The organism is Rhizobium sp. 25PS6 (genome assembly GCF_032464655.1).
Classification (GTDB): Bacteria; Pseudomonadota; Alphaproteobacteria; order Rhizobiales; family Rhizobiaceae; genus Rhizobium; species Rhizobium laguerreae.
This window is the reverse complement of record NZ_JAWDIV010000026.1, coordinates 55,218-110,499: the sequence shown is the minus strand read 5'-3', so window position 1 is coordinate 110,499 and position 55,282 is coordinate 55,218. Positions and strand designations below refer to the sequence as shown.

The following is a 55,282-nucleotide window of genomic DNA, read 5'->3' as shown; positions in this document are numbered from 1 at the left end:
GGCGGCACGGCACGCCGTCCAGATCAATTACCCTTCGCTCACGCTCAGGGTGTCGCTTCGCTCCGCCCCCTCATCTGTCCTGACGGACATCTTCTCCCCGCTGGGGAGAAGGGGGAAGCCTTTCTCAAATCACACCCAATTCCCGCCCTGCCTCGGCAAAGGCCGCGATTGCCCGCTCCACATCCGCCCGCGAATGCGCCGCCGACATTTGCGTGCGGATGCGGGCCTGGCCTTTTGGCACGACGGGGAAGGAGAAGCCGATCACATAGATCCCCTTCTTCAGCATCAGGCTTGCCATATCCTGGGCGAGCTTGGCGTCGCTCAGCATGACGGGAATGATCGGATGGCCTTCGCCGGCAAGCGTGAAGCCGAGCTTGGTCATTTCGCTGCGGAAGAGATCGGCATTGTCCGAAAGGCGCTTGCGCAAGGCATCACCATTTTCGATGAGGTCGAACACCTTGAGCGAGGCGGCGGCGATGACAGGTGCTAGCGTGTTCGAAAACAGATAGGGCCGCGAGCGCTGCCGCAGCCATTCGACGACCTCTGCCTTGGCGGAGGTATAGCCGCCCGAGGCGCCGCCAAGCGCCTTGCCGAGCGTGCCGGTGATGATGTCGATCCGGCCCTCGACACCGCAATATTCCGGCGAACCGCGGCCATTCTTGCCGACGAAGCCGACGGCATGGCTGTCATCGACCATGACCATCGCGCCGTATTTCTCGGCGAGGTCGCAGACGCCGCCCAAATTGGCGATGATCCCGTCCATCGAGAAGACACCGTCGGTGGCGACCAGCTTGAAGCGGCTGCCTTCGGCCTTCTTCAGCTCCTCTTCGAGCGCTGTCATATCGTTGTTGGCGTAGCGGAAGCGCTTGGCCTTCGAAAGCCTGACGCCGTCGATGATCGAGGCGTGGTTCAATGCGTCGGAGATGATCGCGTCCTCTTCCGACAGCAGCGTTTCGAAGAGACCGCCATTGGCGTCGAAGCAGGAGGAATAGAGGATCGTGTCTTCCATGCCGAGGAAGGAGGAGATGCGCGCTTCGAGCTGCTTATGCTCTTCCTGTGTGCCGCAGATGAAGCGCACCGAGGCCATGCCGTAGCCGTATCGGTCGAGCGCCTGCTTGCCGGCCTCGGCCAGTTCCTCGTTGTCGGCAAGGCCGAGATAGTTGTTGGCGCAGAAATTCAGCACCCGCTCGCCGGTGGAAATCGCGATCTCGCCCGCCTGCTTGGAGCTGATGACGCGCTCGGATTTGTAGAGGCCGGCATCCTTCAGCGCTGAGATCTCGTTGCTGAGATGGGAGAGAAATTGCGAGGTCATGGATGGCCTTTCCCAGAGATTTCCATTTGCCCGCCGGGTTAGCATATTGCCGCCGGCTTGTCTTCTTCAGCGCTGGACCGCAATCAGCAGGAACATCGGCCGGTCCATCTCCTCCGCCCAATCTGGATTGTCGTGGAGCTCATCTTCGTTCGGGCTCCACTCCTCGACATGACGAATGGCAAACCCGGCCGCGATCAAGGTGTTGAGCGTGGTGCCGAGCTTGCGGTGCTGCTTGACCACACCCTTGGCGAGCCAGTCGGTGGTGCGCGGACCTTCGACGGAATAGCGGTCGAGCGGCCAGATGCGCAGCCCCTCGGCATCGACTGCCCAGGCGGGATTGGTCGGCGCCATGAAGATTGGATGCTCGATGGTGAAGACGAATTGCGATCCCGGCAAAAGCGCGCGATAGACCGTCGCGGCAAGACCGGCGAAATCCTCGATATAATGCAGCGCCAGCGAGCTGTAAGCGAAATCGAAGGACGCCTCGGCAAGCGTGAGATGCTCGAGATCGGCGATCTCGTAGGTGATCGCAGCATCCGCCGTATCGGCCCCCGCTCTGGCGATCATCTTTTCCGAGATGTCGAGCGCAAGCACGCTTGCAGCACCCTGGCTCACGGCAAAACGCGAAAACCAGCCGAAGCCGCAGCCGAGATCGACAACATGCTTGCCGGCAAGATCGGGCAGCAGCGCGCGCACCGCCGGCCACTCGGATGCTCCGTCGAGCCCGTGCAAGGATCGCCTCATGCCGCTATATCCAGCGAAGAATTCCGGTCGGTCGTAAATATTCTGGGCCATCGGCGCTCCTCCCTTGCCGCTCAGCTGTTGTCCTGCGCCAGGATGATCTCCAGGAAGGCATCGCCATAACGTTCGAGCTTCGCCTGCCCGACGCCTGATATGGCGAGCAATTCCTTGCGGGTGCGAGGCCGCTCCGTGGCGAAGGCGATCAGCGTCGTATCGGGAAAGACGACATAGGGCGGTACGCCGAGCGATTTGGCAATCGCCATGCGCTCGGCCCGTAGCGCCTCGAAGAGACTGCCGTCGGCGCCTGATAGTCCCGATTTGCGCTCGCTGCGCTCCGCTTTCTTCGTTCGCCGTTCCGAGGCCGGGCGGTCCTTGCGGAAGAACACCTGCCGCTCGTGCTTGAAGACGGAGCGCGCCTCCGGCTCCAGCTTCAGCGCCCCGAAGGCCTCGTGGTCGACGCGGATCAATCCCATGGCGAGCAACTGGCGGAAGACCGACTGCCAGACGCGTGCCGGAATATCCTTGCCGGCGCCGAAGACCGGCATTTCGGCATGGCCGAAACGTTCGGTCTTTTCGTTGACGTTGCCGAGGAGGACATCGACGACATGGCCAGCGCCGAAACGCTCGCCGGTGCGGTAGACGGCCGCCAACGCCTTGATTGCCGCGTCCGTGCCCTCCCAGGTCTCGACGGGCTTCAGGCAGGTGTCGCAATTGCCGCAATGGCCGGCATGCGCCTCGCCGAAATGGGCAAGGATCGCCTGGCGGCGGCAGGAGGCGGTCTCGCAGATCGCCAGCAACGCATTGAGCTTGGCGCGTTCGACCCGTTTGATCTCCGCGGCAGCACTGCCCTCGTCGATCATCCGGCCGCGCTGGATGACGTCGGCCATGCCATAGGCCATCCAGACTTCGGACGGCAGGCCGTCGCGGCCGGCGCGCCCAGTCTCCTGATAATAGGCTTCTACCGAGCCCGGCAGGTCGAGATGGGCGACATAACGCACGTTCGGTTTGTCGATGCCCATGCCGAAGGCGACGGTGGCGACCAGGCAAAGGTTCTCTTCTTTCAGGAAGGCATCCTGGTTGGCGTCACGAACCGCCCTGTCCATGCCGGCATGGTAGGCACGGGCGCGAATGCCCTGCCCGTTCAGCCATTCGGCCGTATCCTCGACCTTGGCGCGCGACAGGCAATAGACGATGCCACTGTCGCCCTTGTGGCGGGACAGGAACCGCAGCAGCTGCTGGCGCGGCTGGTCACGCTCGACGATCTCGTAGGCAATATTCGGTCGGTCGAAACTGGTGGTGAAGATTTCGGCAGAATCCAAACCCAGCCGCTCGATCATGTCGTCGCGCGTATGCGGATCGGCCGTCGCCGTCAGCGCCACTCTGGGCACACCGGGATATTGCTCGCCGAGCCGCCCGAGTTCGCGATATTCCGGCCGGAAATCATGGCCCCATTGCGAGACGCAATGGGCCTCGTCAATCGCAAACAGCGCGATCTTCTCGTTGGCGATCAGCTCGCGAAACCCATCGGTCAAAATGCGCTCGGGCGTCACGTAGAGAAGGTCGAGCTGGCCTGCCGAAAGCGCGCGGCGAACCTCGACGAACTCCTCGCGCGACAGCGACGAGTTGAGTGCTGCGGCGCGGATGCCGAGCTGCTTCATCGCCTCCACCTGATCGCGCATCAGCGCGATCAGCGGCGAAACGACGATGCCGACGCCATCGCGGCAGAGCGCCGGGATCTGGAAGCACAGCGACTTGCCGGCGCCTGTGGGAAAGAGCACAACCGCATCGCGGCCGGAAACCACATGCTCGACCACCTGCTGCTGCTTGCCGCGGAAGGAGGAATAGCCGTAGACCTGCTTGAGAATATCGAGCGGCGAGCGGCCGGAAGAAAACAGCGCGCCGGAAGCAGAAAAGCCCGGTTCGTTTCGTTCGGTCAGCGACATCAGTGGTTCGCCGCCCCTTTGACGCGGCCGGAAAGCACGCCGAAGCCATCGATGATGGCCTCCTGGTTCTCAAGGCGCACCCCTTCGAAATGCACTTCCTGCTGCGCGCGCATCAGTTGAACGATCGCCTCGCCGTCACCGGCTTCGGTCGCCAGCGCAATCTCGCGCTCGAGCTCGATCTTCTGCCGGCGCAGCGCCTTCGCCCGCTTGTGGGAAGCCAGTGCCTGCCGGTATCCCTCACGCGCATCCTCCATCGCCGCCTCCTCGGTCGCGATCCACAGCCGGGCATTGCGCACCTGCTGGTCGAGGCTCTTGATGAGCGGGCCGAAGCCTTCGAATTCCAGCCTTTCGGTCAGATATTCGCGCGTCAGATGCGGGCCGGCGACGGCCGCGGCGGCTCCCAGCATCGCCGACCAGAGCCGCTGCAGCTCGCGGCTGTCATAGTCGATCGCGGCGATCTCGTCATAATCGTCGATCATCAGCGAGGGATGATTGACGACGGTCAACGCCAGCACGCTTTCGCGCAGCGCCGTATTGTTCTGGTGGCCGCGCACGGGACCCGAGCGGGCGAGCCTTTCGGAAATGACGCTGGGGCTTTTCGGCCCTGCCTTGCCCGCATTGTCGCGGCCCGTCCGGTAATTGCCGTTGCCGTTGAAGCCGCCGCGGCGATCGCCATTGTTGCGGTTCTGGAACTGCGGCTGGAAGAAGACGTTCAGCCGATCGCGAATATCCTGCTGGTAATGACGGCGGACATTTTCGTCGGCGATGACGGCGACCAGTTGCTTCAGCCGCGCCTCGAGCTCGGCGCGCGCCTCCGGCGTGTCGAACTTGCCGGTATTGACCTCCCGGCTCCACAGCATCTCGGAGAGCGGCTTTGCCTGGCTCATCACCTTGTCGAAAGGCGCGCGCCCGTCATCGCGCACCAGATCGTCGGGATCCTTGCCGTCGGGCAGAAGCGCGAAGCGAACGGAACGGCCGGGCTTCAGATGCGGCAACGCCAGTTCGGCGGCACGATTGGCGGCGCGGATGCCGGCGCCGTCGCCGTCGAAGCAGAGCACCGGCTGCGGCACCATCTTCCAGAGCAGCTCGAGCTGGTTTTCGGTGAGCGCCGTGCCGAGCGGCGCAACGGCATTCTCGATGCCCGCCTGATAGAGCGCGATCACGTCCATATAACCTTCGACGGCGATGATGGTGCCGGTCGCATTGTCGTCCTGAGGATCGCCGCGGCCCGGTCCCTGGATCGCGCGCCGCGCACGGGCGAAATTGTAAAGGACATTGCCCTTGTGGAAGAGCTCCGTCTCGTTGGAGTTCAGGTATTTCGCCGGCGCATCGGCCGACATGGCGCGGCCGCCGAAAGCGATCACCTTTTCCCGCGACGAAAGGATCGGGAACATGATGCGGTCGCGAAAACGATCGTAGGAAACCGGCACGTTTTCATGCACGACCAGACCGCAGGCCTCGATCTGCTCCTTGGAGACACCCTTGCCGGCGAGGAATTCCTTGAGCGCATTGCGGCTGTCGGGCGCAAAGCCGAGGCGGAAGGTCTCGATGGTGCGTCCCGTCAATCCGCGGTCGCGCAGATAGGCGCGCGCCCTCGCCCCATTCGCCGTCTGCAGCTGATCCTGGAAAAATTGGGTCGCCATTTCCATGACGTCGATCAGCGAGCCGCGCTCCTTCTCGCGCTTCTCCATCACAGGATCGGCAAGCGGCATCGGCACGCCGGCCATATCGGCGATCTGCTGCACCGCCTCGGGGAAACTCAGACCTTCAAGTTCCGTCAGGAAGCGGAAATGGTCTCCGGTGACACCGCAGCCGAAGCAATGATAACGGCCCTTGCGGTCCTCGCAGTGAAAGCTCGGCGATTTCTCGCCGTGGAACGGGCAGCAGGCCCAGTAATCGCCGCGCGACACATTGGTCTTGCGTTTGTCCCAGCTCACGCGGCGCGCAATCACGTTCGAAATCGGAACGCGGTCGCGAATATCATCGAGAAAGGTGTTGGAAAAGCGCATCGATACCTCTTGGCCAACCTCCATATAAGCTGCTTTGCCGCTCCATGCCACGAAACTTGTCACGAAAACCCGCTATTCACAGGCTATGTGGCGGTCATCAGCGGCGCCGGTTATCCAATCAACAACGCGTTATCGCCCCCTGCGACAGGGTGCGACATTATTGTCCTTTCAGAGCCGGAATTCCGCCGTCGGGAAAGCTTCGGCAAGAGCGGAGACCTCCAACAAAGATGATAAAAAATCTTTGTGCAACAATGGATTATTCATTCATGTGATTACGCCTCACTAAGCTGCCCGCCACCTCCCGACAGTCCGCCTCGAGGCATCTCAAACCGCCGATTCCGGCAATTATTATTTTTTTGTAATTTGAATAAGCCGCCGCACCGCAATAGGTTCGATCTCAACAAAGCGATCCCCGAGCGAAGCACCATCCCTACCCCCGGCGCCGCTTCGCAAGGGTGCCTTTGCAAATACCCTCCGGCTTGGGCTTCGGCCCTGCGTGCCGGTGGAAGCAAAGAGCAAGAAGGCAGGAGCGCCCCCAGCTCCTGCCTTCTTAAATTTTTGGCTCCTTGCGACAACTCTCCCTTTGAGATTAACCGCTTATTGACAAAACCGTTGACAGGCGGCGCCTGCATGAAAGATGTATGCGCCGAACTCCCTGGACCTCTCCAAATGGCTTTTACCGCGGATAATCTTGCAGCAGACGATCGCTTTCTCGCTGCGATCCTGCATTGCGCCGATCAGATGCTCGCCATCTATCGCGAGAGCCCGCGCATCGCCTCGATCTTCGCCGCGCAGCAGCGCTGGCTGATGGCCCATGCCGGCTTCGCGCTTCATTACGGTTATTCCGACGATGGGAAGAGCGGCGGCCTCTATTCTGGGCGCTTCATCGATTTTGCGGTCAGGAACGACATCGCCAGCCGCAACACAGCCGCGGCCTTCATGCAGGAAATGCTGGCCTATCGCTTCCTGCGACCGGTCCCCGGCCCCGACAAGCGCACACGTTACCTGGAGCCCACCGAAATCGCCGAGCAGCATTTCACCCGATGGCTCGTCGCCCATATGATGATCCTCGACAGCCTCGACGGCGGCGAGCGCGCCGATCAGATCACCGCCGACCCCTCGGCGATGATGGCAGCGATCCAGCCGCTGATCGCAAGGGCGATCATAGGAAGTGAAGCAGTCCGCAATCCGGGCGCCACCTTCAACCTCTTCAACTGGGCGAATTCCGGCGGGCTGGTGATGGACTACCTGATCTCGCGCCTTCCCGAATTTCCAAGAACGGCCGACCGCGTCGTGCTCGGCCCTCTATCGCTCAGGGAAATCCGCGAACAGTTCATGATCTCCAATACCCATCTGAAGCGGCTTCTGATGCAGGCAGCGACCATGGAGAGCATTGGCTGGACGGAACCCTCCCGCAAGGGCGACTTCTGGCTGTCGGGCCACTTCATCCGCGAATATTGGAATTATCAGGCGGCGAAATTCGCCATCATCGATGCCGCCGCCGAAGCGGTGCTCGGGCCTGCGGTCCGTGACGAACCGCAGGCAAGACGTGTTATCTGAGGTTATCCGTTCAACAGTTCCTTGACGGTCGCCGACGCCTTGGCGAAATCCATCTGGCCGGCATAACGCTCCTTGAGCGCCGCCATCACCTTGCCCATGTCCTTGGCGCCCGCGGCACCCGTTTCAGTGATGATCGCCGAGACGTTGGCGCGCACTTCACTGTCCGAAAGCTGCGTCGGCATGAAATCCTGGATGACGATGATTTCGGCGCGCTCCTTGGCGGCAAGCTCCGGGCGGGAATTCTCCTCGTAGATCTTGGCCGATTCGTCGCGCTGCTTCACCATCTTGGCGAGAATCTGCAGGATCTCGTCGTCGCTCGCCTGCTCCTTGCCGGTGCCGCGATTGGCGATATCGCGGTCCTTGACCGCGGCCTGAATCAGCCGGACGGTGGAAAGCCGCTCCGCATTCTTGGCCTTCATCGCCTCTTTCAGCTGGGTGGCGAGTTGATCGCGCAGCATGGTCTTCACTCCTGTTTTGATGCCGCTTCATAAACCACGCTGATGCGGGGGATCAAATAAATTGCGCTGTCAGTGCGATAAAGCGCAGGAAAACGGCAGCAATCTCGGCTACAAAGATTGACCGCAAGCGATTGCGTGGCTATTTACCGCCACCTGCACCAAAATTCGTGATCAGGCCTGAAGCGCGCGGCATTGCCGCGTCCACACGCCTGCGAGATCAAAAGGCGGCCAGCCGCGGCAACGCGCGCACCGATCGCCGGAAACGGGATGAAGATGACCGCGACAGCACCCTGGACAATCGAAAAGCCGACCGCCCTGCTCGTTCTTGCCGACGGCACGGTCATCGAAGGCAAGGGCATCGGCGCCACCGGCAAGGTGCCGGCCGAAGTGGTCTTCAACACAGCGCTCACTGGCTATGAGGAGATCCTGACGGATCCTTCCTATCTCGGCCAGATCGTCACCTTCACCTTCCCGCATATCGGCAATATCGGCACCAATGATGAAGACATCGAGGATCTGACGCCTGCCGCCCGCCATGGCGCTGTCGGCGTCATCTTCAAGGCCGACATCACTGAGCCCTCGAACTACCGCACCGCCAAGCACCTCGACCAATGGCTGAAGGCCCGCGGCGTCATCGGCCTTTGCGGCATCGACACGCGCGCGCTGACCGCCTGGATCCGTGAGAACGGCGCTCCGAACGCGGTGATCGCCCACGATCCGAACGGCGTCTTCGACATCGAGACGCTGAAGGCCGAAGCCGAAGCCTGGAGCGGCCTCGAAGGTCTCGACCTCGCCAAGATCGCCTCCTCCGGCCAATCCTCGCAGTGGACCGAAACGCCGTGGGTGTGGAATGAAGGTTACGGTGAACTCAAGGCGGCGGACGCGAAATACCACGTCGTCTGCCTGGATTACGGCGTCAAGCGCAACATCCTGCGCCTGTTTGCCGGCCTCGACTGCAAGGTGACTGTGGTGCCGGCCGCAACGAGCGCCGAAGACGTGCTCGCCATGCAGCCGGACGGCATCTTCCTGTCGAACGGCCCGGGCGATCCCGCGGCAACCGGCGACTATGCCGTGCCTGTGATCAAGACACTGATCAAGACCGATATCCCGGTCTTCGGCATCTGCCTCGGCCACCAGATGCTGGGCCTGGCACTTGGCGCGAAGACCGAGAAGATGCATCAGGGCCATCACGGCGCCAACCACCCCGTCAAGGACCATACGACCGGCAAGGTCGAGATCGTCTCTATGAACCACGGCTTCGCGGTCGACTCGAAGTCGCTGCCGGATGGTGTTGAAGAGACTCATATTTCGCTTTTCGACGGCACCAATTGCGGCCTGCGCGTCCTCGGCAAGCAGGTCTTCTCGGTCCAGCATCATCCGGAAGCCTCTCCCGGCCCGCAGGACAGCCACTATCTCTTCCGCCGCTTTATCAACATGGTGCGCGAGAAGAAAGGCGAACCGGCGCTCGCCGAACGCTGATTTCAGGCAACACCGATTTCCGATGAAGGCCCGCTTACAGCGCCGCGCGTCTTTTCAGACGCGCTAAGGACGCTGCAACACGTTGGATTGCTGCATAATTCCTCAAATCGATTCCGATTTGAGGAATTATTCAGCGGCCGGGCCTTTTCTTTATCCGCCTATTGACCTCAGCTTAACTTGAGGAATTACAGATCTACCTGCAGACATCTGATGCAGGAGAGAATGGATGAGCGGAGCTTTCTATCGAGTCGACAAGTTCATCGTGCCGGCGGCGGCGCGAGAAGAATTTCTCGTCAAAGTGATGATGACCCACAAGCTGCTGGAAGTGCAGGACGGTTTCATCGATCACAGGGTGCTGGAGCAGGTCGCCGGTCCAGGCGAATTCAATTTCGTCACGATCGCCGAATGGGAAAATACAGAGGTCGTCGAGCGTGCGCGGGCCGCCGTCGCAGCGGCCCATAAGGCTGCCAATTTCGATCCGCAGGAAATGTTTGCGCGTCTCGGCATTCGTGCCGACATTGCCAGCTACAAGCCTGTCGCAGCCTGACGGTAGAGGCGCGCGGCCGGCTTAGGCGTGCGCCAGTTCCGCCTCCCGACGAAGAAGAAGGTAGAAGCGCGCGCAGAGCATGACGGCGGCCGCCGCCAGCCCGACGAGGAAGCCGAACCAGATGCCGATGCCGCCGAAACCCAGCGGGAAGGCAAAGGCCCAGGCGAGGAAGAAGCCGATCGGCCAGTAGGCGATCAACGCCATGATCATCGGCACGCGTGCGTCCTTGAGGCCGCGCAGCAATCCATTGGCAATCACCTGCAGCCCATCGACGAGCTGGAAAAGCCCGGCAACGACGATCAGCGGTCCGGCATAGGCAAGCACCTCGGGCGCCTCGGGCGAGTTGACGTCGAGGAACCAGCTACCGAGGAATTGCGGCATGGTGGCAAAGAGCACCGAGCCCACCGCCGAAATGGCGCAGGCGAGAACGAGCACGGTGATCGAACCGCGCACCAGCCCTTGATAATCGCCCTGCCCATGCGCGACGCCGACGCGCACCGTTGCCGCCTGGCTGAGGCCGAGTGGGATCATGAAGGCGATCGAGGCCCATTGCAGGGCTATGCCGTGGGCGGCGAGCTCGATGGTGCCAATATAGCCCATCAGCAGCGAGGCCACAGTGAACAGACTGACCTCGGCGAGGATGGTGACGCTGATCGGGAAACCGAGCCGGATGACCTCCAGCAGCGCGTGCCAGTCGGGTTTCCAGAATCGCACGAAGATCTCGTAGCGCCGCGTCTCTTCCCGCCGCTGCACGAAAGCCAGGATGAAGAGGAAGCCGGCTGTCTGCACGACGACCGAAACGATCGCCGCCCCTTCCAGCCCCATTGCCGGAAAGCCGAAATGACCTAGCACCAGGGCATAGGCGAAGATCGCATTCATCACCAGCGTGACGATGGTGACGTTGAGGATGACGCCTGCCTTGCCGATGGCACTGACAAGCGAGCGCATGACGTTGAAGAGCAGCGCCGGCAGTACGCCGAACTGACCGATCATGATATAGCCGTGGGCGAGCTTGGCCACCTCGGGCTTCTGCTGCGCAAAAAGCAGGATCTGTTCCGCATTGAAGAAGGCCGGCTGCATGATGATCCAGTATGCGATCACCACCCACAGGCCCATGCGCAGCGACCGGCGCACCGAGACGAGGTCGCCGCGGCCATAGGCCTGCGCTACCAGCGGAATGACGGCGATGGCAAAGCCCGAACCGAAGATGAGGATCGTGAAGAGGAACTGGGCCGACAGCACCATCGCCGCCAGCTGCTCGGCGCCGAGACGTCCGACGATCATCACATCGGTGGTGTGGATGCCGAGCTGAGCGAGCTGGGCGCCGATCAGCGGAATGCCGAGCGCCAGCGTGGCGCGGAAATGTGCACCCCAACGATTATCGGTTGTCGGCGCAAGCCTGCGCGCGTCGATCGGCGTGTCCATGACACCAGTCCTGTGATTGAAATATGCGTCGCCGCAGCTTGCGGCGAAATATCGTCCGGGCTTAGATCAAAGCCCTGCAAAGAACTACCCCAAATGAGGCAGATGATGAAAAATTCATCATCGCATCACCATTTCTGATCGATCAGCCCGTGGCTTCCAGCGCCTCGGCCGGCTCCCTCACCCGAACCCTTGTGAGGAATACCCCGGCGGCCAGAAGGATGAGCACGGCGGCCGTGAGATACGGCGCGCCGGCAAAAGTGACGGGCGCCTCAGGCCGGGTGAAATAGGAAAACATCTGCGTGAAGATCAGTGGCCCGACAATTGTGGTGATGCTGCTGAGGCTGGTCAGCGCGCCCTGCAGCTCGCCCTGCGCCGACGGCGGCACCTTGCCGGCAGCGATGCTGCGCAGCGGCGGGTCGGCGACGTTTTCGATGACCGTCGCGACGATGACGACGTAAACCACCCAGCCCTCCCAGGCGAAGGCATAGCCGGTCAGTCCTGCAGCTGAAAAGCAGAGGCCGAGAAGCGCGGTCTTCCATTCGCCGAGCACCGGCACGATCCGCGGCAGAACCAGTCCCATGACGAGCGCAGCACCGATGCCGTAAATGCCGAGCGACAGACCGATCTGTCCCTCGCTCCAGCCATAGCGATAGGTCGAGACGAACGCCCAGACCGAGGGATAGACGGCATGCGCCAGGAAGAACAGGAACATGACGAGGCTGACCCAGCCGATGCCGGGATAATGGCGCATCTGGCGCAACGCGCCGAGTGGATTGGCGCGTTTCCACTCGAACCGGCGGCGGTTCTTCGCCTCCAGCGTTTCCGGCAGCAGGAAGCAGGCGGCGATGAAATTGAGAAGCGACAGCGCAGCCGCGCCGAGGAAGGGCACACGCGGGCCGAATTCGCCGAGAACACCGCCAACGACGGGGCCGATGGTGAAGCCGACGCCGAAGGCGATGCCGATCAGCCCGAAATTCTTCGCGCGGTTCTCCTCCGTGCTGATATCGGCGATATAGGCCGAGCAGGTGGCGAAGCTGCCGCCGCTGATGCCGGCAAGCACGCGGCCGACGAACAGCATCCAGAAGCTGGTGGCGATGCCGCAGATGAAATTATCGATCGCGAAGGTCAGCACCGATAGAAGAAGGATCGGCCGGCGGCCGAAACGGTCGGAGAGATTTCCGAGCAGCGGCGCGAACAGGAATTGCATGCCGGCATAGACGAGCATCAGCCAGCCGCCGTCGATCGCCGCATCGCTGACGCTGCCGCCGGTCAGCTGCTCCAGATAGGCGGGCAGCACCGGCATGATGATGGCGATGCCGATAATGTCGAGGAAGAGGATGATGAAGACCAGGAAAAGGCCGCGGCGAACGAATTTCGGGTCAAGCATGAGGCATCTCTACAGCGGTTGGTCCTGAAAAGACGATCTCGTCGCCGAGAAAGTGACATAGCTCAGAAAAGAACCCGAAACAATCCGTGAACATTTCAAAGTTTTTGATAAGGCGCAACGGGAAATTTATGAGAGGCCTCAACCAATGGGCGCGTTGCCGTTCCAGCTTCAGATAATCAAGAGCCGCCCAGCGGATCGTCAGGCAATGCGTTCTCTTGCAATCGCCGCGACGGCATCCAGATCACAAGAGAGACCGTTCATTGTGCATTCCCCCGCACAGCCTGTTTGATACTCTCCGATTATCGCCCGAATGCGAAAGCGATAGAACGGCAGCATCGATGACGACGCCCGGCGCGGATGTGCGATCGCGCCGCGGCGCAAAAGAAGGAGAAGACAATGCAGACCTATCGTTTGGGAAAGACCGGACCCGATGTCTCGGCCATCGGCCTCGGCTGCATGGGCATGTCGGGCATGTACGGCCCCTCCGATCGCGCCGAAAGCATCGCGACGATCCATGCCGCACTCGATGCCGGCATCAACCTGCTCGACACCGGCGATTTCTACGGCATGGGCCATAACGAAATGCTGATCGGCGAGGCATTGAAGGGCCGCAGGCGCGAAAACGCCGTCATCAGCGTCAAGTTCGGCGGCTTGCGTGATCCCGTCGGCGGCTGGAACGGCATTGACGCCCGCCCGGTCGCGGTGAAGAACTTCCTCAGCTATACGCTGCAGCGCCTCGGCGTCGACTATATCGACATCTATCGTCCCGCCCGCCTCGATCCGAACGTGCCGATCGAGGACACGGTCGGCGCCATCGCCGACATGGTCAAGGCAGGTTATGTCAGGCATATCGGCCTGTCAGAAGTCAGCGCCGACACGATCCGCCGCGCCGCCGCTGTCGCCCCGATCGTCGACCTGCAGATCGAATATTCGCTGATCTCGCGCGGCATCGAGGAGAAGATCCTGCCGACGACACGCGAACTCGGCATCTCGATCACCGCCTACGGCGTGCTCTCGCGCGGCCTGATCAGCGGCCACTGGCAGAAGGGCCAGGGCGGAACGGCCGGCGATTTCCGCGCCTACAGCCCGCGCTTCCAGGAAGGCAATATCGAGCAGAACCTCGCTCTGGTGGAGAAGCTGCGCGAGATTGCCGAGGCAAAGAGCGTCTCTGTCGCCCAGATCGCCATCGCCTGGGTCGCCGCCAAGGGGAAGGACATCGTCCCGATCATCGGCGCTCGCCGCCGCGACCGGCTGACCGAGGCGCTCGGCTCACGCGCGGTCAACCTGTCACCGGACGATTTCGCCGTCATCGAACGCGCGGTGCCGAAAGACGCCGCCGCGGGTGGGCGTTATCCCGAGCATATGCTGCAGCACATGGACAGCGAGAAGTAAGCAAGGATAGAAGGGCGATGTGCTTTGTGCCATGCGCCCTTCATCTCTCCTCAAATCGGTCCCGAGAACGTATCACAGGCCGACAGTTGGCCGCTGTCGAAGCCGCGCTTGAACCATCTGGCCCGCTGCTCCGAGGTACCGTGATTGAAGCTTTCCGGGACGACGTAACCCTGTGACCGCTTCTGCAGCGAATCGTCGCCGATTTGCTGGGCTGCGTTCAGCGCTTCCTCCAGATCGCCTGACTCGAGCAGGCCCTTCTGCTGGGTATATTTGCCCCAGATGCCCGCAAAGCAATCGGCCTGCAGCTCGACGCGCACCGACATCTTGTTGGCGTCGGCCTCGCTCATGCGCTGGCGGGCCTGGTTGAACTTCGGCAGGATGCCGAGCAGGTTCTGCACGTGATGGCCGACCTCGTGGGCAACGACATAGGCCTCGGCGAAATCACCTGACGCGCCGAAGCGGTCGGAAAGCTCCTGGAAGAATTCGGTGTCGAGATAGAGCTTGTGGTCGCTCGGACAGTAGAACGGACCTGTTGCAGATGATGCGGAGCCGCAGGCCGATGCCGTCGCGCCAGAGAACAGCACGAGACGCGGCTCCTCGTAATTCTGGCCTTGCGCCTGGAAGATGCCCTGCCAGGTATCCTCGGTCTCGGCAAGAACGGTGCGCATGAAGGCGGTCATCTCGTCATTGGCGGGCGCGCGTGTTCCGCCGGACTGGCTCTGCTCATAGCCCGGGCCGCTCGTCGTGCCGCCGGTATCGAGCACCTGCAGCAGATCGATGCCCATCATCTTGAAGATGAAATAGATGACGACAAGGAAAATGATCGTGCCGATGCTCAAGCCCCCGCCGGCGCGGCGAACGCCGCCGCCGGAGGGAAAATTGAAGCCACCGCCGCGGCCGAAACCGCCACCGGAGGGACCGCCGCGGCGATCCTCGACATTGTCTGACTGACGTCGGCCTCTCCATTCCATTTTCGCTCTCCCCGGCAAGGCCCTGCTTGCACTCAATCTATATATCCGTCGACGGCCGGAATTCCAGCGACTTCACTCGCACCGAAAACAAACGCCTGGGTGGCCTCACTTGTTCGTTGAGCGGGGTTGCGCTGCTCCTTTCGGTCCGGCGCCTTTGTGGGCAGCGCCTGGCGGCGACTTTCCCTCCTCTTGACGCGCCAACTCCTTATCCACGGTCTCCCGCGAGCCTTCTGCCGGTTCTTTGTCTTTAGGATCTACCATTGCAGCCTCCAGTTTCTCGGCCGAGAACTTTTACGGGCGCGATATTGTTCCGGTAATTAAACGGGCGGCCCCGCATGTTCGAACCTTTCACCCACGGCCACGCCGGCTGATCTCGTCGCCTGTAACACGATCATGTTTGAGCCGCAGATATCCAGTTGGATTGGACTTGAGGAGGCACCAGAAGCCATAAACAATCTGACGCGTGACGGCGAAATCCGGGCGCTGGTCGTGTCTGACGAGAAATAGCCCTTCGCGCCCTGTTGGATTCCTGTCGATTCCGCGATTTATGGGGTTCCGTTTGCAAATACATTTGCCTATAAGCCGCTTCTAGCCTGAAAAGACCCTCCATGCGCGACCCGACCCGGTGATCTCCCACCCTGGCCGGCTTTTTGCGCAGCTAGAAATGGATATCGCCCATGCCGAAGCGCCAAGACATCAAATCGATCCTCATCATCGGCGCGGGACCGATCGTCATCGGCCAGGCTTGCGAGTTCGATTATTCCGGCACCCAGGCCTGCAAGGCGCTGAAAGAGGAAGGCTACCGCGTCATCCTCGTCAACTCCAACCCGGCGACGATCATGACCGATCCGGGCCTTGCCGACGCCACCTATGTCGAGCCGATCACCCCCGAAGTCGTCGCCAAGATCATCGCCAAGGAGCGCCCGGATGCGCTACTGCCGACCATGGGCGGCCAGACGGCGCTGAACACCGCGCTTTCGCTGAAGCGCATGGGCGTCCTCGACCGCTACAATGTAGAGATGATCGGCGCCAAGCCCGCCGCCATCGACATGGCCGAGGACCGCGCGCTGTTCCGCGAAGCAATGGCCCGCATTGGGCTGGAAACTCCGCGCTCGATGCTGGCGAACGCCACCGACATCAAGGACCTCGACCGCAAGACGCACGAGGCCGAGCGCGTCAAGCTGCGTGAAAGCCTCTCGGGATCCGACCTCGACAAGGCGCTGGACGAGCTGGAAAACCAGTGGAACCTCGGCGAGAGCGACCGCAAGCAGCGTTATATGAGCCATGCCATGGCGATTGCCGCCCAGGCGATCGACCATGTCGGCCTGCCCGCCATCATCCGCCCCTCCTTCACGCTCGGCGGCACTGGCGGCGGCATCGCCTACAACCGCTCGGAATTCTTCGAGATCGTCGGCGGCGGCCTCGATGCCTCGCCGACCACCGAAGTGCTGGTCGAGGAATCGGTGCTCGGCTGGAAGGAATATGAAATGGAGGTCGTCCGCGACAAGGCGGACAACTGCATCATCATCTGCTCGATCGAGAACATCGACCCGATGGGCGTCCATACCGGCGATTCGATTACCGTCGCGCCGGCGCTGACGCTGACGGACAAGGAATACCAGATCATGCGCAACGCCTCGATCGCGGTGCTGCGCGAGATCGGGGTCGAGACCGGCGGCTCGAACGTCCAGTTCGCCGTCAATCCAAAAGACGGCCGTCTTGTCGTCATCGAAATGAATCCGCGCGTGTCGCGCTCGTCGGCGCTCGCCTCCAAGGCCACCGGCTTCCCGATCGCCAAGATCGCCGCCAAGCTGGCGATCGGCTATACGCTCGACGAACTGGATAACGACATCACCGGCGGCGCAACGCCTGCCTCCTTCGAACCGTCGATCGACTACGTCGTCACCAAGATCCCACGTTTCGCCTTTGAAAAATTCCCCGGCGCCTCACCGGTGCTGACGACCGCGATGAAATCGGTCGGCGAAGTCATGGCGATCGGCCGCACCTTCGCCGAATCGCTGCAGAAGGCGCTGCGCGGCCTCGAAACCGGCCTGACCGGCCTCGACGAAATCGAGATCCCCGGCTTTGAAGAGGGCGAATCCAGCCAGAACGCCATCCGCGCTGCAATCGGCACACCGACGCCCGATCGCCTGCGCATGGTCGCCCAGGCGCTGCGCCAGGGCATGAGCGAAGCCGAAGTCCACGAAGGCTGCAAGATCGATCCCTGGTTCATCGCCGAGCTCAAGAATATCGTCGAGATGGAAGCCCGGATCCGCGAGCACGGCCTGCCGGATGATGCCGCCAACCTGCGCATGTTGAAGGCCATGGGCTTTTCCGACGCGCGCCTGGCGACGCTGACCGGCAAGCGCCCGAAGGAAGTCGCCGAATTCCGCAACAGCCTGAACGTCCGCCCCGTCTTCAAGCGCATCGATACCTGTGCGGCCGAATTCGCGTCGCCGACCGCCTACATGTATTCGACCTATGAGACGCCTTTCGTCGGCGCCGCCCGCTCCGAGGCTGAAGTGTCCGACCGCAAGAAGGTCGTCATCCTCGGCGGCGGTCCGAACCGTATCGGCCAGGGCATCGAGTTCGACTATTGCTGCTGCCACGCTGCCTTCGCGTTGAAGGATGCGGGTTATGAAGCGATCATGATCAACTGCAATCCGGAAACCGTCTCGACCGATTACGATACGTCGGACCGTCTCTATTTCGAGCCGCTGACGGCCGAGGACGTGATCGAGATCCTGCGGGCAGAACAGGAAAAGGGCGAAGTCGTCGGCGTCATCGTCCAGTTCGGCGGCCAGACGCCGCTGAAGCTTGCCGAGGCGCTGGAAAAGAACGGCATCCCGATCCTCGGCACTGCACCTGACATGATCGACCTTGCCGAGGACCGCGACCGCTTCCAGAAGCTGTTGATGAAGCTCGACCTCAACCAGCCGAACAACGGTATCGCCTATTCGGTCGAGCAGGCCCGCATGGTCGCCACCGAAATCGGCTTCCCGCTGGTCGTGCGTCCCTCTTACGTGCTCGGCGGCCGCGCCATGCAGATCCTTCATTCGGAAGGCCAGCTGCAGAGCTACCTGCTCGATACCGTGCCTGAACTGGTACCTGAGGACATCAAGCAGCGCTATCCCAACGACAAGACCGGCCAGATCAACACTTTGCTCGGCAAGAACCCGCTGCTCTTCGACAGCTATCTCAGCCACGCCATCGAAGTCGATGTCGACTGCCTCTCGGACGGCACCGACGTCTATGTCGCCGGCATCATGGAGCATATCGAGGAAGCCGGCATCCATTCCGGCGACAGCGCCTGCTCGCTGCCACCGCGCACGCTCTCCAACGAGATGCTCGACGAGCTGGAGCGCCAGGCCAAGGCCATGGCCAAAGCCCTCAATGTCGGCGGCCTGATGAACGTCCAGTTCGCCATCAAGGACGATGTCGTCTACGTGCTCGAAGTCAATCCGCGCGCCTCGCGCACCGTGCCTTTCGTCGCCAAGACCATCGGTGCGCCAATTGCCAAGATCGCCGCCCGCGTCATGGCCGGCGAGAAACTCGATGCGACCTTCGCCGCCTATGGGCAAAAGCCCGATCCGCGCAAGCTGAAGCACATCGCCGTCAAGGAAGCCGTCTTCCCCTTCGCCCGTTTCCCCGGCGTCGACACGCTGCTCGGCCCGGAAATGCGCTCGACGGGTGAAGTCATCGGCCTCGATACCGATTTTGCGCTGGCCTTTGCCAAGTCGCAGCTCGGCGCCGGCGTCGAGCTGCCGCGTGACGGGACGGTCTTTGTCTCCGTCCGCGACGCGGACAAGCCGCGCGTGTTGCCGGCGATCCGCATCCTCGTCGAGCAGGGCTTCAAAGTGCTGGCGACCGGCGGCACCGCCCGCTTCCTCGCCGAAAACGGTATCACCGCCACCAAGATCAACAAGGTGCTCGAAGGCCGCCCGCACATCGAGGACGCGATCCGCAACCGCCAGGTCCAGCTCGTCATCAACACCACCGATGGCAACAAGGCGATCTCGGACTCCAAGTCGCTGCGCCGTGCGACGCTGATGCAGAAGGTGCCCTACTACACGACCATGGCAGGCGCCGAGGCCGCCGCCCAGGCGATCAAGGCGCTGAAGGCAGGCAATCTCGAAGTGCGACCGCTGCAGAGCTATTTCGCCTGAGATACGGAACGCCATCGCTCGATCAGCGATGGTACCAGCCTTGCCATTGGGCATCACCGGCGACTTCTGAATCAGTTTATGCAACTGCCAGCATAAGGCGCTGAACTGTCAGCATATCTTCGCGAAATCGTGCCAGCTCATCCGCTTTCAACTGCTCATCGGGAATACGCAGCAGATAAGACGGATGCACTGTCACGAAGAGCGTGCGCCTTTCGTCGATCGCGATCGCCTTGCCCCTGACATCCTGCAGCCGCTGCTTCGTATCGGTCAGCGCTGCAAGCGCCGTCGCCCCCATGGCAACGACCAGCTTCGGCTTGACCAGCGCCATCTCCAGATCGAGCCACCAGCGGCAATGCTTCACCTCTCCCATATTGGGCTTCTGATGGATGCGACGCTTGCCGCGCGGCTCATATTTGAAATGCTTGACGGCATTGGTGACGTAAAGCGTCGAGCGGTCGATGCCCGCTTCAGTGATCACCTGGTCCAGCAGCCTGCCGGCGGGACCGACGAAGGGGCGCCCTGATATATCCTCTTGGTCGCCCGGCTGCTCGCCGACGAACATCACCTCTGCATCGCCCGGTCCCTCACCGAAAACGGTTTGCGTGGCCTTTGCATGAAGCGGGCAGCGGGTGCAGGCGGCAGCTTCCGCTCGCAGTGCTTCCAGCGTGCCCGCCGGCGCTTCGGGTTCAGCTGGAATGCTGCGCGCGGCTTCCTGCAGGCGATCGTGAAAAGGCAACGACTGGGTCGCCTCCCGTGCGGCCATGGCCCGCACCTTGCTCTCCGCCGATGCGATCAGCCCAGGGATGAGATCGGCTTCCGGCAGATTCTTCCAGTATTTTTTCGGCATCTCCGCCTGCATCGCCTTCAGCTTCAACCGCGCCGGATTGAAAATGCTGGCGTAGTAGGTGCGCCAAAGGTCATCGGTAGCATCGGTGAGATTGGGTTTTTCGCACGGTTCGTCGCTCATCGTCAGCCGCTCGCCGTCCCAGGCGGCCGACCCCTTGGGCGTCGCAATCAGCCAGTCCATGTCGGTGAACCGCCGTTGGAAGAAGGGCGCTGTGCGCCTGACGATATGGTGATCCGGCTCGAACCAGGCGAGGAATTTTCGACGGCCTGCCGACACCGCACCAACCTCCTTGAAGCGGACGAAGGCCGTCATCTTGTGCGCGTCGCGCCGAACGTTTTTCGCCATCAGCCTGGCACGGGCGACGTCCTCGTCGGAGGTCACTTCAAGCAATTGCCGGTCGAGTTGCAGCCGCCAGAGCAGACGGTAAAGCAGGGAAAAGCGCGCCGGGTCGGAATGGCAGAGAACTGTCTCTGCCAGCTCGATGAAGGTGGGCGGCACTGTCATCGGCTTGCGTGCTGCGGCAGACGCAGGCGGCATGGCGTCGTGTTGAAACGCAAAACCCGGCTCAGCGCGTTTTTCGCGCCACTCGATCTCCTCCGGCAGGATGCCGGCGACCGCGAAGGCGCGCGCGGCGTCACGCCATTCGGCAAGCTCCCCGCGTCCTGCCAGCACGACCCGGCGCATCACAGCAACGACAATTGTTCGGGTTGCGGTTCGAACATAGCGCGAAGGTCGGGGCGGTCGATCAATCGGCGCGGCGACCAGCCTTCCGCCGAGATGAAGGACTGAACCTTCTTGATCGAAACGCCGAGCCGCTGGAGATCGTCGAGCCGCAACCGGCGAAAACGCCGCGCCGAAACGATCGATTTGACTGTCTTGGTGCCGAGACCGGGCACACGCAGCAACCGCTCGCGCTCGGCCTTGTTGATATCGACGGGAAATTCGGCCCGGTTGGCGAGCGCCCAGGCAAGTTTGGGATCGAGGCTGAGATCGAGCATGCCTCCCGCCTGGTTCGCGGTGATCTCGTCGATGCCGAAACCGTAGAATCGATAGAGCCAGTCGGCCTGATAGAGCCGGTGCTCGCGCATCAACGGCGGCTTGATTAGCGGCAGATTTTTCGACGAGTCCGGGATCGGGCTGAAGGCGGAATAATAGACGCGCTTCAGGCCGTAGCTGCTGTAAAGCCGGCCGCTGGTCGCAAGGATCGTTGCGTCGTTCGCGCCATCGGCGCCGACGATCATTTGCGTGCTCTGACCGGCCGGCACAAAACGCTGACGCTTCTTCGTCCTGAGCGTCGGTTCGCCCGCGGCCTCGATCTTCAGCCTCAGATCCCCCATCGATCGCCTGATATTGGCAGGCTGCTTTTCCGGTGCAAAGCGTGTGATGCCGTTATCCGTCGGCAATTCGATATTCAGCGACAGCCTGTCTGCATGAAGCCCCGCTTCCTCGATCAGACGCGGTGAGGCCTCAGGGATAGACTTCAGATGGATATAGCCGCGGAAATTGTGGCTCACACGCAGTTCGCGAACGATGCGGACCATCTCTTCCATCGTGTAATCGGACGACCGAATGATGCCAGAGGAAAGGAACAGCCCTTCGATATAGTTGCGGCGGTAGAATTCCAGTGTCAGCCAGATGACCTCCTCCGGTGTAAAGCGCGCCCGTTCGACATTGCTCGACGAGCGATTGACGCAATAGGCACAGTCGTAGACGCAGAAATTGGTCAGCAGTATTTTCAGAAGCGAAATGCACCGCCCGTCCGGGGCATAGGCATGACAGATGCCGGATCCCTCGGTCGAACCGAGCCCGCCGCTTCCCCGGGAATCACGTTTCACCGTGCCGCTGGAAGCGCAGGAAGCGTCATATTTCGCGGCATCGGAAAGGATGGCCAAGCGTTCTGTGAGCGACTTCTTCATTAGTATGTTCACTATATGTTCTTATAGGTAGAGTCAATCAAGGCGATGTGATTTCTGCCCATTTTCAAGCCGCACCTCCCGATATCGGGGCGGGCCGCGTTTCTTTTATGCGAATTTTCTGGAAATCGGCCTTGGCGATCTGCTATAAGCGTCCGACTAAGATTGTGGCACGGTTCCGAAGCTCCCCTTCGGGACCTGTTTTCTTTTGTGTTCGCCGCTGATTGTGCGGATACGAGGATTGAAGGACAGAAAAATGGTTGAAAAGGTACCGATGACACCGGGCGGTTTCGTCAAGCTGCAGGAAGAGCTGCGCTGGCGTCAGCAGGAGGAGCGCCCTCGAATCATCGAGGCGATCGCCGAAGCCCGTGCCCATGGCGACCTTTCCGAAAACGCCGAATACCACGCCGCCAAGGAAGCTCAGAGCCATAATGAAGGCCGCATCAGCGAGCTGGAAGACCTGACGGCGCGCGCCGAGGTCATCGACCTCACCAAGATGTCGGGCGACAAGATCAAGTTCGGCGCCAAGGTGAAGCTCATCGACGAGGACACCGACGAAGAAAAGACCTACCAGATCGTCGGCGACCAGGAAGCCGACGTCAAGGCCGGCCGCATCTCCATCTCTTCGCCGATCGCCCGTGCTCTGATCGGCAAGGAAGTCGGCGATTCCATCGAGGTCAATGCGCCCGGCGGCTCCAAGGCCTACGAAATCCTTCAGGTTTCCTGGGGCTGATCGCCCGCCAGCCGCGAGACCCTCCCTTGCCGGATATTCGTGACGTCGAGATCATCGCGCCCAATTTCAAGCGCCGGCTCTCCGGCGTCACGTCGACCATCGTCCAGCTCATCCCGTGCCAGATACGGCTCGGCATCAAGATCGCGACACTCGGCCCCGGCCTGCCGGAGGACCTGCCGAAACTTAAGGGACGGCAGCTCCTCGGCCTCTGGCGCCCGCCGGCGCGCCGGCGCCAGCGTGTCTGGCACGCCCGCCGCAACAACGAGATGGCCGTCGGCATCCTGCTGCGCCATCTGTTGCGTATGCCGCTGAAGCTTCTCTTCACCTCGGCCGCGCAACGCCGCCACACCGCCTATACGAAATGGCTGATCCGTCGCATGGACGCCGTCATCGCGACCAGCGATCGATCCGGCTCGTTCCTCGACGTGCCGCACGCGGTGATCCAGCACGGCGTCGATCTTGCCTTGTTCCATCCGCCGGAAACTGCGGAGGACGGCATCGCCGCCACCGGCCTGCCGGGCCGCCATCTCATCGGCTGCTTCGGCCGCGTGCGCCATCAGAAGGGCACCGATCTTTTCGTCCAGGCGATGATCGAACTGCTGCCGCAGCACCCCGAGTGGACGGCGGTCGTCTCCGGCCGGGTGACGGCTGAGCACACGACATTTGGCGACAAACTTAAAACGGATGTCGCGGCCGCCGGGCTCAGCGACCGTATCCTCTTCCTCGGCGAAGTGCCTGACATCAAAGTCTGGTATCGCCGCCTGACGCTTTACGTCGCCCCTTCCCGCAACGAGGGTTTCGGCCTGACGCCGCTCGAAGCCATGGCCTCGCGCACGGCGGTGGTGGCATCGGACGCCGGCGCCTATGCCGAGCTCATCGTGACGGGTGAGACGGGCTCGGTCGTCGCTGGCGGCGATGGCGAGGCGCTGACGCGGGCAATCGCGCCCTATATCGCAGATCCCGCTCTGGCGATCGCGCATGGCGAGAATGCGCTGCGACATGTCAGGGCGAATTTTGCGCTGGAGAAGGAAGCAAGTGCGATCGGCGCCGTTTACAACAGCCTTCTCGGCGGCAACCGCGGCTAAAGCGGAAAAGAAAAACGGCCCGCCGGATAGCGGGCCGTTTCAGGAATTTTAGGACTGCGGGACAGTGCGGTCAGTTATTCAGCCGGCTGAAGCCCGGCGGCGGGAGCACTCTCGCCGGTCTGGCCGCCCAGTGCGGCGGCGAGCTGCACCGTGTCCAGCTCGTTTTCCCAACGTGCCACGACGATCGTCGCAACCGCATTGCCGACGAGGTTGGTCAGTGCCCGGCATTCCGACATGAAGCGGTCGATGCCGAGGATGAGCGCCATGCCGGCGACAGGCACGGATGGCACCACGGAGAGCGTCGCGGCAAGCGTGATGAAACCGGCGCCGGTGATGCCTGCGGCACCCTTGGAGCTCAGCATCGCCACCAGCAGCAGCAGGATCTGGTCACCCCAGGAAAGCTGAATGCCGGTTGCCTGGGCAATGAACAGCGCTGCCAGCGTCATGTAGATATTGGTGCCGTCAAGATTGAAGGAATAACCTGTGGGGATGACGAGGCCGACGACCGAGCGCTTGCAGCCGGCCTTTTCCATCTTGTTCATCAGTCCCGGAAGTGCTGCCTCCGAAGACGAGGTACCGAGGACCAGCAGCAGCTCTTCCTTGATGTAGCGCAGCAGCGCCACGATCGAGAAGCCGTTGTAGCGGGCGACTGCGCCGAGAACGATGAAGACGAAGAGCAGAGACGTGACGTAGAAGGTGCCGATCAGCATGGCGAGGTTGGCGATCGACCCGACGCCGTACTTGCCGATGGTGAATGCCATGGCGCCGAAGGCGCCGATCGGGGCAGCCTTCATGAGGATGGCGACGAGCTTGAACACGGGCGCCGTCAGGGCATTGAGGAAGTTGACGACCGGTTCGCTCTTTTCGCCGACCATGGCGAGTGCGATGCCGAAGAGCACCGAGAAGAACAACACCTGCAGAATGTCGCCATCGGCAAAAGCGCCGACAATCGTCGTCGGAATGATGTTGGTCAGGAAGCCAACGATGCTCTGCTCATGCGCTTTCGCGGCAAAAGTGGCAACGGCGGCCGGATCCAGCGAGGCCGGATCGATGTTCATGCCGGCGCCGGGCTGAACGACATTGGCGACGATCAGGCCAATGATGAGCGCCAATGTCGAGAATGTCAGGAAATAGAGCATTGCCTTGCCAGCGACGCGGCCGACCTTCTGCAGATCGCTCATGCCGGCAATGCCGGTCGCAACCGTGAGAAAGATGACCGGCGCGATGATCATCTTGACGAGCTTGATGAAGGCATCGCCGAGCGGCTTCAGCTGGGTGCCGAATTCGGGATAGAAATGCCCGAGCAGGATACCGGCGGCGATGGCGGCGAGAACCTGAACGTATAGATGGGTATAAAAGGGCTTCTTGCCCTTGCTGCCTGCGACTGCGTCGAGTGATGCTGCGATCATGATGTCCTCCTAATGGCTCGTCCGGAACGAACTCCGGCCTCCCGAGCCGTTCGCTTAAAGTCCAACAGCTCAGCCGTTGTTGCCACGTTCTTCGCAATCGCCGTGCCAGTTTTGCACCGACAAAGTAACATATTGAATTCATTATAAAAAAAATTACGGAGCTTCTGATGCCTCATTAAGCAATGCGGAAATCCGCACAAATCCATTTGCGTTTCGTGCAGAAAAATGCACAAATCCGCCATGTCCGTGTCGCAGAAATTGTGGCCTTCCCTGCCCCTGAAGCACCGCATCCGGCGGATGTGGTGGGTCTATGCCGTGCTCGCCCTCCTCGCTGTCGTCGCAAGCCTTTGGGCCAGCGGCGAGATCGGTCGGCACCGGGCGGAGGCTGCTCTCGAGGAACAGGCCCGCATGGATGCGAGGCTGAATGCTGCATTGCTGCGCACGGTTCTCGAAAAATATCGGGCGCTTCCCTTCGTGCTGTCGCAGGACGCGGCACTCGCCGCCGCACTAGCAGGAAACGATGCCGGCGCGTTCGAGCGGCTCAGTCAGAAGCTGGAAAATTTGGCGGCGGGCACGAAGGCCGCCGTCATCTATGTCATCGACAAGGACGGCATGGCGGTTTCGGCCAGCAACTGGCGCGAGCCGACGAGTTTCGTCGGCAACGACTATCGTTTCCGCGAGTATTTTCAGGGGGCGGTCGACCGAGGACAGGCCGAGCACTTCGCGCTCGGCACGGTCAGCAAGAAGCCGGGCCTCTATATCTCCCAGCGGATTTCGGGCAGCAGTGGCCTGCTGGGCGTCGTCGTGATCAAGGTCGAATTCGACGACGTCGAGGCGGATTGGAATGCCTCGGGCACCCCTTCCTATGTCGTTGACGAGCGCGGCATTGTCCTCATCACCAGTATTCCGTCTTGGCGGTTCATGACGATCGGCCGGATCGCCGAAGACCGGCTGACGGCGATCCGCGAAAGCCTTCAATTCGGCGATGCGCCGCTTCAACCCCTGCCGCTCGACATGGTCCGAAACCTCGGTGACGGGCTCGATGTCGTCGCGATCGTCATGCCCGGCGATGCCGGGAAAACCAGGTTTCTCGATGTCGCAACGTCGGTGCCGGCGACCGGCTGGCATTTGCAGCATCTCGTCGCACTCGGACCATCCGTCGATGCGGGGATTCGTGAAGCCCGCATGCTGGCATTGCTGATACTCCTGCCGCTACTGGCCGGAGCAGCCTTCCTCTTGCGCCGCCGCCATGTGATCACCCTGCGGATCTCCAGCGAACAGCAGGCGCGGGAGGAACTGGAACGGCGCGTCGCCGAGCGGACGCTGGATCTCAGCCAGGCGCGGGACCGGCTGCAGGCTGAAATCATCGGCCACAAGAGCACGGAGCAGAAATTGCAGGCCGTGCAACAGGATCTGGTGCAGGCCAACCGGCTGGCCATCCTGGGTCAGGTGGCCGCCGGCGTTGCCCATGAGATCAACCAGCCGGTCGCGACCATTCGTGCCTATGCCGATAACGCCCGCACCTTCCTCGATCGCGGCCAGACGGCGCCTGCCGGCGAAAATCTCGAAAGCATCGCGGCGCTAACGGAGCGCATAGGTTCGATCACCGAGGAGCTGAAGACCTTTGCCCGCAAAGGCCGCGGCAGCGCCGAACCAACCGGATTGAAGGACGTCATCGAGGGCGCGGTGATGCTGTTGCGCAGCCGGTTTGCCGGCCGCATGGATACGCTCGACATCGACCTGCCGCCCGACGAACTGCAGGTGATGGGAAACCGGATTCGTCTCGAGCAGGTGCTCATCAACCTGCTTCAAAACGCCCTCGAGGCGGTGGCGCCGAAGGCCGGAGAGGGTCGCGTCGAGGTCAGAACATCCACCGATGCAGGGATGATAACGGTGACGGTCGCCGACAACGGTCCCGGCATCCCGCCGGAAATCCGCAAGGGCTTGTTCACGCCGTTCAACACCTCGAAGGAAAGCGGCCTCGGCCTCGGCCTGGTGATCTCCAAGGATATCATCGGCGACTATGGCGGCCGGATGGAGGTTTTAAGCGACAGCGGCGGTACCCGGTTCATCGTTCAGCTGAGGAAGGCTTGAGGTCATGAACACACTGATGCCTGTTGCGCTGATCGACGACGACAAGGACCTTCGCCGCGCCACCGCCCAGACGCTCGAACTCGCCGGATTTTCCGTTTCCGCCTATGACGGTGCGAAAGCCGCGCTGGCGGATCTGCCGGCGGACTTTGCCGGCCCCGTCGTCACCGATATCCGCATGCCGGAGATCGACGGACTGCAGCTCTTCGCCACGCTTCAGGGCATGGATGTCGACCTGCCGGTGATCTTGATGACCGGCCACGGCGACATTCCCATGGCCGTTCAGGCGATCCAGGACGGCGCCTATGATTTCATCGCCAAGCCCTTCGCAGCCGATCGGCTGGTCCAGAGCGTGCGTCGCGCAAGCGAGAAGCGGCGGCTTGTTCTGGAGAACCGCATGCTGCGGAAGGCAGCCGAAGATGCGCAGGAGAATTTGCCGCTGATCGGCCAGACGCCTGTCATGGAAAACCTCAGAAAGATTCTTCGCCATATCGCCGATACCGATGTGGACGTGCTCGTCGCCGGCGAAACGGGCAGCGGCAAGGAAGTGGTTGCCCAGCTCTTGCATCAGTGGAGCCACCGCAGGAAGGGCAATTTCGTGGCGCTAAACTGTGGCGCCCTGCCCGAAACCGTCATCGAAAGCGAACTGTTCGGCCACGAGGCCGGCGCCTTTACCGGCGCCCAGAAGCGCCGCACGGGCCGCATCGAACATGCAAGCGGCGGCACGCTTTTCCTCGACGAGATCGAAAGCATGCCGGCCGCCACCCAGGTCAAGATGCTGAGGGTGCTGGAGATGCGTGAGATCACGCCGCTTGGCACCAATGAGGTGCGTCCGGTCGATCTTCGCGTCGTCGCGGCGGCCAAGATCGACCTTGGGGATCCCGCGGTGCGCGGCGATTTTCGTGAGGATCTCTATTACAGGCTGAATGTCGTGACGATCTCCATTCCGCCGCTGAGAGAACGCCGCGACGATATTCCGCTGCTGTTTTCCCACTTCGCCGCTCGCGCCGCCGAGCGCTTCCGTCGCGATGTCCCGCCGCTTTCACCGGATGTGCGGCGGCATCTCGCCTCGCACCCATGGCCGGGCAATGTCCGCGAACTCTCGCATTATGCCGAACGCGTGGTGCTTGGCGTGGAAGGCGGAGGAACGGCAGCGGTCGCTCCGCAGCCGACGGATGCGACGCTTCCCGAACGGCTGGAGCGCTACGAGGCGGAGATCATTCGCGACGCGCTGTCGGCCAATGGCGGCGACGTCCGCCGCACCATCGAGGCGCTCGGCATTCCGAGAAAGACGTTTTACGACAAACTCCAGCGCCACGGAATAAATCGGGGAGGCTATATATCACGCAAGTAATTGGCGATGGCGTTTGCTCTACCGAGGTGGTGTTAGACCTCCACCAGTCCCAGCTTCTTCACCTGCCGGATCGTCAACATGGTGCGCACGGTATCGACATGTTCGTTCGCCGTCAGTACCTCAATGACGAAATCCTGGAAACGTGTGAGGTTCTCCGCCACGCAATGCAGCAGGAAATCGCTGTCGCCGGAGACCATCCAGGCTTGGCGCACCAGCGGCCATTCGGCGGTGGCGGCGGCGAAGGCCTTGAGATTGCCTTCCGACTGGTGCTTGAGGCCGACCATGCAGAAAGCGACGAGGTCGAAGCCGAGCTTCGGGCTGTTCAGCATCGCGTGATAGCCCTCGATGATGCCGGCTTCCTCGAGCTTGCGCACCCGGCGCAGGCAAGGCGGCGCCGAGATGCCGACCCGATCGGCAAGCTCCACATTGGTCATGCGGCCATCGGCCTGCAGCTCCCGGAGGATCTTTATATCGATGACGTCGAGTTCCGCACGACCCACATCATTGCCTTTCTTTAATTCTCCGCGGGGAGCTTCTATATAAAGCCGCGGAATACGCAAGAAAGTTTCACGCCGATGACGGATTCTTGCACATCGGGCGATTTGCCTTGTTGGTAACGCAAGGCTGCCCTTGAATAAAAGCATTGGACGTTCATAAATGGCGCAGGGACGCGAAACGGCCGCAATCGCTATCTAGCCGCCGCCCTCCTGCCAGTCGAAAGGAAATGACATGCCCGCCCGCCATACCAAGGTGCTCATCATCGGTTCCGGACCTGCAGGCTATACTGCCGCGGTCTATGCCGCGCGCGCCATGCTGAAACCGGTTTTGATCGCCGGTCTCGAACAGGGCGGCCAGTTGATGATCACCACCGATGTCGAGAACTATCCGGGCTTTGCCGATCCGATCCAGGGTCCCTGGTTGATGGAACAGATGCTGCAGCAGGCAAAACATGTCGGCGCTGAGATCGTCAACGACCTCGTGACCGAAGTCGACCTGAACCAGCGCCCCTTCGTCGCCCGCACCGACAGCGGCCAGGTCTGGACCGCCGATACGCTGATCATTGCCACCGGCGCCAAGGCCAAATGGCTCGGCATCGAGAGCGAGCAGCATTTCCAGGGCTTCGGCGTTTCGGCCTGCGCCACTTGCGACGGTTTCTTCTATCGCAACAAGGATGTGATCGTGGTTGGCGGCGGCAACAGCGCCGTCGAGGAGGCGCTCTATCTCTCCAACATCGCCAAGTCGGTCACGTTAGTGCACCGCCGCGACTTCTTCCGAGCCGAGAAGATCCTGCAGGAACGCCTGTTCTCCAAGGACAATATCAAGGTTCTATGGAATACCGAAGTGGCTGAGATTACCGGCACGCCGGCCAAGCCGCCGATGCCGCAATCCGTATCCGGGGCGCGCCTGCGCGACGTCAGAACCGGCACGATCACCGAGATGGTGATCGATGGCGTCTTCGTCGCTATCGGCCATGCGCCCGCCACCGAGCTCTTCAAGGACAAGCTGAAGCTGAAGGATAATGGTTATCTCTGGACCGCGCCGGATTCGACTGCGACGAGCCTGGACGGCGTCTATGCCGCGGGCGATGTGACGGATGATACGTTCCGCCAGGCGATCACTGCCGCCGGGCTGGGGTGCATGGCTGCACTTGAAGCCGAGCGATATCTGACGGGCCACATGCCCGTCGCCGTGGCCGCGGAGTAAGATCGGCATGAGGGGTGGGGGAATGCCATTGGATTGGGACAAGCTGCGTATTTTTCACGCAGCTGCCGAGGCGGGTTCGTTCACGCATGCGGCGGATAAACTGCATCTGTCCCAATCCGCCATCAGCCGCCAGGTCAGCGCGCTGGAGCAGGATGTCGGCACCAAGCTGTTTCACCGCCATGCACGCGGCCTGATTCTGACGGAACAGGGCGAGCTGCTTTACCGCACCGCCCATGACGTGCTGCTGAAGCTCGAAACCGTGAAGATGCAGCTCACCGAGACGACCGAGACGCCATCCGGCAAGCTGCGCGTCACCACGACGGTCGGCCTCGGCCAGGGCTGGCTGACCGACAAGATCCAGGAATTCCTGCAGCTCTATCCCGATGTGCAGATCCAGCTGATCCTCGACAATGAGGAAGTGGATGTGAACATGCGTCATGCCGACTGCGCGATCCGCCTGCGCCAGCCACAGCAATCCGACCTCATCCAGCGCAAACTCTTCACCGTGCACATGCACGTCTATGCGGCCCCGTCCTACATCAATCGCCACGGCGAGCCGCAGAAGGTCGAGGATCTCGACAATCACCGCATCATCACCTTCGGCGAGCCGGCACCGAGTTACCTGCTCGATGTCAACTGGCTTGAGGTCGCCGGCCGCTCGTCCGACAACAAGCGTATTCCGCATCTGCAGATCAACAGCCAGACCTCGATCAAGCGCGCCGCCCTGCTCGGCATCGGCGTCGCCTGCCTGCCGGATTACATCGTCGGCCGCGACCCAGGCTTGATTCAGCTGGCAATCAATGCCGACGTCCCTTCCTTCGACACCTATTTCTGCTATCCCGACGAGATCAAGAACGCCGCCAAACTGAAGGCCTTCCGCGATTTTATCGTCAGCAAGGCCAGAAACTGGAACTTTTGAGCCCGGTTTTATTGATGAATTGCCGACTATGCAGAACGTGCATGACTGGCATGCACAAATGAGGGTTGCCGTTTGCCCAATAAACCACCATATCGCTTATAGCTGATGCACATGGTGGCTTTTCCTCCCAGTTCCACCGCATTAGCTGTTCCCCTCTGGAGGTTTTTGACCTTCACACTTATAAGGGCCCTGGTTTTCCAGTGGCCCTCTTTTTTTGCCTTTCTTCCTCAGCGTAATGCCGCACCGCAAAAAATTTGTGCGGCGCATAGCAGACATGCACAAAAAAGCATTGAAACCTGCTCAAGGAAGCACCATATCCCTCTCAGCTGATGCATCTTGTGGTTTCTCTCCCAGTACCACCGCATTAGCTGTTCCCCTCTGGAGGTTTTTTGACCTTCACAATTATAAGGGCCCTGGTTTTCCGGTGGCCCTCTTTTTTTGCCCAAAATTTGCTCATTCAATAAAATCCATCGCCTCACGCCTCCGTGATTTGCATATCGAAGCCTGACGATCGATATATCGGTCAGAGACGATTTATAGTTCGGCGAACGACGATGGACAAAGACGAAATTATCAAGGCGCTCGCCCATCCCACCCGGATGGACATTTTGAACTGGCTGAAAAGTCCCGAGGAGCATTTCCCCTCGCAGGAGCATCCTTTCGAAATGGGCGTCTGCGCCAGCCAGTTCGAGCGCTGCGGCCTGTCGCAGTCGACGGTCTCGGCCCATCTCGGGACGCTGCATCGTGCAGGCCTCGTCACCACCAAACGCGTCGGCCAGTGGATCTTTTACAAGCGCAACGAAGAAACCATCGCCGCCTTCCTCAAGCAACTGACGCAGGACCTTTAGAATGCCCCTCGCCCTCCTCGTTCTAGCCTTGAGCTCGTTTGCGATAGGCACCACCGAATTCGTCATCATGGGTCTGTTGCCGGAGGTCGCCGCCGATCTCTCAGTCAGCATCCCGCAGGCCGGGTGGCTGGTGACCGGTTACGCCCTGGCGGTCGCCATCGGCGCCCCTGTGATGGCGATTTCGACTGCGAAGCTGAGGCGCCGCACCGCCCTGATTGCGCTGATGGCCTTCTTCATCGCCGGCAACCTGCTTTGCGCTCTGGCGAGCGACTACTGGGTGCTGATGATCGCCCGTGTCGTGACAGCTCTTTGCCACGGCGCATTCTTCGGCATCGGCTCGGTGGTCGCCGCCGGCCTCGTTGCCGAAGATCGCAAGGCCCGCGCCGTCGCGCTGATGTTTACCGGCCTGACACTTGCCAATGTTCTCGGCGTGCCGCTCGGCACTGCGATCGGCCAGGCCTATGGCTGGCGCGCCACCTTCGGCGTCGTCACCGTCATCGGTATCGTCACCATATCAGGCCTGATCGCCATCCTGCCCAGGGACAAGCAGCAGGAAAACGGCAGCATCCTGCGCGAGATCGCAGCACTCAGGAGTGGCCGCCTGTGGCTGGCGCTCTCCACGACCGTCTTCTTCGCCGCCTCGATGTTCGCCCTCTTTACCTATATCGCGCCGCTGCTGCGCGACGTCACCGGCGTGTCACCGGAAGGCGTCACCTGGACGCTGTTCCTGATCGGCATCGGGCTGACCATCGGCAACCTCGTCGGCGGCAAGCTTGCCGACTGGCGGCTCGGCGCAACGCTTGCCGGCGTCTTCGCCGCGATCGCCATCACTTCGATCGCCTTCAGCTATACGAGCCGCTTCTTCATCCCGGCCGAAATCACCCTCTTCCTTTGGGCAATGGCAAGCTTTGCCGCCGTACCGGCGCTTCAGGTCGGCGTCGTCGGCTTCGGCAAGGACGCACCAAACCTCGTCTCGACGATCAACATTGGCGCCTTCAATACCGGCAATGCGCTCGGCGCCTGGGTGGGCGGCCTGGTCATCGACGCCGGCTTCGATCTCACCCGCGTTCCGCTCGCCGCGGCCTTGATGGCCCTGATCGGCCTCGGGGCCACTGCACTCACCTATCTCTCCGCCAGGGGCCGGTCCGCCCTCGCCCCTGCCGAGTGATCCTCCCGCAAAGAAAGGACCATCATGGCCAAGCTTTTCGAACCCACGAAAGTCGGCGACATTTTAGTCAAGAACCACATCGTCATGGCGCCGCTCACCCGCAACCGCTCGCCGGGCGCAATCCCCAACGACCTCAACGTCGAATATTACCGTCAGCGCGCTACCGCTGGCCTGATCATCACCGAAGCAACCGCGATTACCCATCAGGGCCAGGGTTATGCCAACGTGCCGGGCCTGTATAGCAAAGAGGCTTTAGACGGCTGGAAGCGCGTCACCGACGCCGTTCACGCAGCCGGTGGCAAGATCGTCGTCCAGATGTGGCATGTCGGCCGTATCTCGCACACGACGCTACAGCCGAACGACGGCAAGCCGGTTTCCTCGACCAACCGCATCGCCAAGGCCAAGACCTATCTGGTCAATGCCGACGGCACCGGCAGCTTTGCCGACACCTCCGAGCCGCGCGCGCTCGAAACCGCCGAAATCCCCGGCATCATCGAGGATTACCGCAAGGCTGCCCGTGCGGCGATCGATGCCGGCTTCGACGGTGTCGAGATCCACGGCGCCAACGGCTACCTGCTCGACCAGTTCATCCGCGACGGTATCAACGACCGTACCGACCAATATGGCGGCTCGATCGAAAACCGCACCCGTCTGACCTTTGAAGTCGTCGATGCCGTGGTCAAGGAAATCGGCGCCGGCCGCACCGCGATCCGCATCTCGCCAGTGACGCCATCAGGCGAAAGCTACGATTCCAATCCGCAGGCGACCTTCAGCCATGTCGTAGAAGGACTTGCCAAATACGAGCTGGCCTATATCCATGTCATCGAAGGGCAGACTGGCGGCGACCGCGACTACAAGCAGGGCGACAATCCCTCCTTCGATTACAAGGCGCTGTGCCAGACTTATGAAAAGGCCGGCGGCAAGGCCGACTGGATGGTCAACAATGGTTACGATCGCGCTCTGGCGATCGACGCCGTCGAAAGCGGCCGCGCCGATCTCGTCGCCTTCGGCAAGCCCTTCATCGCCAATCCCGATCTCGTCGAGCGCCTGGAACACAACCTGCCACTCAACACGCCCGACCAGTCGACCTTCTATGGTGGCACCGGCAAGGGCTATATCGACTATCCCATTCTCGAAAAGGTCGCCTGACCTTTCACACGCGAATGCGAATCCCGCCGAAAGGCGGGATTTCCATCTTCGGCGGGTTTTTGTAGGGTGCCGCCATGTTTGCTCCCTATCTTGATCGCTGGTCGCTCATAACAGACGGCGAGCCCATCATCACCCACTCCAGCCGCCTGCTGCCGGTCCTCTGGCAGGACAGGCCTGCCATGCTGAAAGTGGCGGCCGATATCGACGAACGATACGGCGCGCTTCTGATGCAGTGGTGGGAGGGGGACGGGGCAGCCTATGTGTATGCCCATGAGGGCGATGCCGTGCTGCTCGAAAGGGCGACGGGAAAACGCTCGCTGCTTGCCATGGCCATGAACGGCGAGGACGATGAGGCAAGCCGCATCCTCTGCCGCACCGCGGCCCGGCTGCATGCGCCGCGCGATAAACCGCTTCCCGATCCCATCTCCCTTACCCGCTGGTTCCGTGATCTGGAGCCGGCGGCAGGCAAGCATGGCGGCACGCTTGCCGATTGCTCGGCGATCGCAAACGTTCTCCTTGCCGATCAGTGTGATCTCACCATCCTCCATGGCGACATCCACCACGACAATATCCTCGATTTCGAGGCGCGCGGCTGGCTGGCCATCGATCCGAAGCGGCTGTACGGCGAGCGCGGCTTCGATTTCGCCAATATCTTCGCCAACGAAGAACTGCCTGTCATCACCGATCCCGCCCGTTTCCGCCGCCAGTTGGCCATCGTCTCCGCGGAGGCGAAGCTGGAGCCGAAGCGGCTGCTGCAGTGGATCGTAGCCTATTCCGGTCTTTCCGCCGCCTGGTTCCTCGGCGATCCGAATATTCAGCAGGCAGAAACGGCCCTGACGGTCGCCCGGATCGCGCTGGCCGAACTCGAGAGCTAACCCGCGTTCCGCGACAAGTGCCCGATCAGGGCGTCCGCCGTGTCACGATGCGGTCCGGGCAGGCAGCCAAGCGCCACGAGCGAAGCCCTTACCGCCTCGTCGATCGGTGTCTGCGGCTCTTTGCCGAGTTCGGCCGTAAGCTTGTCGTTCCTCATCCGCACCGGCACCTTCCAGAGATAGCGCATCTCCTTGATCTCCCGCATCACGGGTACGAAGAGTGCAGCAAGCGGCAAGAACCACCAGGGGAAGTTGCCGATCTTTGCCTTACCGCCGGCAACGCGCTTGATCGCTTCGGCCATCTGCATGCCATCAGCATCCCAGAAGCCCTCCATGTGATAGACAGCGAAGTCCGGCAGCCGTTCGGCCCGCTCGATGAGTTGGGCGATGGTTTCCGCCATGTCTGGCAGGTAGGTCCATTGATGACCGACACCGCGCCGACCCGGGTTCCTGATCGTGCCGACCGGCTTGCCTGGGGTTACGAGACCAGACGAAAACCAGCTATTGGCCGTCGTGCCTGGGCCGAAGAAATCCCCCGCCCTGACGATGATGACGCCGGCGCCGGACTGCGACGCGGCCTTCAGCCGCCTCTCCATTTCGACCCGGATCGTCCCCTTCTTCGTCACCGGATGCTGCGGGCTTTCTTCCGTCGGCGCCCGTAGGGCGTCGGGTCCGAAATTATAAACGTTGCCCGGTAGCACGATGCGCACGCCGACAGTGCGAGCAGCGGCGATGGTATTGTCGAGCATCGGCAGCACCAGCGTTTCCCAGTCGCGATAGCCGGGCGGATTGACGGCATGGACGATCAGGCCGACCCCTTCGGCCGCCCTCAGGACGTCGCCCGCATTCATCGCATCGCCCTGCACCCATTCGAAAGCCGGCTCGCTCCTCGACGCCTTGGCGGCGTCACGGTTGAGTGCCCGGACACGCCAGCCGCGCGCAAGCAGCTTGCGGGCAACCGCGCCGCCGATACCGCCTGTCGCGCCGAGAATAAGGGCCGTCATCTTCATTTCGCTGCTCATGACAATCATCTCCTTCGATCGGATGAGAGGATCATGCCATCAGCGTGGCATAAACAAAATTGACGAAAGAAATACGTCTGTTATACAAAAATGCATGAGGACGGAGCCGAGCTGGGATTTCTACCGTAGTTTTCTTACCGTGCTTCAGCAGGGGTCGCTTTCGGCGGCCGCCCGCGAACTGGGGCTAACCCAGCCAACCATCGGCCGCCATGTCGACGCGCTGGAACTGGCAATCGGCGCCGAACTTTTCACCCGCTCGCCGAACGGCCTGCTGCCGACCGACGCCGCACTTGCGTTGAAGCCCTATGCCGAAACGCTGGCGGCAACCACCGCCGCCCTTTTGCGCACCGCATCCGGTGAGCGCGAGCGCGTGGCGGGAACGGTCAGGGTTAGCGCCAGCGAAGTCATCGCCGTCGAAGTGCTGCCGGGGATTCTCGGACCGCTGCAGGAGACCTATACCGAACTGCAGATCGAGCTCTCGGCTTCCGATGCGATCGAGGACCTCGTCAACCGCGAGGCCGATATCGCCGTGCGCATGGCCGAGCCGCAGCAGGCTGCACTCGTCGTGCGCCGCATCGGCGATATCCCCCTCGGCTTTCATGCCCATCGCCGCTATCTCGAACGGTACGGCATGCCGCAAACCCTGGCCGACCTCGCAGACCACCGCCTCATCGGCTTCGACCGGCAGACGGCCTATGTCCGCATGGTGATGAAACGCTATGCGGTGCCCGGCATCGAATTCTCCTACAGAACCGACAGCAATCTTGCCCAGCTTGCGGCAATCCGTGCCGGCGTTGGCATCGGCATCTGCCAGACAGGACTCGCGCGTGAAAATCCCGACCTTGTTCACATCCTGCCTGATGCTTTCAGCATACCGCTCGGCACATGGGTGGCGATGCATGAGAACTTGAAGTCTTCGCCGCGCTACCGCGCAACCTTTGACGTATTGGTCAAGGGGCTTCAGGACTATCACCGATATTCGACAAGCGCATAATTCAGAAAATCAGAATCGATTTTCGGGAGGAATCATGCGCAAATTTCGAACCGATAGAGCCTCCTTAACGCGTCCTTTCGGACGAGCATCCCAGCGGAACTGGAAATGAGAACGCACAGCCCGGTCGAACTCGTGCCCTGCGATCCGCAATGGCCGCAAGCCTTCCAGCGGATCCGCGGCAGGCTGCTGGCCTTGCTGCCGCAGGCGCTCTCCATCGATCACATCGGCAGCACGTCCATACCGGGCATGACAGCCAAGCCGCTTATCGATATCGACATCGTTCTTCCCGGTCTCGGGCATATCGAGGGCGCCACACGTGTGCTCCTGGCAGAAGGCTACGAGCCGCGCGGCAACCGCTATGACGACGATGTCTGGGCTTTTCTATCGAAAGGTTCGGTGCCGGCAGAACGGGTCTACCTTTGCCCTGAAGGTAACGGCACGCATCGAAACAGGCTGGCTTTCCGGGATTATCTCATCGCGCATCCGCAAGCATCGGCCGATTATGCCGCGCTCAAACGCAGGCTGGCTGCCGAATACAGGATGGACGGAGACCGCTATACTGCGCATAAGCGCGAATTCGTCGATGCGATCGTCGCGCGGGCATTGGCGGGAGATGGTTAGCTGCCGATGCCTCGCGAGGCCTCGGCCGTGCGATTCTTCCACTGGCCGTCCACCACCTCGGTTTCCGGCCGGTCGCCGCCCTCGGCATATTCCTCATGCCATTTGCCGTTCTCGTCCTGCCAACTGATCTCGGCGGAATCGCCGCCGACCTGCTGTTCGGCCGCGACGATGCGCGCAGCTTCGAGCGCCTCGGCATGGGTCGGGAATGCCTCGGAATAGACACCCCCCAGCCTGTAGGCCCAGCCGCCGTCATGCGGCACGACTTCGTAGACCACCTTGATCATGCATCCGTCTCCTCATCTTCTTGTTGCGCATTCGCACGCTTCCGGAAAAGATCCGGATCATCGCGGCCGCTTGACGAGAATTCGAGGACGCCGCGATCTGCTTTCCGGCCCCGATGACGTTCAGTATTCCATTAAACGCCGAAGACTGCAAATCGCACTCGACCAGGACTTTCTTGATATATGAAATCAGTGACTTAGATAGAACGCATCAATCGGGGCAGGAGCTGAGGCTTGGGGATCGCGTCACGCTTTAAAGAGGAAAAGTTTCTGGTCGCCGCACTTGTCGTTGCAGCGATCGCTTATTTCTCGGAACATGCGGTGATCGAGATGGGGCGCGGCGTCGCGCTCATTGCCGCCGCTGCCCTGGTCGGCACCATCGTGCTCGCCTCGATCCGCGTTGCCCATCATGCCGAGCTGCTCGCCGTCAAGGTCGGCGATCCCTATGGCACGATGATCTTGACGCTCTCGGCCGTCGCCGTCGAAGTCATTATCCTCGCCATCATGATGAGCAGCGAGAGCTCGCCGACGCTGGTGCGCGATACGATCTATTCGGCGCTGATGCTCGATATCAATGGCATTCTCGGCCTCGCCGCCCTGCTCGGCGGCCTCAAGCACGGCGAACAGCCCTACAACGACAATTCCGGCAAGACCTACGGCGTGATGATCCTCACCGCCATGGGCATCTCGATGATCGTGCCGGAATTCGTGCCGAGCGACAAATGGCACTATTATTCCGCCTTCACCATCGTCGCGATGATCGCGCTTTATGGCCTCTTCCTACGCATGCAGGTTGGCCAGCACAGCTATTTCTTCAGCTACAGCTATCCGCGCTCCGAACGGAAGAAAGAAAGTCCGCATGAGCATGACCACGACGCACCGGCCGCGATCTCGATTGCCACCATTCTCGCCGGCGTCGTCATTATCGGCCTGCTCGCGGAATTCATGGCGGCCTTCATGACCGAAGGCCTGCGCGACAGCGGCGCTCCGATCGCCGTAACCGCCGTCGTCGTCGCGGCGATTTCGGCCGCCCCCGAGATTCTGACCGCGTTGAGGGCAGCACTCAGGAACCGCATGCAGGCGACGGTCAACATCGCCATGGGCGCCTCGTTGTCGACGGTCATCCTGACGGTGCCCGTCATGGAGGCGATCGCGCTCTATACCGGCCAGCCCTTCATCATGGCGATGACCCCGGTACAGACGGTGATGGTGGCGATCACGCTGATTGCCGCCGCGATCAACCTCAACGACGGCGAGACCAACGCCATCGAGGGCATGACGCATTTCATCCTCTTCGCCACCTTCGTCATGCTGACGGCGCTGGGGCTTTGAAGGCTGCGTCTCCCCCGAAAGGGGAACGGAGAGCAGTTATCCGCACGGTAACGTCAACTTACGGAGCGGCCTGACAGCCCGCCTTTTGAGGAGAGCTTTCGACAGTCATTCCTTCGACTTTTCGAGGAAACGCTGCTTGCGGGTTTTCGGCTTGAAGCGCCGGAAGAAACCCTCGATGGCGCGGATGGATTTGGTGACGGACATGAGCCTGTCGATCTGGCTGTTTGCGTTGTGGAGCCGTTCCGACAGGACTTCGGCCGCCGTCATCGCGATCTCGATCGGCGGCACCTGTGGAAACCGTCTGGCAAGTGCCGCATAGGGGCTGGCATCCACGCCGCCCATCATCGAGATCGTGCCCATTCGTGCAAAGAGACGCAGGAAGATCTGCTCAAACGTCCAGTCGTGCACGTCGAAGACCTTCCATTTCTCGCTCCTCTTCGCCGAAAAACCGGCAAGCAGGATCTTGCCCGGCAGTTGCAGCTCGGCGAGCCACAGCGCCACCGCAAAACCGCTCGTCGCGATCTTGCCCACCGGATAGAGGTCGACGAGCATTTTCGTCAGATCAAGGTGACGGGTTTCAGCGCCTTCGAAGCGGCCCTCCTCGCTGAAATTTTCCTCCGGGGAGACGCGAATGTTGACGACGCCCAAAAAATCGTCGCCGGCAAAGAAGCGCAGGACACCCGCCGCCTCGTGCCGGTGGACGATATTGGCGCCCATCACGCCGCTGCGGGCAAACAGCACCGCATGCCCGGCGAAGGGTTCGTCGAGCACCTTATAGACATTATTGAAGAAGACGTAGAGCGCCGTCTCCGGCAATTCGCTTCGCAGCCGTTCGAAATCGACGGCTTCGCTGTTTGCCACCAGCACGACGTGGGAATAGCGCGACAACAGCGCCTTCCACGCCTCCGGCGTCAGGAAATTGAAGCCACTATCCGGGGCGGGCATGGTCTGGGTGTCGCTAGGGATTGCTTCCATATCGGCTCACATGCACTTTCCAAGGACGATGCGCTCGGCCGTCCCACTAGCTGTTGCTGAAATAAGCGCGTGTCCGCGCCAGCCGCGCCAGCCCGCCGATCCGCTTTCCCAAATGCGAAAGGAACCCCGTAATCCGGCCCGTCATCGACGGCTGCCTGCAGAAGGAAGCCCATGGCGTATTGGCGAGGTCCTCGGCATAACGCTTGGCCATCCGGCGATGCACCCACGGCACAGTCGCCTGCCACGGCTTTTTCCGGCCGGTGAAATGGATGATCGCCGGCCGGCCAACGAAAGGCAGGAGGCCCGTCTGCGTGTTCCAGCGCGGATCGAGCACCAGCCAGTCGCCGTCGAAAGTGACGTTCAGCGCATCTTGGTCGTTATTCTCGAAAAGATGCGACCGCTCCTCGAAAATCTCCCGTGTCCTGGCAAAAAGCCCCCTCGCCTGGGAGGCCGACCAGTCGAACAGCAACACGCCGGCGTTGAAATACCGGCCGCCCTCGCGCATGCCGATCTTCCGCTGCCGTGCGCCGGCCTTCTCGGGAAAGGCCATGACATAATCGTCTATGGCGGCAAGCGCCTTGCCTTGCAAATCCACGGCGAAGAGGTCGTCGACCGGCGCAACCGCAAGCACATCGGCATCGAGATAAAGCAGCCGCTCAACATCATCGGGAATGTGCAGATCCATGTAGAGCCGCGCCAGCGTCGCGCCCGACCAGCGACCCCGCGCCTGCAGCGCCGTATCTGGCGTATTGTAGGGCAACACCTTGATTGCCATGCCGTGCAGCCGCGCGAAATTTCCGACCTCGGCGATCTCGTTCGGCTTGAGGTCGATGCCGAGAAGCAGGAACTCCACAGTGGAATTTGAGAGATTGCGCTTGACGGAAAGCAGGGTGCAGCAGGCGGCCGGCAGCATGTTGACATCCGAACAGACGATCACGGCACTCTGCTGCAAAATCCCGGCCTCCCGAAGCGGCGACTTAAACTGATGCCGGATATCTAGTTGGTTTGATGCCAACCCGCAACCGCAGATCACCCGCCAGACCGTCACTCTGCGTCACGTTTTGAATCGGATTTCAACGACTTGCGAGGCGAAGCGGATTCAGATGAGGAGCATATTGAATCGGAAAGTGAACTTAGAGCCGCAGCGCCAATGGATGATCAACGAGCAGCCGGTCGACTGTCGCAAGCTGCAGCCCCTCGACCTTGCATTGCGCAAGCAGCAAGCGATCGAAGGGATCGCGCGCCTCCGGCTCGGGGTCAGCGGCGGTGATGACGTGCGCGATATCGATGGGCAGGATCGTCAGCCCGATCTCCCCGAGATAAAAGGGAATGGTCTCGAGGGGCAATCCGGGCTGCAATTTTCCAAGCCTGGTCTTGATGGCAATTTCCCAGAGGCTGGCGACGCTGACGAAACCGATGGCGGCACCGTCCGAAAGCACCTGCTCGACACGCGGAAAACGCTCCGCCAGTTTCTTCTGAGCAATTGCAATCACCATGTGCGTGTCAAGCAGCAGACGCATGATCACGGCAGCGGCTTGAGAAGAAAATCTTCCGGCAAAGGATCGTCGAAGTCGTCGGCGATATACATCTCCGTGCGCGTGATACCCTTGGAACGAAGATAGGCTTCGCCGGCTTCCAGGTTCAAACCGCCGCGTTTTTGATGCGGCACGAGATCGAACACCGGCCGGCCGTTGCGTGTCACGACAATGGTTTCACCTTCCTCGACCTCACGGGCGAGTTCGGTCAGGCGGTTCTTCGCATCACGGATCGAAACGGTCTTCATGAGGGTAAATGTAGCTACATGCAGCTACATCGTCAACGTCGCCGCAAACAAAAAGGCCCGCCGTCGCCAGCAGGCCTTCGATTTGTGTTTTTGAGAACCGCTTACTTGCAGGCGCCGCAGAAGCGCTGGATGCGGCGGCAAGCTTCCTCGAGCAGCTCTTCCGAAGTCGCGTAGGAGATGCGGAAGTTCGGGCCGAGGCCGAAGGCCGAACCGTGAACGACGGCGACGCCTTCCGTTTCCAGAAGCTCGGAAACGAAATCCTCGTCCGTCTCGATCACCTTGCCCGACGGAGCCGTCTTGCCGATCAGGCCGGCGCAGGACGGATAGACATAGAAGGCGCCCTCCGGAACCGGGCAGACAATGCCCTTGGCCTGGTTCAGCATCGAAACGACGAGATCGCGACGACCTTCGAAGATCTTCTTGTTCGCAGGGATGAAGTCCTGCGTGCCGTTCAGCGCTTCGACAGCCGCCCACTGGGCGATCGAGGTCGCACCCGAGGTCTGCTGACCCTGGATCATGTCCATCGCCTTGATGAGCTGGATCGGACCGGCTGCATAGCCGATACGCCAGCCGGTCATCGCATAGGCCTTGGAGACGCCGTTCATCGTCAGCGTGCGGTCGTAGAGCTTCGGCTCGACTTCCACAGGCGTGACGAACTTGAAGTCGCCATAGGTCAGGTGCTCGTACATGTCGTCGGTCAGCACCCAGACCTGCGGATGCTTCATCAGCACATCCGTCAGCGCCTTCAGCTCGTCCTGCGTATAGGCCGCCCCCGTCGGGTTGGACGGCGAGTTGAAGATGAACCACTTGGTCTTCGGCGTGATCGCCTTTTCGAGATCGGCGGCCTGGAGCTTGAAGTTATGCTCCTGGGTGGCCGATACGAAAACCGGCGTGCCGCCGCACAGCGCCACCATCTCAGGATAGGAAACCCAATAAGGCGCCGGGATGACGACTTCGTCGCCGGGGTTCAGCGTCGCCATGAAGGCGTTGAAAAGGATCTGCTTGCCGCCGGTGCCGACGATCGTCTGCTCCCAGGAATAGTCGAGGCCGTTCTCGCGCTTGAACTTGGCGGCGATCGCCTTTCGTAGTTCCGGGATACCGGAAACCGGCGTGTACTTCGTTTCGCCGCGGTTGATCGCGTCGATGGCGGCCGTCTTGATATTATCGGGCGTATCGAAATCCGGCTCACCCGCGCCGAGGCCGATGACGTCACGTCCTTTTGCTTTCAGCTCGCGCGCTTTCTGGGAGACGGCGATGGTGGCTGAAGGCTTCACACGGGAAAGAGCATCGGCAAGGAAAGCCATGATAACGGTCCTAATGGTTGAAACGGGCAGAAAGCCGGGACCGGAGTTCTGCGGTTAGCTCTATGTCCAATGTATGACGGCATTTCAAGCGCAAAGGCGTGATGGAGGCAATGATTCTTATTGATCGATTCGTCGCGCCACCCGCCCGGCACGCCGCCCCCCTCGGAGAGGCTTGCGTCACGCGGTCGAAACGCCACGCGCAGATCTTGAGTCAATCTCTGAAATCATCCGGATTTATCCCCTGAAATCAGTGGCATCGTCGAATTCGGCCATTGCCACGAATAAGCCGCAACAAATGCCGCGCCACGCCGCAATTCCGTCGCGAGCGCGCCGAGATCGAAGCCGCATCATCAAGTCTCCGAAATTGGTTATTGAGGGTATGCCAATGTTTCTGGAAGATGAGTTGACCATAGGGCGCATTCGTGCGCGCCGAATTTCCATTTCAGTCCTTGTTGCCGTCACCGCCTTTGCCGCCTGCATCGCTGCGATACTGGGACTTGCCTCCGCCGCCCGCGCCGGGCAGACGCCGCAGGCATCCGCCCAGCTCGCAGCGCTTGTCCGGCCGAACGACGTCAATAGCGGCTCGCTGCTCTTTCCGTCGAAGGAGCCGGGCTTCTATGTCGAAGCGCCGCGGCTGAAGACCGATGTCGCCATCGATGTCTCCGGCCCGATCGCCAGGGTGAAGGTGACGCAGCGCTTCCAGAATCCGAGCCAGGGTTGGGTCGAGGGCACCTACGTCTTCCCGCTGCCGGACAATTCCGCCGTTGACGCGCTGAAAATGCAGATCGGCGAACGCTTCATCGAAGGCCAGATCAAGCCGCGCCAGGAAGCCCGCGAGATCTACGAGCAGGCCAAGGCCGAGGGCAAGAAGACGGCGTTGCTCGAACAGCAGCGGCCGAACATCTTCACCAATCAGGTCGCCAATATCGGTCCCGGCGAAACCATCGTCGTCCAAGTCGAATACCAGCAGACCATACACCAGTCGGGCGGAGAGTTCTCGCTGCGCTTCCCGATGGTCGTCGCTCCGCGCTACAATCCGGCGCCGATCGTCCAGACCGTCGAGTTCAACAACGGCGCCGGTTTCGCCACGCCGCGCGACCCGGTGGAAAACCGCGACAAGATCGCAGCCCCCGTCCTCGACCCGCGTGAGAACGCCAGGATCAATCCTGTTTCGCTGACCGTCGACCTCCGGGCCGGTTTCCCGCTCGGCGATGTCAAATCGTCCTTCCACGCGGTCGATATCAGCCAGGACGGCGATCAGGCGAGGACGATCGGCCTGAAGGCGGACACCGTTCCCGCCGACAAGGATTTCGAGCTCACCTGGAAGGCCGCTCCCGGAAAGATGCCAAGTGCCGGCCTCTTCCGCGACGTGGTTGATGGTAAGACCTATCTGCTCGCCTTCGTCACCCCGCCCACGGCCTCGGATGCGGCAGCGCCGCCGGCAAAACGCGAGGTGGTCTTCGTGATCGACAATTCCGGCTCCATGTCCGGCCCGTCGATCGAGCAGGCGAGGCAGAGCCTGGCGCTTGCCATCTCCAAGCTGAATCCCGAAGACCGCTTCAACGTCATCCGTTTCGACGACACGATGACTGACTATTTCAAGGGTCTCGTCGCAGCCACCCCCGACAATCGCGAAAAGGCGATCGCCTATGTCAGAGGCCTGACAGCGGACGGCGGCACGGAAATGCTGCCGGCCTTGCAGGCTGCATTGCGCAACCAGGGACCGGTCGCAAGCGGAGCGCTGCGCCAGGTCGTGTTCCTGACGGATGGTGCGATCGGTAACGAACGGCAGCTCTTCCAGGAAATCACCGCAAACCGCGGCGATGCCCGTGTCTTCACCGTCGGCATCGGCTCGGCGCCGAACACCTATTTCATGACCAAGGCCGCTGAAATGGGCCGCGGCACCTTCACGGCGATCGGCTCGACCGATCAGGTGGCAAGCCGCATGGGCGAGCTTTTCGCCAAGCTGCAGAATCCAGCCATGACCGATATCGCCGCAACATTCGAAGGCATCGAAGCCGAGAATATCACGCCGAACCCGATGCCGGACCTCTACAGCGGCGAGCCCGTCGTGCTGACCGCGCAGTTGCCTGACGATAAGCCCGCCGGCAAGCTGCAGATCATCGGCAAGACAGGCGAGCAGCCCTGGCGCGTCGAGATGGATATCGCCAATGCCGCCGACGGCAGCGGCATTTCCAAGCTCTGGGCACGCCGCAAGATCGACGATTTCGAGGCCCGTGCCTATGAACGACAGGATCCGGCCGCGCTCGACAAGGATATCGAGACCGTGGCGCTCGCCCACCATCTCGTCTCCCGCGTCACCAGTCTGGTTGCCGTCGATGTCACCCCGTCGCGCCCGGCCGATCAGCCGCTCGGCTCGGCCAAGCTGCCGCTCAATCTGCCGGATGGTTGGGATTTCGATAAAGTCTCCGGCGAAAACGCTGCCCCTCTTGGCGGCGCAGAACGCCATGGCTCGGCTACGCCGGCAGAAAACAGCGGGCCGCAGCAGGCGGCGGTCGAAACACAGGATCTCGCCGCATCGCCGGAGATCGCAAACATGATGGCCGCAGCCCCGACCGCCAAGGCCGCCACCATGATCGCGCAGAAGAGCTCTACCGTGAACCTGCCGCAGACGGCGACACGCGCCGACGAGCAGATCATCCGCGGGCTTACCATGCTGCTCCTGGCGCTGACGGCAGCAAGCGGGCTGGCCGTCTGGCGGCGGCGCCTCAAGCGCATTATCGCGGTCGGAGCCAAGCAAAATGGTCTCTAGGCTCTCTGCAAACCAGAACGGCGAAGCGGCCGAATTCGAGCCGCTTCCGACCTATCTGGAACTCGCCATGGCCGCGGCTACGGCCCACGACATGCCGAAGCCGCGCCAGCGGAAGGGTTTCTTCCTCTGGCGTCTTTCCTCGATCGAAAAGGCGATCGCCTTTGCCATTGCCGGCCTTGCCTTCTATGGCTTGGCGCTGATCGGCGACGGCTTCCTGCTCAAGGCGAAAGCGGAACTCTCCCAGATCCTGCTGAAACGCGCATTCGCCGCCGAATTGCGAGGCGAAGAGACAAAACCCTGGCCCTGGGCGGATTTCACCACGGAGGCCAAGGTGCGCGCCCCGCGCCTCGGCAAGGAGGCGATCGTGCTCTCCGGCGCCTCCGGCGAGGCTCTGGCCTTCGGTCCGGCCTGGCTCGTCAACACGCCGCAGCCCGGCGAGGAAGGCACCTCCGTCATCGCCGCCCATCGCGACACGCATTTCCGCTGGCTGCAATATATAAGGCCTGGCGATACGATCGAAGTCACCCGCCGCGACGGCAAACTATTGACCTTCAAGGCCGGCGAGGGCCGCATCGCCCCGTGGGATGCCAACGGCATCGATCCCTCCTCCGATGGCCACAGCCTGGTACTGACCACCTGCTGGCCCTTCAATGCCACCGAACGCGGGCCGCTACGCTACATCCTTGAGGCAGAATTGGTCGATAGCCAGGCGACGGGCTCCGTTCAACCGACAAACACAAAGCCGTTATTGCAGGCCCAATGAGGTTGAAGCCCTTCCCTGTCGCTCCACGTTCAGCATGATGTGACGACGGGGAAGCAAATGAAGAGAATATCCGCCATCCATTTCGCGGCAGCGCTAATCTTCGCGGGCGCCGTGTCGGTCGATGCGGCAGATACCGTGAACACGCAAGGCCCAGCCGTCCGTGTTGAAAAACTGGCCGATGGCCTCGAACATCCCTGGGCCGTCGAGGCATTGCCCGACGGCGCCTATCTCGTCACCGAGCGGCCAGGCCGCCTGCGTATTATCCGCAACGGCGAACTATCCGATCCGATCGGAAATGTGCCCAAGGTCAGCGCCCGCGGCCAGGGCGGCCTCATGGACCTGGCGCTCGCTCCGGACTTTGCCACGAGCAGAAAGCTCTATTTCACTGCCGCCATGGCCGACCGCCAGGGCTCCGGCACCAAAGCCTTCAGCGCGACGCTTTCCAAAGACGACAAGACGCTCGAGGCCGTGACGCCCATCTTCAGCATGCGACGCTTCACCTCAAGCAACATCCACTATGGCTCCCGCATCGCGATATCAGGTGATGGTTCACTGTTCATCAGCGTGGGCGACCGCGGCGACCGCAAGCGCTCGCAGGATTGGCAGGACAACGCCGGCTCGATCATCCACATCAATCCCGACGGCAGCATCCCCGCCGACAATCCCTTCAAGGACAGCGGGAAGGGTCTGCCGGAGATCTGGTCGAAAGGCCACCGCAACCCCCAAGGCATTGCCTTCGATGCCAAGGACGGCAAGCTTTACACCGTCGAACACGGTGCGCGCGGCGGCGACGAGATCAACCAGCCCGAGGCCGGTAAGAATTACGGCTGGCCCATCATCACCTACGGCCGTGACTATTCGGGCGCCGAAATCGGCGAAGGCACCGCCAAGGAAGGGCTGGAACAGCCGCTGCAGTATTGGGACCCTTCGATCGCGCCTGGCGCGCTCGCCGTCTATCGCGGTGCCATGTTCCCAGAATGGGACGGCGACTTCCTCGTCGCGGCACTGAAGTTCCAGCTGCTCTCGCGCATGCAGCGTGACGAGAGCGGTGCGTTCGTCACCGAGGAGCGCCTGTTCAAAGGCGAGTACGGCCGCATCCGGGACGTCGTCGTCGCACCCGACGGCGCGCTGCTCATGGTGACGGACGAGAACAACGGCGCGCTGCTCAGGATCTCGAGAGCCCAAGCCCGTAACGGCTGAGAGATCACAACGCGCCGCGCAATTCCTTGCGGATGACGAATTTCAACCCGTCGACGGCGCAGACCTTGATGTCGACCAGACCGGTTGGGAGCAGAACCTCCCGCAGCACGTCCTCGGTGATATCGGTCGGCACGCGTGAACTCTTCTTCGGCCAGGAGATCCAGATCATACCGTCCGGTTTCAGGACACAAAAAAGCGCGGGCGCGATGGCCTCCAGCGCCCCCCGTTCTGTCGTAAACAGATGGACATAATCGAACGCACGCTGAGGCTTCTCCGGCAGTGCGCGGACGCTGAGGCAAAACCGGCGAAACCGTTGATGTCGCCGATCGTTTCGGTAATGCCGAGAAGAGCGACTGCCTGCCCCTGTGCAAGGCCGAGTTTCCTGACGAGCGGCGTGCCGGAATAGCCTGCCGTCCCACCCGCCGCCGCATCGCCGGCCAGCTTCTGTTCTTCGCCTCGCATGTCTTCGCCTCCGTCAACCGGCACGAAGTCTTCACCCTTGCCGAAAGGAAACGCAACTGCTAACCGCTTGAGCATACCTCCCTTCCCCATCGAGGCTGACATGACGCGCGTTCAGGCGAACCTCCTCCTATTGCTTGCAGCTGCCATCTGGGGCGGCGGCTTCGTCGCGCAGTCGACGGCGATGAAGGCGATCGGTCCCTTCTGGTTCATCGGCCTGCGTTTTGCCGTCGCCACGCTGGCTGTGCTGCCCTTCGTCCTTTTTGAAGCGCGCAAGGCAAAGGAGAAGACCAGCGCGCGCCATGCGAAGCTCTATTTCCTGACCGGCCTTGCCCTTTTCGGCGGCGCCGCCACGCAGCAGGTCGGCCTGCAGACGACGACGGTGACCAATTCCAGCTTCATCACCGGCCTCTATGTCGTCTTCGTGCCGCTGATCGCCGTGTTCTTCCTGCGCCGTGCCCCGCATTGGATCATCTGGCCGGGGGCGCTGATGGCGGTCACCGGCATCTATCTCCTGTCCGGCGGCCATCTCTCGGCGCTGACACCCGGCGATCTGCTGACCGTCGTCTGTGCCGTCTTCTGGGCGATCCAGATCACCCTTGCCGGCACGACCGTTTCCGAGACCGGAAGGCCGCTCGCGCTCTCCGCCACGCAATTTGCCGTCACCGCAGTCTGTGCGCTGGCCGTTGCTGCAGCCGTCGAACCCGTCAGCCTTTCGGCGATACAGGCGGCGGCGCCGGAGATCCTTTATGTCGGCATCTTCTCGTCAGGCCTGGCTTTTGTGCTGCAGGTGATCGGCCAGCGCTATACGACGCCCTCGCAGGCCGCGATCTTTCTTTCTTCCGAAGCGCTCTTCGGTGCCTCGCTTGCAGCCCTGCTGCTCGGCGAGACGATGCCGGTAACAGGTTATGCAGGTTGCGCGCTGATGTTTATCGCTATGCTTGTGGTCGAACTCGTGCCATGTTTGACCCGCCGCCGCCTGCCAGCCACGTGAACACGCGTCCAAATATGGCTGGGCCACCCATCGGGAAAAAAATTTATCGGACGCGGGAAACGCGTTCACGTTGCATTTTTGGGAAAATCTGCTCGGAACTTATATTGCCGACGATATAAAACGTTAATCATTCCCTATCGGCGAAGGAAATTTTGCGTTTTTGCGCAAATTGGACACCGGCGGGGGTGTGCCCCGAACGACACGTTAAAAAACTTTTGCTTGCCAAAATCCTTTAAACGCAGCACTCTCAGCGCGTTCGGGCATTTTGCGAGCATGGGAAGTCCTTAAGTATTTGCGCGCCGGGAACGCTAATATCCCGGTCAGCCGGTTCCGAAAATGGCGGGCGAAAGTCCTGCCCGGAACAGGCCGAGGTAGAGGGGACCTTTTTCTCAAATTTCAAGAATTGCCTGCCAACACCTCCCGCAAGGAGGCAATGCTATGATGCTGCCCGTGTGGATGGCGGGCAGAGAGAAAAGGACCTGAGGCATGGCAGAGACTGGCACTGTAAAATTCTTCAATACCGACAAGGGCTTCGGCTTCATCAAGCCGGACCGGGGCGGCGCCGATATCTTCGTTCACATTTCTGCCGTTCAGGCCTCCGGCCTGGCCGGTCTGACGGAAAACCAGAAGGTAAGCTTCGACACGGAGCCGGATCGCCGCGGCAAGGGCCCGAAAGCCGTCAATCTGCAGATTGCGGGCTGAACCCTTAACAAGGCTGGCGAATTCGAGTTGAAGCCCGGCAGCAATGCCGGGTTTTGTTGTTCAGCCTTCGTTCAGCTACAAATCTGTACTACTTGCACCATCGAGAAAGGAGCTGACGTTCGGCTCCCGGGATTAGGACTTATGCTTATGAACAGGCTCGCAAAAACTCTCCTGCTGACCGCAACGGTCGCCGCGCTTACTATCTCTGCCGTTGGTGAAGCATCGGCCCGCGACCGCCACTGGCGCCGTCACGGCGGCAATGACGCGCTCGTCGGCGGCGCTGTCGGTCTTGCCACCGGCTTGATCGTCGGCTCAGCGATCGCCAACGCTAATAACGGTCCTGTTTATGAAGAGCGCCGCTACATCGACCCGGCCTACGAGCCGGATTATTACGAGCCCGCTCCGGTCTATCGCGCCCCGCGTCGCGTCTATGTTGAGCCTCAGCCGCAATATTACGCTCCGGTGCGCACCGCGGTGGAGCCCTGGTCGCCGCAATGGCAGCGTTACTGCTCTTACCGCTACCGCTCCTTCGATCCGCGTAGCGGCACCTATATCGGCTATGACGGCCGCAGCCACTTCTGCACCGCCGGCTGATCGCGCAACAATCCCTGATACAAAGCGCCGCTTCTCAGCGGCGCTTTTGTTTTTTGCCTCGTCAACCGGCCTTCTTTACCCAAGGCATCGGTCCTACCTCGGCGTCCGGTTCAAAATCGGTCGAGACGCTGACGGCCCGCCATTCCCGATCGGCCTCGATACGCGCCGCATCCGCTTTCTCGACATTGCGCACGGCATCGCTGCCGAGCAACAGCCGCAGCGGCGGCTCGTCGAGACTGGCAATGTGGATGACGACCGCAGCCGCTTTTGCCGGATCGCCGGGTTGGCGGCCGTCGTATTGGCGCTGGAAGCGCACCGTAGCGCCGACCGTCTCCGCATAGTCGTGCCGCCCTTCGGCAAGCACCGTCGAGGAGCCGGCGAAATCTGTCCTGAAGCCGCCGGGCTCGATCACCGTCACCCTGATGCCGAACGGCGCGACCTCCTTCGACAGCACCTCGGAAAAACCCTCGACACCGAATTTCGCCGCCGAATAGGCGCCGCGGCCGGCAGGTCCGATCCGGCCGCCGACGGATGAGAACTGGATTATGTGCCCCGCCCCCTGCCCGCGCATCAGGGCGATGACTGCCTTGGTCATGATGATCGTGCCGAAGAGGTTGGTCTCGATCTGGGCCCGAAAATCAGCAAGGCTGGTATCCTCGATAGAGCCGACATTGCCGTAGCCGGCATTGTTGACAAGCACGTCGATGCGCCCGAACCTCTTAACACCAGCCTTAACTGCCGCGGCTGCCGCCGCCTCGTCGGTCACGTCAAGCGCCAGCGTCAGGACCTGATCGCCATACCCTTCGGAAAGATCGGCAAGCTGGCCGGGATCGCGCGCTGTCGCCACCAGATTGTCGCCGGCGGCCAATACCGCCTCCGCCAGCGCCCGGCCGAGACCGCGTGAACTCCCTGTTATCAACCAGACCCTGGACATCGGAAACCCTCCTTCTTTGGTTCCCGGCTCATGTATGGTCTATTGTATCCGATCGAAAGAAGGTACCCAGACGATCTATACACACCTTGAGGTAACTGACGTGAGTAGCGACATGTTCGATTTCTGCAGCAGCATGACGGACGAACAGGATGCGCGGGCCCGCGAACTGATCGAGCGGGCGGCAGCGAAATGGCCGCTGCGCATCCTGCATGTGCTCTCCGATGCCGGCGCGCCCCTGCGCTTCTCGCGCCTTATGGAGAGGGTCGAGGGCATCAGCCAGAAAGTGCTGACGCAGACGCTGCGCACCCTCGAAAGGGATGGCCTCGTCATCCGCACGCTTTACCCACAAGTGCCGCCGCGCGTCGAATACGAGTTGACGCCGCTCGGACGCGACCTCCTCATGCAGGTCGCCTCGCTATGGCGCTGGATCGTCCAACGCCTGGACGATTTCGATGCGCGCAAAGCCGTGAAGCTGACGGCTACCGCCAACGCTTAAGCCGGAATGCGGATCGTTGCCCTCAACCCACCGAGCGGGCTGTCACTGAGCGTGACGTTGCCGCCGTGGCTGCGGGCAATGTCGCGGGCGATCGCCAGGCCGAGCCCGGTGCCTGACGCATCGAGGTTGCGCGCCGTATCCAGCCGGAAGAACGGCTTGAACACGTCCTCACGGTTTTTTTCGGGAATGCCAGGCCCGTCATCGTCGAAGATGACGGTCAGCCATTTGGCATTGTGCTTGGCCTCGATGTCGAGCCTATCGGCATACCGGCGCGCATTCGAGGCAAGGTTGGTGACGAGACGCATGAAGGCGTTCGGCCTAACGGAGATATCGTCATCGCCCTCGATGGAATAGCTGAATTTTTTACCGTGCAGGGCAAAATCGGATTCCAGCTTTGCGAAGATCTCACTGAGTTTCAGCTCGCCGACATCCTCTTCGACCTCGCCGCGTGCGAAGGCCATGTAGGCCTCCAGCATGGTCTGCATGTCGTTGACGTCATCGTTGAGGCCATGCAGGTCGGGATTGTCTCCGGCCAGCGCCAGCTGCAGCTTGAAGCGGGTGAGGATGGTGCGCAGATCATGGCTGACGCCGGAGAGCATCGCCGTGCGCTGCTCGATCTGCCGTTCGATTCGTTCGCGCATCAGGATGAAGGCAAGACCGGCGCGCCTGACCTCGTCGGCGCCGCGCGGATAGAAATTGTCGGGCTTCTGCCCCTTGCCGAAGCTTTCGGCCGCACGCGCCAAGGTCAGGATCGGCCGGATCTGCCCGCGCAGGAAGAGGATCGAGATGCCGATCAGCACCAGCGAGGTTCCGACCATCCAGACGATGAAGATATGCGTGTTCGAGGCATAGGTCTGGCTGCGCTTGGTCAGCACCCGCAGGATCTTGTTGTCGAGTTTGATGCGGATCTCGACGAGGTTCGAGTTGCCGACCGTGTCGATCCAGAAAGGCCGATGGATCTCGTCAGTGATCTCGTCGCTGAGGATGCCGTCGAGGATCGAGAAGAACGGCTTGACGCGCGGTGGCGGCAGGTCGCCGTCCGGCTCGATCGAGATCTGCAGGCTGAGCTGGTCGCGGGCGATGCGGATGATCTCGCTATAGTCCGAATTCTGCGGATAGGTCTCGATGATCTCGATGATCGCGGCGATGTCACGGGTGACCGCAAGCGACAGCCGCTCCGTTACCATTTGCCAGTGGCGCTCCATGAAAACGGCGGCGACAACGGATTGCAGGAGCACCATCGGAATGATGATGATCAGCAGCGAGCGCGCGTAAAGTCCGGTCGGCAGCCGCCGGCGCAGCCAGCGGACGATCGAGCGCCAGCCCGGCGCAGAAGTGCGGTCTTCCCGCCGCAAGCTTTCGATCGTCACCATCAGCGCCGGTCCCGAACCTTGAGTTTAGTCGATGCTCAGCCTGTATCCGATGCCGCGCACGGTCTGCAGCCAGACGGGATTGGCGGGATCGTCCTCGATCTTACGCCTCAGCCGGTTGATCTGCACGTCGATCGTCCGCTCGCCGACTTCGGTATCGTTGCCGATCAGTTCATGGCGGGGGATCGTGTCGCCGGCGCGCCGCGCAAAGAGCAGCATGATCTCCTGCTCGCGGTCGGTGAGCCGGATCACCTCGCTGGCTTTCTTCAGCTCCTTGCGGGTCAGCGAGAAAGTGTAGGGGCCGAACATCACCTGTTCGATCTTCGGTCCCTCGCCGCCGGCGTTGCGGCGCAGGATGTTGTTGATGCGCAGCACCAGTTCGCGCGGGTCGAAGGGCTTGGAAAGATAGTCGTCGGCGCCCGCCTCAAGGCCTTCGATGCGGTTGCCCGATTCTGCCAGAGCCGTCAGCATGATGATCGGGACGTTCTTGATGGCGCGAAGCCCGCGGGTAACCTCGATGCCGGATTCGCCGGGCATCATCACATCCATGATGATCAGGTCGAAATCGAGACCCGCAAGCTTGCGCTGCGCCTCAGCGCCGTCGGCGGCGACGGTGACGCGGAAGCCGTTCTCGGCGAGATAGCGATTGAGCAGCGCACGGATGCGGGAGTCGTCATCGACCACCAGCAAGTGCGCCGCATCGTCGGAAATATCTGTCTTGACCGCCATTCAATCCGCCTTCTGTCTGTCCCGCATGCCGCTGAGGAAAGCTTTTACGCCCTCCCGCACCTCCGCAGAAGCCCCTTCGAATGCCCGCTCAATGCGGCGCGATTGCGGCTCGGCAAGGGCAAGCGCCAGCTCTCGTCCCGATTTCGTCGGATAGAGCTTGCGCTGCCGCCGGTCTTCAGGACCTGCCACCTGGCGAATATAGCCTGAGTCGATCAGCTGTTTCAGCACCCTTGCAAGGCTCTGCTTGGTGATCTTCAGCGTTTCGAGAAGATCGGCTACCGTCATGCCGGGATTGCGGTTGACGAAATGTACGACGCGGTGATGCGCCCGGCCGAAGCCGCTCTTTTCGAGGATAGCGTCAGGATCGGAAACGAAGTCGCGATAGGCGAAGAAGAACAGCTCGATGATCTCGAAATCGATGATATCAGTATCTTCCATCGGCGTGGCTAGCGGCTCCGGCTTGCCTGCTTTCGG

The 55,282-nt window shown here is 61.6% G+C and carries 48 protein-coding genes and 1 pseudogene (1 of these 49 running past the window's edge); 25 read left to right on the top strand and 24 right to left on the bottom strand.

All coding sequences use genetic code 11. The features are described from left to right. Nucleotides 1–124: 124 nt before the first annotated feature. The 4 genes from RWK44_RS30200 to dnaG all read right to left on the bottom strand — a co-directional run bounded on the left by RWK44_RS30200 (nucleotide 125) and on the right by dnaG (nucleotide 6,005). Nucleotides 125–1,312 (bottom strand): glycine C-acetyltransferase, encoded by a 1,188-nt coding sequence (locus tag RWK44_RS30200; protein WP_131664636.1) that lies wholly within the window; start codon nucleotides 1,310–1,312, stop codon nucleotides 125–127. A gap of 66 nt (nucleotides 1,313–1,378) precedes the next feature. Next, a complete protein-coding gene (locus RWK44_RS30195; protein ID WP_131664635.1) occupies nucleotides 1,379–2,107 on the bottom strand; it encodes a class I SAM-dependent methyltransferase in 729 nt (242 codons plus the stop codon). A gap of 20 nt (nucleotides 2,108–2,127) precedes the next feature. Beyond that, the gene (gene recQ / locus RWK44_RS30190) at nucleotides 2,128–3,996 is read right to left on the bottom strand and encodes a DNA helicase RecQ (protein WP_316029865.1); all 1,869 of its coding nucleotides are present in this window, start codon (nucleotides 3,994–3,996) and stop codon (nucleotides 2,128–2,130) included. Continuing rightward, entirely contained in the window at nucleotides 3,996–6,005 is a 2,010-nt protein-coding gene (dnaG, locus tag RWK44_RS30185; protein WP_131664633.1) for a DNA primase, read from the bottom strand. The genes recQ and dnaG overlap by 1 nt, the downstream gene beginning before the upstream one ends. A gap of 669 nt (nucleotides 6,006–6,674) precedes the next feature. On the opposite strand from dnaG, the gene RWK44_RS30180 reads away from it, so the two are divergent. Continuing rightward, nucleotides 6,675–7,565 carry a hypothetical protein gene (locus RWK44_RS30180; RefSeq protein WP_077978860.1) on the top strand — a complete coding sequence of 297 codons (891 nt, stop codon included), beginning with the start codon at nucleotides 6,675–6,677 and terminating at the stop codon, nucleotides 7,563–7,565. A 2-nt stretch (nucleotides 7,566–7,567) separates the two neighbouring features. On the opposite strand, the gene RWK44_RS30175 is transcribed toward RWK44_RS30180, so the two are convergent. After that, complete coding sequence (locus tag RWK44_RS30175) at nucleotides 7,568–8,023, bottom strand: GatB/YqeY domain-containing protein (RefSeq protein WP_316029864.1); 456 nt, start codon at nucleotides 8,021–8,023, stop codon at nucleotides 7,568–7,570. 273 nt (nucleotides 8,024–8,296) lie between these two features. Here RWK44_RS30175 and carA point away from each other — a divergent pair, with 273 nt between their 5' ends. Further along, a complete protein-coding gene (gene carA, locus RWK44_RS30170) occupies nucleotides 8,297–9,502 on the top strand; it encodes a glutamine-hydrolyzing carbamoyl-phosphate synthase small subunit (RefSeq protein WP_222040474.1) in 1,206 nt (401 codons plus the stop codon). Between the two features lie 226 nt (nucleotides 9,503–9,728). After that, the gene (locus RWK44_RS30165; protein ID WP_221962416.1) at nucleotides 9,729–10,049 is read left to right on the top strand and encodes an antibiotic biosynthesis monooxygenase family protein; all 321 of its coding nucleotides are present in this window, start codon (nucleotides 9,729–9,731) and stop codon (nucleotides 10,047–10,049) included. Nucleotides 10,050–10,070: 21 nt separating this feature from the next. On the opposite strand, the gene RWK44_RS30160 is transcribed toward RWK44_RS30165, so the two are convergent. Beyond that, the gene (locus tag RWK44_RS30160; RefSeq protein ID WP_222040423.1) at nucleotides 10,071–11,474 is read right to left on the bottom strand and encodes an MATE family efflux transporter; all 1,404 of its coding nucleotides are present in this window, start codon (nucleotides 11,472–11,474) and stop codon (nucleotides 10,071–10,073) included. 142 nt (nucleotides 11,475–11,616) lie between these two features. After that, on the bottom strand, nucleotides 11,617–12,861 hold the full coding sequence (locus RWK44_RS30155) for a TCR/Tet family MFS transporter (protein WP_168257717.1): 1,245 nt from the start codon (nucleotides 12,859–12,861) through the stop codon (nucleotides 11,617–11,619). A 396-nt stretch (nucleotides 12,862–13,257) separates the two neighbouring features. On the opposite strand from RWK44_RS30155, the gene RWK44_RS30150 reads away from it, so the two are divergent. After that, entirely contained in the window at nucleotides 13,258–14,253 is a 996-nt protein-coding gene (locus RWK44_RS30150; protein WP_132610260.1) for an aldo/keto reductase, read from the top strand. Nucleotides 14,254–14,303: 50 nt separating this feature from the next. Here the strand turns inward: RWK44_RS30150 and ypfJ are convergent, their stop codons facing one another. Next, nucleotides 14,304–15,224: a KPN_02809 family neutral zinc metallopeptidase gene (ypfJ, locus tag RWK44_RS30145; RefSeq protein WP_168257718.1), complete on the bottom strand. Its 921-nt coding sequence runs from the start codon at nucleotides 15,222–15,224 to the stop codon at nucleotides 14,304–14,306. Between the two features lie 677 nt (nucleotides 15,225–15,901). On the opposite strand from ypfJ, the gene carB reads away from it, so the two are divergent. Beyond that, nucleotides 15,902–19,390 (top strand): carbamoyl-phosphate synthase large subunit, encoded by a 3,489-nt coding sequence (gene carB / locus RWK44_RS30140; RefSeq protein WP_131639574.1) that lies wholly within the window; start codon nucleotides 15,902–15,904, stop codon nucleotides 19,388–19,390. 76 nt (nucleotides 19,391–19,466) lie between these two features. Here carB and RWK44_RS30135 read toward each other — a convergent pair whose 3' ends face one another. After that, the gene (locus RWK44_RS30135) at nucleotides 19,467–20,921 is read right to left on the bottom strand and encodes a UdgX family uracil-DNA binding protein (RefSeq protein WP_168284018.1); all 1,455 of its coding nucleotides are present in this window, start codon (nucleotides 20,919–20,921) and stop codon (nucleotides 19,467–19,469) included. Beyond that, entirely contained in the window at nucleotides 20,921–22,153 is a 1,233-nt protein-coding gene (locus RWK44_RS30130; protein WP_221999383.1) for a putative DNA modification/repair radical SAM protein, read from the bottom strand. The genes RWK44_RS30135 and RWK44_RS30130 overlap by 1 nt, the downstream gene beginning before the upstream one ends. Before the next feature lie 253 nt (nucleotides 22,154–22,406). On the opposite strand from RWK44_RS30130, the gene greA reads away from it, so the two are divergent. Both greA and RWK44_RS30120 read left to right on the top strand, forming a co-directional pair. Next, nucleotides 22,407–22,883, top strand: a complete 477-nt coding sequence (greA, locus tag RWK44_RS30125) for a transcription elongation factor GreA (RefSeq protein WP_012758398.1) — start codon at nucleotides 22,407–22,409, stop codon at nucleotides 22,881–22,883. A gap of 26 nt (nucleotides 22,884–22,909) precedes the next feature. Beyond that, on the top strand, nucleotides 22,910–23,968 hold the full coding sequence (locus tag RWK44_RS30120) for a glycosyltransferase family 4 protein (protein WP_168259103.1): 1,059 nt from the start codon (nucleotides 22,910–22,912) through the stop codon (nucleotides 23,966–23,968). Nucleotides 23,969–24,042: 74 nt separating this feature from the next. On the opposite strand, the gene RWK44_RS30115 is transcribed toward RWK44_RS30120, so the two are convergent. Then, nucleotides 24,043–25,377 (bottom strand): dicarboxylate/amino acid:cation symporter, encoded by a 1,335-nt coding sequence (locus RWK44_RS30115; RefSeq protein ID WP_168284016.1) that lies wholly within the window; start codon nucleotides 25,375–25,377, stop codon nucleotides 24,043–24,045. Nucleotides 25,378–25,602: 225 nt separating this feature from the next. Here RWK44_RS30115 and RWK44_RS30110 point away from each other — a divergent pair, with 225 nt between their 5' ends. Continuing rightward, the gene (locus tag RWK44_RS30110) at nucleotides 25,603–27,471 is read left to right on the top strand and encodes a sensor histidine kinase (RefSeq protein ID WP_316029863.1); all 1,869 of its coding nucleotides are present in this window, start codon (nucleotides 25,603–25,605) and stop codon (nucleotides 27,469–27,471) included. A gap of 4 nt (nucleotides 27,472–27,475) precedes the next feature. After that, complete coding sequence (locus tag RWK44_RS30105) at nucleotides 27,476–28,822, top strand: sigma-54-dependent transcriptional regulator (protein ID WP_077978871.1); 1,347 nt, start codon at nucleotides 27,476–27,478, stop codon at nucleotides 28,820–28,822. A gap of 32 nt (nucleotides 28,823–28,854) precedes the next feature. On the opposite strand, the gene RWK44_RS30100 is transcribed toward RWK44_RS30105, so the two are convergent. Continuing rightward, on the bottom strand, nucleotides 28,855–29,322 hold the full coding sequence (locus RWK44_RS30100) for an Lrp/AsnC family transcriptional regulator (protein ID WP_003541645.1): 468 nt from the start codon (nucleotides 29,320–29,322) through the stop codon (nucleotides 28,855–28,857). Nucleotides 29,323–29,551: 229 nt separating this feature from the next. Between RWK44_RS30100 and trxB the strand changes: the two genes are divergently transcribed. The 6 genes from trxB (at nucleotide 29,552) to RWK44_RS30070 (ending at nucleotide 35,485) form a co-directional block, all read left to right on the top strand. Further along, a complete protein-coding gene (trxB, locus tag RWK44_RS30095) occupies nucleotides 29,552–30,526 on the top strand; it encodes a thioredoxin-disulfide reductase (RefSeq protein ID WP_316029862.1) in 975 nt (324 codons plus the stop codon). Nucleotides 30,527–30,548: 22 nt separating this feature from the next. Next, complete coding sequence (locus RWK44_RS30090; RefSeq protein ID WP_018446649.1) at nucleotides 30,549–31,445, top strand: LysR family transcriptional regulator VtlR; 897 nt, start codon at nucleotides 30,549–30,551, stop codon at nucleotides 31,443–31,445. 554 nt (nucleotides 31,446–31,999) lie between these two features. After that, the gene (locus tag RWK44_RS30085; protein ID WP_168284013.1) at nucleotides 32,000–32,293 is read left to right on the top strand and encodes an ArsR/SmtB family transcription factor; all 294 of its coding nucleotides are present in this window, start codon (nucleotides 32,000–32,002) and stop codon (nucleotides 32,291–32,293) included. A 1-nt stretch (nucleotide 32,294) separates the two neighbouring features. Beyond that, nucleotides 32,295–33,461 carry an MFS transporter gene (locus RWK44_RS30080; RefSeq protein WP_316029861.1) on the top strand — a complete coding sequence of 389 codons (1,167 nt, stop codon included), beginning with the start codon at nucleotides 32,295–32,297 and terminating at the stop codon, nucleotides 33,459–33,461. A gap of 24 nt (nucleotides 33,462–33,485) precedes the next feature. Then, complete coding sequence (locus RWK44_RS30075; protein ID WP_316029860.1) at nucleotides 33,486–34,610, top strand: alkene reductase; 1,125 nt, start codon at nucleotides 33,486–33,488, stop codon at nucleotides 34,608–34,610. A 74-nt stretch (nucleotides 34,611–34,684) separates the two neighbouring features. After that, nucleotides 34,685–35,485 (top strand): aminoglycoside phosphotransferase family protein, encoded by an 801-nt coding sequence (locus RWK44_RS30070; protein ID WP_316029859.1) that lies wholly within the window; start codon nucleotides 34,685–34,687, stop codon nucleotides 35,483–35,485. Here RWK44_RS30070 and RWK44_RS30065 read toward each other — a convergent pair. Further along, the gene (locus tag RWK44_RS30065; RefSeq protein ID WP_131639583.1) at nucleotides 35,482–36,504 is read right to left on the bottom strand and encodes an NAD(P)H-binding protein; all 1,023 of its coding nucleotides are present in this window, start codon (nucleotides 36,502–36,504) and stop codon (nucleotides 35,482–35,484) included. The two genes, RWK44_RS30070 and RWK44_RS30065, sit on opposite strands and share 4 nt — an antisense overlap. A gap of 94 nt (nucleotides 36,505–36,598) precedes the next feature. On the opposite strand from RWK44_RS30065, the gene RWK44_RS30060 reads away from it, so the two are divergent. Continuing rightward, on the top strand, nucleotides 36,599–37,498 hold the full coding sequence (locus RWK44_RS30060) for a LysR family transcriptional regulator (RefSeq protein ID WP_077978877.1): 900 nt from the start codon (nucleotides 36,599–36,601) through the stop codon (nucleotides 37,496–37,498). A gap of 105 nt (nucleotides 37,499–37,603) precedes the next feature. Next, nucleotides 37,604–38,119, top strand: coding sequence for a GrpB family protein (locus RWK44_RS30055; protein ID WP_077978878.1), 516 nt, complete (start codon nucleotides 37,604–37,606; stop codon nucleotides 38,117–38,119). On the opposite strand, the gene RWK44_RS30050 is transcribed toward RWK44_RS30055, so the two are convergent. Next, entirely contained in the window at nucleotides 38,116–38,403 is a 288-nt protein-coding gene (locus tag RWK44_RS30050; RefSeq protein ID WP_316029858.1) for a DUF2188 domain-containing protein, read from the bottom strand. The two genes, RWK44_RS30055 and RWK44_RS30050, sit on opposite strands and share 4 nt — an antisense overlap. 231 nt (nucleotides 38,404–38,634) lie before the next feature. Between RWK44_RS30050 and RWK44_RS30045 the strand changes: the two genes are divergently transcribed. After that, complete coding sequence (locus RWK44_RS30045) at nucleotides 38,635–39,732, top strand: calcium:proton antiporter (protein ID WP_131639585.1); 1,098 nt, start codon at nucleotides 38,635–38,637, stop codon at nucleotides 39,730–39,732. 105 nt (nucleotides 39,733–39,837) lie between these two features. Here RWK44_RS30045 and RWK44_RS30040 read toward each other — a convergent pair whose 3' ends face one another. The 5 genes from RWK44_RS30040 to RWK44_RS30020 all read right to left on the bottom strand — a co-directional run bounded on the left by RWK44_RS30040 (nucleotide 39,838) and on the right by RWK44_RS30020 (nucleotide 43,794). Next, the gene (locus RWK44_RS30040; protein ID WP_168259100.1) at nucleotides 39,838–40,707 is read right to left on the bottom strand and encodes a 3-deoxy-manno-octulosonate cytidylyltransferase; all 870 of its coding nucleotides are present in this window, start codon (nucleotides 40,705–40,707) and stop codon (nucleotides 39,838–39,840) included. 46 nt (nucleotides 40,708–40,753) lie between these two features. Continuing rightward, nucleotides 40,754–41,740 carry a glycosyltransferase family 8 protein gene (locus tag RWK44_RS30035; RefSeq protein WP_168259110.1) on the bottom strand — a complete coding sequence of 329 codons (987 nt, stop codon included), beginning with the start codon at nucleotides 41,738–41,740 and terminating at the stop codon, nucleotides 40,754–40,756. 100 nt (nucleotides 41,741–41,840) lie between these two features. After that, on the bottom strand, nucleotides 41,841–42,227 hold the full coding sequence (locus RWK44_RS30030) for a type II toxin-antitoxin system VapC family toxin (protein WP_077978882.1): 387 nt from the start codon (nucleotides 42,225–42,227) through the stop codon (nucleotides 41,841–41,843). A gap of 2 nt (nucleotides 42,228–42,229) precedes the next feature. Continuing rightward, nucleotides 42,230–42,490: a type II toxin-antitoxin system Phd/YefM family antitoxin gene (locus RWK44_RS30025; protein WP_011652922.1), complete on the bottom strand. Its 261-nt coding sequence runs from the start codon at nucleotides 42,488–42,490 to the stop codon at nucleotides 42,230–42,232. A 101-nt stretch (nucleotides 42,491–42,591) separates the two neighbouring features. Further along, nucleotides 42,592–43,794, bottom strand: coding sequence for a pyridoxal phosphate-dependent aminotransferase (locus RWK44_RS30020; RefSeq protein ID WP_018495440.1), 1,203 nt, complete (start codon nucleotides 43,792–43,794; stop codon nucleotides 42,592–42,594). 385 nt (nucleotides 43,795–44,179) lie between these two features. Between RWK44_RS30020 and RWK44_RS30015 the strand changes: the two genes are divergently transcribed. The 3 genes from RWK44_RS30015 to RWK44_RS30005 are packed head-to-tail and all read left to right on the top strand — an operon-like array spanning nucleotide 44,180 to nucleotide 48,530. Continuing rightward, a complete protein-coding gene (locus RWK44_RS30015; RefSeq protein ID WP_316029857.1) occupies nucleotides 44,180–46,567 on the top strand; it encodes a marine proteobacterial sortase target protein in 2,388 nt (795 codons plus the stop codon). Then, nucleotides 46,557–47,330 carry a class GN sortase gene (locus RWK44_RS30010; protein WP_132610288.1) on the top strand — a complete coding sequence of 258 codons (774 nt, stop codon included), beginning with the start codon at nucleotides 46,557–46,559 and terminating at the stop codon, nucleotides 47,328–47,330. The genes RWK44_RS30015 and RWK44_RS30010 overlap by 11 nt, the downstream gene beginning before the upstream one ends. A 57-nt stretch (nucleotides 47,331–47,387) precedes the next feature. Next, nucleotides 47,388–48,530 carry a PQQ-dependent sugar dehydrogenase gene (locus RWK44_RS30005; protein WP_222040408.1) on the top strand — a complete coding sequence of 381 codons (1,143 nt, stop codon included), beginning with the start codon at nucleotides 47,388–47,390 and terminating at the stop codon, nucleotides 48,528–48,530. 4 nt (nucleotides 48,531–48,534) lie between these two features. On the opposite strand, the pseudogene RWK44_RS30000 reads toward RWK44_RS30005, so the two are convergent. Next, nucleotides 48,535–48,992 (bottom strand): annotated as a pseudogene (locus tag RWK44_RS30000) (DUF3052 domain-containing protein). 100 nt (nucleotides 48,993–49,092) lie between these two features. On the opposite strand from RWK44_RS30000, the gene RWK44_RS29995 reads away from it, so the two are divergent. The 3 genes from RWK44_RS29995 (at nucleotide 49,093) to RWK44_RS29985 (ending at nucleotide 51,279) form a co-directional block, all read left to right on the top strand. Further along, nucleotides 49,093–49,983 carry a DMT family transporter gene (locus tag RWK44_RS29995; RefSeq protein ID WP_025395438.1) on the top strand — a complete coding sequence of 297 codons (891 nt, stop codon included), beginning with the start codon at nucleotides 49,093–49,095 and terminating at the stop codon, nucleotides 49,981–49,983. 486 nt (nucleotides 49,984–50,469) lie between these two features. Continuing rightward, a complete protein-coding gene (locus RWK44_RS29990; RefSeq protein ID WP_003561293.1) occupies nucleotides 50,470–50,685 on the top strand; it encodes a cold-shock protein in 216 nt (71 codons plus the stop codon). Between the two features lie 141 nt (nucleotides 50,686–50,826). Continuing rightward, nucleotides 50,827–51,279: a BA14K family protein gene (locus tag RWK44_RS29985; protein WP_025395439.1), complete on the top strand. Its 453-nt coding sequence runs from the start codon at nucleotides 50,827–50,829 to the stop codon at nucleotides 51,277–51,279. A gap of 61 nt (nucleotides 51,280–51,340) precedes the next feature. Here RWK44_RS29985 and RWK44_RS29980 read toward each other — a convergent pair whose 3' ends face one another. Continuing rightward, entirely contained in the window at nucleotides 51,341–52,213 is an 873-nt protein-coding gene (locus tag RWK44_RS29980; protein WP_221999391.1) for an oxidoreductase, read from the bottom strand. A gap of 34 nt (nucleotides 52,214–52,247) precedes the next feature. On the opposite strand from RWK44_RS29980, the gene RWK44_RS29975 reads away from it, so the two are divergent. Further along, a complete protein-coding gene (locus RWK44_RS29975) occupies nucleotides 52,248–52,709 on the top strand; it encodes a winged helix-turn-helix transcriptional regulator (RefSeq protein ID WP_080685814.1) in 462 nt (153 codons plus the stop codon). On the opposite strand, the gene RWK44_RS29970 is transcribed toward RWK44_RS29975, so the two are convergent. The 3 genes in view from RWK44_RS29970 to RWK44_RS29960 are tightly spaced (at most 24 nt apart) and all read right to left on the bottom strand, a layout consistent with a single transcriptional unit that may run on beyond the window. After that, nucleotides 52,706–54,082, bottom strand: coding sequence for an ATP-binding protein (locus tag RWK44_RS29970; protein ID WP_222040403.1), 1,377 nt, complete (start codon nucleotides 54,080–54,082; stop codon nucleotides 52,706–52,708). The genes RWK44_RS29975 and RWK44_RS29970 overlap by 4 nt on opposite strands. Nucleotides 54,083–54,106: 24 nt before the next feature. Further along, nucleotides 54,107–54,808 carry a response regulator gene (locus RWK44_RS29965; protein WP_011652933.1) on the bottom strand — a complete coding sequence of 234 codons (702 nt, stop codon included), beginning with the start codon at nucleotides 54,806–54,808 and terminating at the stop codon, nucleotides 54,107–54,109. After that, nucleotides 54,809–55,282, bottom strand: partial view of a MarR family winged helix-turn-helix transcriptional regulator gene (locus RWK44_RS29960; protein WP_017989072.1) — the 3' portion only. 18 nt of this gene lie beyond the right edge of the window; only the last 474 of its 492 coding nucleotides appear in the window; the start codon falls outside the window, past its right edge — the gene reads right to left on this strand; the stop codon is at nucleotides 54,809–54,811. It lies immediately after the preceding gene.

Bases quoted from the DNA above. Each gene is read 5' to 3' on its own strand.
- RWK44_RS30200 (WP_131664636.1), bottom strand. From the start codon at position 1,312: ATGACCTCGCAATTTCTCTCCCATCTCAGCAACGAGATCTCAGCGCTG.
- RWK44_RS30195 (WP_131664635.1), bottom strand. From the start codon at position 2,107: ATGGCCCAGAATATTTACGACCGACCGGAATTCTTCGCTGGATATAGC.
- recQ (WP_316029865.1), bottom strand. From the start codon at position 3,996: ATGTCGCTGACCGAACGAAACGAACCGGGCTTTTCTGCTTCCGGCGCG.
- dnaG (WP_131664633.1), bottom strand. From the start codon at position 6,005: ATGCGCTTTTCCAACACCTTTCTCGATGATATTCGCGACCGCGTTCCG.
- RWK44_RS30180 (WP_077978860.1), top strand. From the start codon at position 6,675: ATGGCTTTTACCGCGGATAATCTTGCAGCAGACGATCGCTTTCTCGCT.
- RWK44_RS30175 (WP_316029864.1), bottom strand. From the start codon at position 8,023: ATGCTGCGCGATCAACTCGCCACCCAGCTGAAAGAGGCGATGAAGGCC.
- carA (WP_222040474.1), top strand. From the start codon at position 8,297: ATGACCGCGACAGCACCCTGGACAATCGAAAAGCCGACCGCCCTGCTC.
- RWK44_RS30165 (WP_221962416.1), top strand. From the start codon at position 9,729: ATGAGCGGAGCTTTCTATCGAGTCGACAAGTTCATCGTGCCGGCGGCG.
- RWK44_RS30160 (WP_222040423.1), bottom strand. From the start codon at position 11,474: ATGGACACGCCGATCGACGCGCGCAGGCTTGCGCCGACAACCGATAAT.
- RWK44_RS30155 (WP_168257717.1), bottom strand. From the start codon at position 12,861: ATGCTTGACCCGAAATTCGTTCGCCGCGGCCTTTTCCTGGTCTTCATC.
- RWK44_RS30150 (WP_132610260.1), top strand. From the start codon at position 13,258: ATGCAGACCTATCGTTTGGGAAAGACCGGACCCGATGTCTCGGCCATC.
- ypfJ (WP_168257718.1), bottom strand. From the start codon at position 15,224: ATGGAATGGAGAGGCCGACGTCAGTCAGACAATGTCGAGGATCGCCGC.
- carB (WP_131639574.1), top strand. From the start codon at position 15,902: ATGCCGAAGCGCCAAGACATCAAATCGATCCTCATCATCGGCGCGGGA.
- RWK44_RS30135 (WP_168284018.1), bottom strand. From the start codon at position 20,921: ATGCGCCGGGTCGTGCTGGCAGGACGCGGGGAGCTTGCCGAATGGCGT.
- RWK44_RS30130 (WP_221999383.1), bottom strand. From the start codon at position 22,153: ATGAAGAAGTCGCTCACAGAACGCTTGGCCATCCTTTCCGATGCCGCG.
- greA (WP_012758398.1), top strand. From the start codon at position 22,407: ATGGTTGAAAAGGTACCGATGACACCGGGCGGTTTCGTCAAGCTGCAG.
- RWK44_RS30115 (WP_168284016.1), bottom strand. From the start codon at position 25,377: ATGATCGCAGCATCACTCGACGCAGTCGCAGGCAGCAAGGGCAAGAAG.
- RWK44_RS30110 (WP_316029863.1), top strand. From the start codon at position 25,603: ATGCACAAATCCGCCATGTCCGTGTCGCAGAAATTGTGGCCTTCCCTG.
- RWK44_RS30105 (WP_077978871.1), top strand. From the start codon at position 27,476: ATGAACACACTGATGCCTGTTGCGCTGATCGACGACGACAAGGACCTT.
- trxB (WP_316029862.1), top strand. From the start codon at position 29,552: ATGCCCGCCCGCCATACCAAGGTGCTCATCATCGGTTCCGGACCTGCA.
- RWK44_RS30090 (WP_018446649.1), top strand. From the start codon at position 30,549: ATGCCATTGGATTGGGACAAGCTGCGTATTTTTCACGCAGCTGCCGAG.
- RWK44_RS30085 (WP_168284013.1), top strand. From the start codon at position 32,000: ATGGACAAAGACGAAATTATCAAGGCGCTCGCCCATCCCACCCGGATG.
- RWK44_RS30080 (WP_316029861.1), top strand. From the start codon at position 32,295: ATGCCCCTCGCCCTCCTCGTTCTAGCCTTGAGCTCGTTTGCGATAGGC.
- RWK44_RS30075 (WP_316029860.1), top strand. From the start codon at position 33,486: ATGGCCAAGCTTTTCGAACCCACGAAAGTCGGCGACATTTTAGTCAAG.
- RWK44_RS30070 (WP_316029859.1), top strand. From the start codon at position 34,685: ATGTTTGCTCCCTATCTTGATCGCTGGTCGCTCATAACAGACGGCGAG.
- RWK44_RS30065 (WP_131639583.1), bottom strand. From the start codon at position 36,504: ATGAGCAGCGAAATGAAGATGACGGCCCTTATTCTCGGCGCGACAGGC.
- RWK44_RS30060 (WP_077978877.1), top strand. From the start codon at position 36,599: ATGAGGACGGAGCCGAGCTGGGATTTCTACCGTAGTTTTCTTACCGTG.
- RWK44_RS30055 (WP_077978878.1), top strand. From the start codon at position 37,604: ATGAGAACGCACAGCCCGGTCGAACTCGTGCCCTGCGATCCGCAATGG.
- RWK44_RS30050 (WP_316029858.1), bottom strand. From the start codon at position 38,403: ATGATCAAGGTGGTCTACGAAGTCGTGCCGCATGACGGCGGCTGGGCC.
- RWK44_RS30040 (WP_168259100.1), bottom strand. From the start codon at position 40,707: ATGGAAGCAATCCCTAGCGACACCCAGACCATGCCCGCCCCGGATAGT.
- RWK44_RS30030 (WP_077978882.1), bottom strand. From the start codon at position 42,227: ATGCGTCTGCTGCTTGACACGCACATGGTGATTGCAATTGCTCAGAAG.
- RWK44_RS30025 (WP_011652922.1), bottom strand. From the start codon at position 42,490: ATGAAGACCGTTTCGATCCGTGATGCGAAGAACCGCCTGACCGAACTC.
- RWK44_RS30020 (WP_018495440.1), bottom strand. From the start codon at position 43,794: ATGGCTTTCCTTGCCGATGCTCTTTCCCGTGTGAAGCCTTCAGCCACC.
- RWK44_RS30015 (WP_316029857.1), top strand. From the start codon at position 44,180: ATGTTTCTGGAAGATGAGTTGACCATAGGGCGCATTCGTGCGCGCCGA.
- RWK44_RS30010 (WP_132610288.1), top strand. From the start codon at position 46,557: ATGGTCTCTAGGCTCTCTGCAAACCAGAACGGCGAAGCGGCCGAATTC.
- RWK44_RS30005 (WP_222040408.1), top strand. From the start codon at position 47,388: ATGAAGAGAATATCCGCCATCCATTTCGCGGCAGCGCTAATCTTCGCG.
- RWK44_RS29995 (WP_025395438.1), top strand. From the start codon at position 49,093: ATGACGCGCGTTCAGGCGAACCTCCTCCTATTGCTTGCAGCTGCCATC.
- RWK44_RS29990 (WP_003561293.1), top strand. From the start codon at position 50,470: ATGGCAGAGACTGGCACTGTAAAATTCTTCAATACCGACAAGGGCTTC.
- RWK44_RS29985 (WP_025395439.1), top strand. From the start codon at position 50,827: ATGCTTATGAACAGGCTCGCAAAAACTCTCCTGCTGACCGCAACGGTC.
- RWK44_RS29980 (WP_221999391.1), bottom strand. From the start codon at position 52,213: ATGTCCAGGGTCTGGTTGATAACAGGGAGTTCACGCGGTCTCGGCCGG.
- RWK44_RS29975 (WP_080685814.1), top strand. From the start codon at position 52,248: ATGGTCTATTGTATCCGATCGAAAGAAGGTACCCAGACGATCTATACA.
- RWK44_RS29970 (WP_222040403.1), bottom strand. From the start codon at position 54,082: ATGGTGACGATCGAAAGCTTGCGGCGGGAAGACCGCACTTCTGCGCCG.
- RWK44_RS29965 (WP_011652933.1), bottom strand. From the start codon at position 54,808: ATGGCGGTCAAGACAGATATTTCCGACGATGCGGCGCACTTGCTGGTG.